48 protein-coding genes (1 of these 48 running past the window's edge) are annotated in these 57,671 nt (G+C 61.3%); 19 read left to right on the top strand and 29 right to left on the bottom strand.

Annotation, left to right across the window (positions count from 1 at the left end):
* On the top strand, positions 1-2,414 hold the 3' portion of the coding sequence (locus BT116_RS14145; protein WP_072344729.1) for an excinuclease ABC subunit UvrA. 265 nt of this gene lie to the left of the window's left edge; 2,414 of the gene's 2,679 nt are visible here — the last part of the coding sequence; the start codon falls outside the window, past its left edge; it ends in the stop codon at positions 2,412-2,414.
* 170 nt (positions 2,415-2,584) lie between these two features.
* On the opposite strand, the gene hemN is transcribed toward BT116_RS14145, so the two are convergent.
* The 3 genes from hemN to BT116_RS14130 form a co-directional block, all read right to left on the bottom strand.
* Entirely contained in the window at positions 2,585-3,973 is a 1,389-nt protein-coding gene (gene hemN, locus BT116_RS14140) for an oxygen-independent coproporphyrinogen III oxidase (protein WP_072344726.1), read from the bottom strand.
* Positions 3,970-5,343, bottom strand: a complete 1,374-nt coding sequence (locus BT116_RS14135; protein WP_072344723.1) for an oxygen-independent coproporphyrinogen III oxidase — start codon at positions 5,341-5,343, stop codon at positions 3,970-3,972. The genes hemN and BT116_RS14135 overlap by 4 nt, the downstream gene beginning before the upstream one ends.
* A 95-nt stretch (positions 5,344-5,438) precedes the next feature.
* On the bottom strand, positions 5,439-5,882 hold the full coding sequence (locus tag BT116_RS14130; protein ID WP_072344720.1) for a CopD family copper resistance protein: 444 nt from the start codon (positions 5,880-5,882) through the stop codon (positions 5,439-5,441).
* Between the two features lie 322 nt (positions 5,883-6,204).
* On the opposite strand from BT116_RS14130, the gene BT116_RS14125 reads away from it, so the two are divergent.
* Positions 6,205-11,817 carry a putative Ig domain-containing protein gene (locus BT116_RS14125; protein ID WP_072344718.1) on the top strand — a complete coding sequence of 1,871 codons (5,613 nt, stop codon included), beginning with the start codon at positions 6,205-6,207 and terminating at the stop codon, positions 11,815-11,817.
* Positions 11,818-12,114: 297 nt separating this feature from the next.
* On the opposite strand, the gene BT116_RS14120 is transcribed toward BT116_RS14125, so the two are convergent.
* From BT116_RS14120 to gabP, 4 genes are all read right to left on the bottom strand, one after another.
* The gene (locus tag BT116_RS14120; protein WP_072344715.1) at positions 12,115-13,464 is read right to left on the bottom strand and encodes a TolC family outer membrane protein; all 1,350 of its coding nucleotides are present in this window, start codon (positions 13,462-13,464) and stop codon (positions 12,115-12,117) included.
* A 2-nt stretch (positions 13,465-13,466) separates the two neighbouring features.
* Positions 13,467-14,837, bottom strand: a complete 1,371-nt coding sequence (locus BT116_RS14115; RefSeq protein WP_072344713.1) for an HlyD family type I secretion periplasmic adaptor subunit — start codon at positions 14,835-14,837, stop codon at positions 13,467-13,469.
* Positions 14,830-16,551 (bottom strand): type I secretion system permease/ATPase, encoded by a 1,722-nt coding sequence (locus BT116_RS14110; RefSeq protein ID WP_072344710.1) that lies wholly within the window; start codon positions 16,549-16,551, stop codon positions 14,830-14,832. Before BT116_RS14110 ends, BT116_RS14115 begins: the two co-directional genes overlap by 8 nt.
* Positions 16,552-16,861: 310 nt before the next feature.
* Complete coding sequence (gene gabP / locus BT116_RS14105) at positions 16,862-18,262, bottom strand: GABA permease (RefSeq protein WP_072344707.1); 1,401 nt, start codon at positions 18,260-18,262, stop codon at positions 16,862-16,864.
* A 517-nt stretch (positions 18,263-18,779) separates the two neighbouring features.
* Here gabP and BT116_RS14100 point away from each other — a divergent pair.
* Positions 18,780-19,391, top strand: coding sequence for a TetR/AcrR family transcriptional regulator (locus BT116_RS14100; RefSeq protein WP_072344704.1), 612 nt, complete (start codon positions 18,780-18,782; stop codon positions 19,389-19,391).
* A gap of 48 nt (positions 19,392-19,439) precedes the next feature.
* Here BT116_RS14100 and BT116_RS14095 read toward each other — a convergent pair whose 3' ends face one another.
* The 3 genes from BT116_RS14095 to BT116_RS14085 all read right to left on the bottom strand — a co-directional run bounded on the left by BT116_RS14095 (position 19,440) and on the right by BT116_RS14085 (position 23,299).
* A complete protein-coding gene (locus tag BT116_RS14095) occupies positions 19,440-20,543 on the bottom strand; it encodes a polyamine ABC transporter substrate-binding protein (RefSeq protein ID WP_072344702.1) in 1,104 nt (367 codons plus the stop codon).
* A gap of 39 nt (positions 20,544-20,582) precedes the next feature.
* A complete protein-coding gene (locus tag BT116_RS14090) occupies positions 20,583-21,920 on the bottom strand; it encodes an alginate export family protein (RefSeq protein ID WP_072344700.1) in 1,338 nt (445 codons plus the stop codon).
* A gap of 116 nt (positions 21,921-22,036) precedes the next feature.
* Positions 22,037-23,299: a serine hydrolase domain-containing protein gene (locus BT116_RS14085; RefSeq protein ID WP_072344696.1), complete on the bottom strand. Its 1,263-nt coding sequence runs from the start codon at positions 23,297-23,299 to the stop codon at positions 22,037-22,039.
* Between the two features lie 305 nt (positions 23,300-23,604).
* On the opposite strand from BT116_RS14085, the gene BT116_RS14080 reads away from it, so the two are divergent.
* Positions 23,605-24,708 carry a sigma-54 interaction domain-containing protein gene (locus BT116_RS14080; protein WP_072344693.1) on the top strand — a complete coding sequence of 368 codons (1,104 nt, stop codon included), beginning with the start codon at positions 23,605-23,607 and terminating at the stop codon, positions 24,706-24,708.
* A 173-nt stretch (positions 24,709-24,881) separates the two neighbouring features.
* On the opposite strand, the gene BT116_RS14075 is transcribed toward BT116_RS14080, so the two are convergent.
* The 8 genes from BT116_RS14075 to msuE all read right to left on the bottom strand — a co-directional run bounded on the left by BT116_RS14075 (position 24,882) and on the right by msuE (position 32,798).
* On the bottom strand, positions 24,882-25,643 hold the full coding sequence (locus BT116_RS14075) for an ABC transporter ATP-binding protein (protein ID WP_072344691.1): 762 nt from the start codon (positions 25,641-25,643) through the stop codon (positions 24,882-24,884).
* Between the two features lie 56 nt (positions 25,644-25,699).
* Positions 25,700-27,025 carry an ABC transporter substrate-binding protein gene (locus BT116_RS14070; protein WP_072344688.1) on the bottom strand — a complete coding sequence of 442 codons (1,326 nt, stop codon included), beginning with the start codon at positions 27,023-27,025 and terminating at the stop codon, positions 25,700-25,702.
* 72 nt (positions 27,026-27,097) lie between these two features.
* Positions 27,098-28,165, bottom strand: a complete 1,068-nt coding sequence (locus tag BT116_RS14065; RefSeq protein ID WP_072344685.1) for a branched-chain amino acid ABC transporter permease — start codon at positions 28,163-28,165, stop codon at positions 27,098-27,100.
* Between the two features lie 11 nt (positions 28,166-28,176).
* The gene (locus tag BT116_RS14060) at positions 28,177-29,058 is read right to left on the bottom strand and encodes a branched-chain amino acid ABC transporter permease (RefSeq protein WP_060742662.1); all 882 of its coding nucleotides are present in this window, start codon (positions 29,056-29,058) and stop codon (positions 28,177-28,179) included.
* A 67-nt stretch (positions 29,059-29,125) separates the two neighbouring features.
* The gene (locus tag BT116_RS14055) at positions 29,126-29,908 is read right to left on the bottom strand and encodes an ABC transporter ATP-binding protein (protein WP_072344682.1); all 783 of its coding nucleotides are present in this window, start codon (positions 29,906-29,908) and stop codon (positions 29,126-29,128) included.
* A gap of 13 nt (positions 29,909-29,921) precedes the next feature.
* A complete protein-coding gene (locus tag BT116_RS14050; protein WP_072344679.1) occupies positions 29,922-31,082 on the bottom strand; it encodes an AMP-binding protein in 1,161 nt (386 codons plus the stop codon).
* A 14-nt stretch (positions 31,083-31,096) separates the two neighbouring features.
* Positions 31,097-32,194, bottom strand: a complete 1,098-nt coding sequence (sfnG, locus tag BT116_RS14045) for a dimethylsulfone monooxygenase SfnG (protein WP_027911753.1) — start codon at positions 32,192-32,194, stop codon at positions 31,097-31,099.
* 40 nt (positions 32,195-32,234) lie between these two features.
* Entirely contained in the window at positions 32,235-32,798 is a 564-nt protein-coding gene (msuE, locus tag BT116_RS14040; protein WP_072344676.1) for an FMN reductase, read from the bottom strand.
* Positions 32,799-33,175: 377 nt separating this feature from the next.
* Here msuE and BT116_RS14035 point away from each other — a divergent pair, with 377 nt between their 5' ends.
* From BT116_RS14035 to BT116_RS14020, 4 genes are all read left to right on the top strand, one after another.
* A complete protein-coding gene (locus tag BT116_RS14035; RefSeq protein WP_072344673.1) occupies positions 33,176-34,420 on the top strand; it encodes an acyl-CoA dehydrogenase family protein in 1,245 nt (414 codons plus the stop codon).
* A gap of 330 nt (positions 34,421-34,750) precedes the next feature.
* Positions 34,751-35,476, top strand: coding sequence for a CPBP family intramembrane glutamic endopeptidase (locus BT116_RS14030; RefSeq protein ID WP_072344670.1), 726 nt, complete (start codon positions 34,751-34,753; stop codon positions 35,474-35,476).
* Positions 35,473-36,018 (top strand): SPFH domain-containing protein, encoded by a 546-nt coding sequence (locus BT116_RS14025; RefSeq protein ID WP_072344667.1) that lies wholly within the window; start codon positions 35,473-35,475, stop codon positions 36,016-36,018. Before BT116_RS14030 ends, BT116_RS14025 begins: the two co-directional genes overlap by 4 nt.
* Before the next feature lie 57 nt (positions 36,019-36,075).
* Positions 36,076-36,651 (top strand): SPFH domain-containing protein, encoded by a 576-nt coding sequence (locus BT116_RS14020; protein WP_072344663.1) that lies wholly within the window; start codon positions 36,076-36,078, stop codon positions 36,649-36,651.
* Between the two features lie 17 nt (positions 36,652-36,668).
* Here BT116_RS14020 and BT116_RS14015 read toward each other — a convergent pair whose 3' ends face one another.
* Positions 36,669-37,295 carry a hypothetical protein gene (locus BT116_RS14015; protein ID WP_072344660.1) on the bottom strand — a complete coding sequence of 209 codons (627 nt, stop codon included), beginning with the start codon at positions 37,293-37,295 and terminating at the stop codon, positions 36,669-36,671.
* A gap of 113 nt (positions 37,296-37,408) precedes the next feature.
* Between BT116_RS14015 and BT116_RS14010 the strand changes: the two genes are divergently transcribed.
* Positions 37,409-37,798 carry a hypothetical protein gene (locus tag BT116_RS14010; RefSeq protein ID WP_083569143.1) on the top strand — a complete coding sequence of 130 codons (390 nt, stop codon included), beginning with the start codon at positions 37,409-37,411 and terminating at the stop codon, positions 37,796-37,798.
* A gap of 127 nt (positions 37,799-37,925) precedes the next feature.
* Here BT116_RS14010 and BT116_RS14005 read toward each other — a convergent pair whose 3' ends face one another.
* The 4 genes from BT116_RS14005 to BT116_RS13990 form a co-directional block, all read right to left on the bottom strand.
* Positions 37,926-38,621 carry a tRNA (adenine(22)-N(1))-methyltransferase gene (locus tag BT116_RS14005; RefSeq protein WP_072344657.1) on the bottom strand — a complete coding sequence of 232 codons (696 nt, stop codon included), beginning with the start codon at positions 38,619-38,621 and terminating at the stop codon, positions 37,926-37,928.
* 15 nt (positions 38,622-38,636) lie between these two features.
* Complete coding sequence (locus tag BT116_RS14000) at positions 38,637-39,563, bottom strand: Gfo/Idh/MocA family protein (protein ID WP_072344654.1); 927 nt, start codon at positions 39,561-39,563, stop codon at positions 38,637-38,639.
* 117 nt (positions 39,564-39,680) lie between these two features.
* Positions 39,681-40,475: a DeoR/GlpR family DNA-binding transcription regulator gene (locus BT116_RS13995; RefSeq protein ID WP_072344651.1), complete on the bottom strand. Its 795-nt coding sequence runs from the start codon at positions 40,473-40,475 to the stop codon at positions 39,681-39,683.
* A 113-nt stretch (positions 40,476-40,588) separates the two neighbouring features.
* Positions 40,589-41,596, bottom strand: coding sequence for an aldo/keto reductase (locus BT116_RS13990; RefSeq protein ID WP_072344648.1), 1,008 nt, complete (start codon positions 41,594-41,596; stop codon positions 40,589-40,591).
* Between the two features lie 92 nt (positions 41,597-41,688).
* Between BT116_RS13990 and BT116_RS13985 the strand changes: the two genes are divergently transcribed.
* Positions 41,689-42,591, top strand: coding sequence for a LysR family transcriptional regulator (locus BT116_RS13985; protein WP_072344644.1), 903 nt, complete (start codon positions 41,689-41,691; stop codon positions 42,589-42,591).
* Positions 42,592-42,737: 146 nt separating this feature from the next.
* On the opposite strand, the gene BT116_RS13980 is transcribed toward BT116_RS13985, so the two are convergent.
* Entirely contained in the window at positions 42,738-43,490 is a 753-nt protein-coding gene (locus BT116_RS13980; RefSeq protein ID WP_072344641.1) for an SDR family oxidoreductase, read from the bottom strand.
* Positions 43,491-43,614: 124 nt separating this feature from the next.
* Between BT116_RS13980 and BT116_RS13975 the strand changes: the two genes are divergently transcribed.
* Positions 43,615-44,520 carry a LysR family transcriptional regulator gene (locus tag BT116_RS13975; RefSeq protein ID WP_072344638.1) on the top strand — a complete coding sequence of 302 codons (906 nt, stop codon included), beginning with the start codon at positions 43,615-43,617 and terminating at the stop codon, positions 44,518-44,520.
* A 205-nt stretch (positions 44,521-44,725) separates the two neighbouring features.
* On the opposite strand, the gene BT116_RS13970 is transcribed toward BT116_RS13975, so the two are convergent.
* The gene (locus tag BT116_RS13970; protein WP_072344635.1) at positions 44,726-45,067 is read right to left on the bottom strand and encodes a YajG family lipoprotein; all 342 of its coding nucleotides are present in this window, start codon (positions 45,065-45,067) and stop codon (positions 44,726-44,728) included.
* Positions 45,068-45,218: 151 nt separating this feature from the next.
* Here BT116_RS13970 and BT116_RS13965 point away from each other — a divergent pair, with 151 nt between their 5' ends.
* Positions 45,219-45,455: a hypothetical protein gene (locus tag BT116_RS13965; protein ID WP_072344632.1), complete on the top strand. Its 237-nt coding sequence runs from the start codon at positions 45,219-45,221 to the stop codon at positions 45,453-45,455.
* A gap of 43 nt (positions 45,456-45,498) precedes the next feature.
* Here BT116_RS13965 and BT116_RS13960 read toward each other — a convergent pair whose 3' ends face one another.
* A complete protein-coding gene (locus tag BT116_RS13960; RefSeq protein ID WP_072344629.1) occupies positions 45,499-46,434 on the bottom strand; it encodes a hypothetical protein in 936 nt (311 codons plus the stop codon).
* A 112-nt stretch (positions 46,435-46,546) separates the two neighbouring features.
* Between BT116_RS13960 and BT116_RS13955 the strand changes: the two genes are divergently transcribed.
* Positions 46,547-47,032, top strand: coding sequence for a thiol-disulfide oxidoreductase DCC family protein (locus BT116_RS13955; RefSeq protein ID WP_072344626.1), 486 nt, complete (start codon positions 46,547-46,549; stop codon positions 47,030-47,032).
* Between the two features lie 408 nt (positions 47,033-47,440).
* On the opposite strand, the gene BT116_RS13950 is transcribed toward BT116_RS13955, so the two are convergent.
* Positions 47,441-48,628, bottom strand: coding sequence for a XylR family transcriptional regulator (locus BT116_RS13950; protein WP_072344623.1), 1,188 nt, complete (start codon positions 48,626-48,628; stop codon positions 47,441-47,443).
* Positions 48,629-48,783: 155 nt separating this feature from the next.
* Between BT116_RS13950 and xylA the strand changes: the two genes are divergently transcribed.
* The 4 genes from xylA to BT116_RS13930 all read left to right on the top strand — a co-directional run bounded on the left by xylA (position 48,784) and on the right by BT116_RS13930 (position 54,188).
* Complete coding sequence (gene xylA, locus BT116_RS13945; protein ID WP_072344620.1) at positions 48,784-50,100, top strand: xylose isomerase; 1,317 nt, start codon at positions 48,784-48,786, stop codon at positions 50,098-50,100.
* Positions 50,101-50,306: 206 nt separating this feature from the next.
* The gene (gene xylF, locus BT116_RS13940) at positions 50,307-51,308 is read left to right on the top strand and encodes a D-xylose ABC transporter substrate-binding protein (protein ID WP_072344617.1); all 1,002 of its coding nucleotides are present in this window, start codon (positions 50,307-50,309) and stop codon (positions 51,306-51,308) included.
* Positions 51,309-51,494: 186 nt separating this feature from the next.
* The gene (xylG, locus tag BT116_RS13935) at positions 51,495-53,051 is read left to right on the top strand and encodes a D-xylose ABC transporter ATP-binding protein (protein ID WP_072344614.1); all 1,557 of its coding nucleotides are present in this window, start codon (positions 51,495-51,497) and stop codon (positions 53,049-53,051) included.
* Positions 53,052-54,188 carry a sugar ABC transporter permease gene (locus BT116_RS13930; protein ID WP_072344611.1) on the top strand — a complete coding sequence of 379 codons (1,137 nt, stop codon included), beginning with the start codon at positions 53,052-53,054 and terminating at the stop codon, positions 54,186-54,188. It begins immediately after the preceding gene.
* Positions 54,189-54,198: 10 nt separating this feature from the next.
* Here BT116_RS13930 and BT116_RS13925 read toward each other — a convergent pair whose 3' ends face one another.
* Complete coding sequence (locus BT116_RS13925; protein ID WP_072344607.1) at positions 54,199-54,807, bottom strand: LysE family translocator; 609 nt, start codon at positions 54,805-54,807, stop codon at positions 54,199-54,201.
* Between the two features lie 106 nt (positions 54,808-54,913).
* On the opposite strand from BT116_RS13925, the gene gcvA reads away from it, so the two are divergent.
* Together gcvA and BT116_RS13915 are read left to right on the top strand one after the other, a co-directional pair.
* Positions 54,914-55,819, top strand: a complete 906-nt coding sequence (gcvA, locus tag BT116_RS13920; RefSeq protein WP_072344604.1) for a transcriptional regulator GcvA — start codon at positions 54,914-54,916, stop codon at positions 55,817-55,819.
* Positions 55,820-55,821: 2 nt separating this feature from the next.
* A complete protein-coding gene (locus BT116_RS13915; protein WP_072344601.1) occupies positions 55,822-56,967 on the top strand; it encodes an epoxide hydrolase family protein in 1,146 nt (381 codons plus the stop codon).
* A 443-nt stretch (positions 56,968-57,410) separates the two neighbouring features.
* Here BT116_RS13915 and BT116_RS13910 read toward each other — a convergent pair.
* Positions 57,411-57,671 (bottom strand): transposase (locus BT116_RS13910; RefSeq protein WP_139271883.1); only part of this gene is annotated, 261 nt, incomplete at its 5' end.

Below are 57,671 nucleotides of genomic sequence, written 5' to 3'. Positions count from 1 at the left end.
TGGACAGCATCGAGGGCCTGCCGCCGGCAGTCGCCTTGCAGCAACAGCGCGGCACTCCCAGCGCACGCTCATCGGTGGGCAGCGTCACCACACTGTCGAGCCTGATTCGCATGCTTTACTCCCGCGCCGGCAGCTACCCGGCCGACCAACCGATGCTCTATGCCGAAGACTTCTCGCCCAACACGCCACAAGGTGCCTGCCAGGAATGCCATGGCCTGGGCCGGGTCTATGAAGTGACCGAAGCCTCCATGGTGCCGGACCCGTCGCTGACCATCCGCGAGCGCGCCGTGGCCGCCTGGCCCATGGCTTGGCAGGGGCAGAACCTGCGGGACATCCTGGTGACCCTGGGCTATGACGTCGACATCCCCTGGCGCGACCTGCCGAAGCAGCAGCGGGACTGGATTCTCTACACCGAACAAACCCCTACCGTTCCCGTATACGCCGGGCTCACCCCGGCCCAGACCCGCGCTGCTCTCAAACGCAAGCTCGAACCGAGCTACCAGGGCACGTTCAGTGGCGCCCGACGCTACTTGCTGCACACCTTCATGCACTCCCAAAGCGCGCAGATGCGCAAACGCGTGGCGCAATACATGCGCGCCAGTCCCTGCCCCGTGTGCGAAGGCAAGCGGCTCAAACGCCAGGCGTTGACGGTGACCTTTGCCGGCCTGGACATCGCCGAGCTGTCGCACCTGCCGCTGCTTGAGTTGGCCGAAGTGCTCAAGCGCGTCCTGGCACCCGACTACCTGGAACAGGCCGAAGAAACGGGCGACGTCCTCAGCCACCAGCAAACCCGAAAAGCCCGCGAGCAACGCGCCGCCAGGGGCGACAACCCGCACGCGGGTGGGCCCGACGCGCGCCACACGCCCAATCTCTCCCTGGAGAAACGCCTGGCCGCCCAACGCATCGCCGCCGAGCTGCTGGAACGGATCGTCACCCTGATCGACCTGGGCCTGGGCTACCTCGCCCTGGAACGCAGCACGCCGACGCTTTCGTCCGGCGAACTGCAACGCCTGCGCCTGGCGACCCAGCTCAATTCCCAGTTGTTCGGGGTGATCTACGTGCTGGACGAACCCTCCGCCGGCCTGCATCCGGCCGACAGCGAGGCGCTGTTTGGCGCCCTGCAACGCCTCAAGGCAGCGGGCAACTCGGTGTTTGTGGTCGAACATGACCTCGATACCATGCGCCGCGCCGACTGGCTCATCGACGTCGGCCCGGACGCCGGCGAACAAGGCGGGAAAGTCCTCTACAGCGGTCCGCCGTCAGGCCTTGGCCAAGTGCCGGAATCACGCACCCGCGCCTACCTCTTTGGCGAGGAACACGTTATGGCACGCAGCCCTCGGACACCCAGGGATTGGCTGCGCCTGGAAGGCATCACCCGCAACAACCTCGACAACTTGAGCGCGGCCTTTCCCTTGGGTTGCTTCACCGCCGTGACCGGCATCTCCGGCTCAGGCAAATCCAGCCTCGTCAGCCAGGCCCTGTTGGATCTGGTCGGCGCCCATCTGGGCCAGGCCATCCCCAACGCCGAACCCGATGAACAAAGCCTGGAAGACGAACCCGTGCAAACCAGCGGCGGGCGCGTTAGCGCTGGGCTTGAAGCGGTCAGGCGGCTGGTGCAGGTGGACCAGAAACCCATCGGCCGCACTCCGCGCTCCAACCTCGCCACCTACACCGGGCTGTTCGATCACGTGCGCAAACTGTTTGCCGCGACAGCGCAGGCGCAAGCACTGGGATTCGATGCCGGACGGTTTTCCTTCAACGTCGCCAAGGGCCGTTGCGAGACCTGTGAGGGCGAAGGTTTCGTCAGTGTGGAATTGCTGTTCATGCCCAGCGTGTACGCGCCCTGCCCCACTTGCCACGGGGCGCGCTACAACCCGCAGACCCTGGAAGTGAACTGGCAGGGCTTGAACATTTCCCAAGTGCTGCAACTGACCGTGAACCAAGCACTCGAGGTGTTTGCCGAGCAAGCGGCGGCCAGGCGCTCATTGCAGGTGCTGCAGGATATCGGGTTGGGCTACCTGCGCCTGGGCCAACCGGCCACGGAACTGTCCGGCGGCGAAGCCCAGCGGATCAAGCTGGCGACAGAACTGCAGCGCAAGGCCCGGGGGGCGACGTTGTATGTGTTGGATGAGCCCACCAACGGGCTGCACCCCCAAGACGTCGACCGCTTGCTGGTACAGCTGAATCGCCTGGTGGAGGACGGTCACACGGTGGTTGTGGTGGAACATGACATGCGCGTCGTGGCACAGAGTGACTGGGTCATCGACATCGGCCCGGGGGCAGGTTCCCAAGGTGGGAACGTCGTGGCCTGCGGGGCTCCGGAGGAAGTCGCGGCCTGCCGGGAAAGCCGGACGGCGGAGTTTCTGAAAAGGGCTTTGCAGCCCGGGGAGTCGAAACGAAACCGCTCTCTATAGGGGGAAAAATCACTTGTGGCGAGGGGATTTATCCCCGTTGGGCTGCGCAGCAGCCCGAAAAAAAGCTGACGATATGAACCTGACACTCCGCGACGTCAGGTTCCGGGGCTGCTGCGCACCCCAGCGGGGATAAATCCCCTCGCCACAGGTCTATCAGCTGGCCGCCCCACTCAGACCGTACGCGAATACTGAACCGTCTGGTCCGCCCCCAGGTACGCGTCGAAAGCCATGGCCACGTTGCGCATCATCAATTGCCCCTGGGGCAACAACACCAGCTCGTCGTCGCGAAGGTCCAGCAACCCGTCGCGCACCAGCTCCTGGAGTCGGTCCAGGGCATCGGCGAAGTACTCGGTAAATCGAATGCCGTGGGCGCGCTCGATCTGGCCGAAGTCGATGCGTGCGTGACACATCAGTTCGCTGATGACCTCGCGCCGCAGGCGATCGTCGTCGCTCAGCCGATAACCACGCTGCACCGCCAGCAAGCCTTGATCCAACCGGGCGTAATACTGGGAAAGCTCCTTGACGTTCTGGTTGTAGCTGTCGCCCACCTTGCCGATCGAGGACACCCCCAGGCCAATCAGGTCGCAGTCGGCGTGGGTGGAGTAACCCTGGAAATTGCGCTGCAGGCTGCCCTGGGCGCGGGCGCGTACCAGTTCGTCATCCGGCAAGGCAAAGTGGTCCATGCCGATATAGACGTAGCCGGCTTCAGTCAGGCGATTGATAGTCAGCTCGAGCAACTCCAGTTTGCGCTCTGGCGGCGGCATGTCTTCTGGCCGGATCATCCGTTGCGCCCGCACCCGTTGCGGCAGGTGGGCGTAGCTGTAGGCCGCGATCCGGTCCGGACGCAGGGCGATGATCTTGCTCAAGGTGACATCGAAACTGGCGATGGTCTGCAAAGGCAGGCCATAGATCAGATCGACGCTGACCGACTTGAAACGCGCCAGGCGCGCGGCCTCCACCAGCTCGACGACCTGGGCTTCGCTTTGCACTCGATTGACGGCGATCTGCACCTGGGCGTCGAAATCCTGGACGCCAAAGCTCAGGCGGTTGAACCCCAGCTGGCGCAAGCCTTGGATCTGTTGCGCATCGATGGTCCGCGGATCGACCTCGATGGAAAACTCATGGGCGTCGCTGTCGTCCATGTCGAACGACTGGTGCAGGCAGTCCATCAGGTCGGCCAGTTGCTCATGGGTCAGGTAAGTCGGCGTGCCCCCGCCCAGATGCAGTTGGGTCAGTTTACGCGAGCGATCGAACAAGCTCGCCTGCAGGGCAATTTCGCGCTTGAGGTAGGTCAGGTATTCGACGGCACGATGGCTTTTGCGCGTGATGATCTTGTTGCACGCGCAGTAATAGCAGAGGCTCTGGCAGAACGGGATATGGATGTACACCGATAACGACTTGGGCTGCGGCGCCTGGTTGCTGCGCTGGGCAGCCTGCTGGTATTCGTCCATGGCAAAGGCCTGGTGGAACTGCGGCGCCGTCGGATAAGAGGTGTAGCGCGGCCCCGGGCGGTCGTATTTCTCCACCAAGGCACGATTGAAACCGGATACAGCATTCATGATGGGTTCAACTTTTCAAAAGGGTGTGGGCCTGCGTCATCCATTCCTGGGTCGAACAGATTGCAGATCGCATCGACGTTCAAGCGCCCGGCGGGCAGGATGCCGATAAACCGGCTCGACAGTTCGATCAATCCCTGGTCATGCAACACTTCCAGCGACGGCCAGACAGACGCGAAATGCTCGCGAAACACCAGGCCGAAGCGTGCCTCGATGGCCAGGATATCCAGCTCCAGATCACAGGACAGCTGCTCGGTCACGCTCGCCTTGACCTGATCCTGCGCTTCACAGCGCCAGCCGCGACACACCGGCAACTGCCCGGCATCCAGCTGTTGGCAATATTGATGCAGGTCGTCGGTGTTCTGTACGTACAGGTGCTCGATCTGAGTAATGGCCGACAGACCGAAGCCCACATGATCACAGCAACCGTGACGGGTAAAACCCTGGCAATTGCGATGCAGGCGTCCGTGTTCCTGGGCCACCGCCAGGTCATCGTCGGCCCTGACGAACTGGCCCAGGCCGATGTAGTGATAACCGGCGCCAATCAGTTGCTCGCAGCAGATCCGCCGCATGGCGTCCTTGTCGGCCGGGCTGCAAAAGGCACCGGCCACCCCGGCGTTCTTCGAGCGGTAACGATAAGGCGCGCGGGCATAGTCGAAAATGTGCAACCGGTCCGGTTCCAGTTCGATCAACGTCGCCAGTTTCAGGGCGAAACTGCTGGGCGTCTGCCAAGCGTGACCGTAGCCCAGGTCAATGTTGATGGAGCGAAAACCAAACGTGCGCGCCGCATCGATCAACGAATGGATCGGAGCCGGATTCTGGTAGCAATCGACCGACAGGTCGCTGTCGACGCTAATGTCGGGGACGCCGATGCTGACATGGGTGAAACCCTGGTCACGGATCAGGCCCATGGTCGACCAATCCGTGTGGTGCAGGTCCACCTCGATACTGTGGTCGCCACCGTCGTATTCACTGAAGTCGAAGCGCTTGCGCAGGTCACTCATCAACTTCTGCAGATGAGCGATCACCGGTGTGCCACCGGTCAGGCAAAACTGCTCGACACGCCGCCCTGCGCCCAAGTGGCAACCGACCAACCCCAGCTCATACATCAGACGTTGCAGATAACCCTCGATCTCGCCGCACCGGCAGTCACTGGCCAGGGGCGAACACGACGCCAGCCGCAAGCGCGAAGGCAGATGCACCGCCAGGGACAAGGGCCGTCGTTTCTGACGGCTGCTGCGCAACCCTCGGAGCAGGTCGAGCGAACCGATGCCTGTGTGGAATCTACGTGTACCGACCGGACAATCGAAATCAGCCACCACAGGCGCGCGGCCCGAAGGTCGCTCACCGAGGGTATGGAACGGGTCGAACATGACAATCTCCGAGTGGCAGTGCGGGTGCAGTTTGCGGGGTAACCCGCCGGGGCACCTTGACCTGTATCAAGCGCCTTGGAACCACGCGCCAGCGCTTACCAGGCGACGTAGAACATGGCCTTGGCCAGCAGCACGATCGCGACCATGTGCAGGAACACACTGATATGGATGATGTGCACGTAGCGGGCGTTCATGCGCCCGCTCCTGAACAGCCACATGGCCCAGAGGAAATGGCCCAGCACACTGCCCGCCAACAGGATCTTGAGCCCCAGCAGCAAACCGAAGGATGACTGCAACGGCGACGAGAGCACCGGCCAATAGCGCAGCCAGACCATGCCAATGCCCGCGCCGAACAGCACCAGCAGCACCCACGGCATCAACTGCCGGGCGCGTTGGCTGATGCCTTGCTCCAGCAGCACCATGACCTTGATGGGCAGTTGTTTGCGGATGCTCTCCAGGAACAGGACTTCGAAGAAAACCGTGCCGATGAAAACCAGCGCGGCAAACAGGTGCAAGGTCAGAAACAGCGGATAAATCATGGGGTCCTCGGTCGCCCTCTTCAGCGGAGCGATGGTTTATTCGAGGTTATCCCGCAGCCCTGGAAACGGGCTTGATACCAATCAAGGAAACCGCATGTCCGCCACACCAACGGCCCCACAGTAGGCGGCGTCGGGCTTCAGAAGCGTCAACGAAACGTTACTCCTGCCCTCCACGACACAACCGCTGATCAGTTAGTCCGGCTTTTTGACACTTTCCCCGATATGCGGTCACAACTTTTGCGCTCCGCTGGGTCATAACACGAAGGTCGTCGATGGAATGTTGACGTCTACCTAGGTTTAAGCCTGATACGGAGATAAGCTCATGATTTTCAACGTACAAAATTTTGGCGCCAAAGGAGATGGCATCACCGACGACACGGCAGCCATCCAAAGTGCGATTGATGCGGCGGCAGCGGCCGGCGGTGGGCAGGTGTACATGCCGACCGGTACCTATATCGTTTCGGGGGGTGAGGAACCTTCCGATGGCTGCCTGATGCTCAAGAGCAACGTCTACCTGTACGGCGACGGCATGGGCGCGACCACGGTCAAGCTGGTCGACGGCTCCGACACCAAGATCACCGGTATCATCCGCTCGGCCTACGGCGAGGAAACCCACGACTTCGGCGTCAGCAACCTCACCATCGACGGCAACCGCGACAGTACCACCGGCAAGGTCGACGGCTGGTTCAACGGCTACATTCCAGGCGAAGAAGGCTACGACTCCAACGTCACCCTGGACAGCGTCGAGATCAAGGATTGCTCCGGGTACGGTTTCGACCCCCACGAGCAAACCGTCAACATGGTCATCAAGAACAGCGTGTCCCACGGCAACGGCCTGGACGGCTTCGTCGCCGACTTCCTCAGCGACAGCACCTTCGAAAACAACGTCGCCTACGACAACGACCGCCACGGCTTCAACGTCGTCACCAGCACCCACGATTTCACCATGACCAATAACGTCGCCTACGACAACGGTGGCAATGGCATCGTGGTCCAGCGCGGTAGCGAGAACATTCCCTCGCCCAGCAACATCACCATCACCGGCGGCGAGGTGTACGGCAACGGCGCCGAAGGGGTGCTGATCAAGCTCTCCAGCGAAGTGACCGTCACCGGCGTCGACATCCACGATAACAGCAGCGCCGGGATCCGCATCTACGGCAGCAACCACGTCGAAATCATCGACAACACCCTCAACAACAATTCCCTGGGCGGTGCCGTACCGGAAATCATCATCCAGTCCTACGACGACACCCTGGGCGTGTCCGGCAAGTACTTCAACGGCAGCGATAACCTCATCCAGGGCAACATCATCAGCGGCAGCGACCTGTCGACCTACGGTGTTGCAGAGCGCAATGAAGACGGCACCGACCGCAACGCCATCATCGCCAACACCATCAGCCACACCAGCAAGGGCGCCACGCTGGTCTATGGCGACGGCAGCTACGTCAGCGCCACGGTGCCGATGACCACCGTGCAAGGTACCGCGGGCAACGACACACTGCTCGGCAGCGCGGCCAACGAAATTTTCTATGGCGGCGCAGGCAACGATACGATCAATGGCGCGGCCGGTGGCGACATCCTGGTCGGTGGCGCCGGCATCGATAAACTCACCGGCGGCACCGGCGCCGATACGTTCCGGTTCGTCGCACAGTCGGACAGCTACCGCAACGCGACCACCAGTTTCGATGACACCATCACCGACTTCGACGTCACCCAGGACAAGATCGACCTCGCCGGCCTTGGCTTCACGGGCCTGGGCAATGGCCGTGGCGGCACCCTCCAGGTCAGCTACAGCGCCAGCAACAACCGCACCTACATCAAGGACTTCGACGCCGATGCCAGCGGCAATCGCTTCGAGCTGATCCTCTCGGGCAACCTGGCCAGCACCCTGACCGCCAGCAACTTCATCTTCAACCGGGTGGTCACCGGCACCAGCGGCAGCGACTCACTGCTGGGGAGCGATGCGGCCGACACCCTGCTCGGCCTGGCAGGCAATGACAGCCTCAGTGGCGGCGCCGGCGACGACAAGCTCGACGGCGGTGCCGGCATGGACACCCTCACCGGTGGCGCCGGGGCGGATACCTTCGTGTTCTCCAACCGCCTGGACAGCTACCGCAACTACAACACTGGTGGCGCCAACCTCGGCGACCTGATCACCGACTTCAACGTCAGCGCCGACAAGATCGACCTCTCGGCCATGGGTTTCACTGGCCTGGGGGACGGCAAGAACAACACCGTGTACCTGGTGCTCAACAGTGCCGGCACCAAAACTTACATCAAATCCCTGGAGGCCGACGCCAATGGCAACCGCTTCGAAGTGGCGTTGGATGGCAATTACCTCAACACTTTGACCAGCGCCAACTTCATCTTCGCCACCACCTCGCCGACCAACCAGGCGCCGGTACTGGCGACGCCGCTGTTGGACCAGAACGCGACCGAAAATACCCCGTTCAGTTACGTGGTGCCGGCCACCAGTTTCACCGATCCGGACAACGACAGCCTGAGCTACACCGCCAAACTCGCCAATGGCAACGCCCTGCCCAGCTGGCTGATCTTCGATGCCGCCACCCGCACCTTCAGTGGCACGCCACCCGACACCGCGTCGGGCACCTACGCCATCCAGGTCACAGCGAGCGACGGCAGCAACGCCACCGTCAGCGACAGCTTTACCCTCGCCGTGCAGGACGTTCCCACCACCATTGTGATCAATGGCACGCCGAACAACGACACGCTGACCGGCACCGCGGCCAATGAACAACTGTTCGGTGGCGCGGGCAACGACACCCTCAATGGCGGCGCCGGCAACGACATCCTGGTCGGCGGCACCGGGGTCGACAAACTCACCGGTGGCACCGGCGCCGATGTGTTCCGCTACACCTCGAAACTCGATAGCTACCGCACCAGTTCCACCAGCGCCAGTGACCAGATCCTCGACTTCGAGCTGACGGCGGACAAGATCGATGTCTCGGCGCTTGGCTATACCGGCCTGGGTAACGGCCTCAACGGCACCCTGCAGGTCACTTACAGCTCGTCGACCAACCGCACCTACCTCAAGGACCTCACGGTCGATGCCAACGGCAACCGGTTCGAGATCTCGATGGCGGGCAACTTCGTCAGCAGCCTGACGGCCAATCACTTCGTCTTCGCCGACCAGACCAACCCCACCAACGTGGCCCCGGTCGTGGCCACCCCACTCCTGGACCAGAACGCCAGTGAAAGCACGCCTTTCAGATACACCGTGGCGAGCAACAGTTTCACCGACGCCAACCAGGATGTGCTGACCTATACCGCGACCCTCGCCAATGGCACCGCCCTACCCACCTGGCTGAGCTTCAATGCCACCAGCCTGACCTTCAGCGGCACGCCAACCAGCACCGCTGCTGGCAACTACGACATACTGGTCAAGGCCACCGACCCCTCGGGCGCCTCGGTCAGCGACAACTTCAGCCTGGTGGTGGCCGATGCGCCCGCCAACACCATTACCGGCACCAACAACGCCGAAACCCTCAACGGCACGACGGGTGCGGACCTGATCCTCGGCCTCGGCGGCAACGATACGATCAAGGCCGGCACCGGCGCGGACATCGTCGACGGCGGTGCCGGACGCGACTCGTTGTACGGTGGCGATGGCGCCGACACGTTCCGCTACAGCAACCTCTCCGACAGCTACCGCGACTACGACACCGGGGGTGTCACGGCCACCGACACGATTTATGACTTTACCGTTGGCGTCGACAAAATCGACGTTTCGGGGCTGGGCTTTCTCGGCCTCGGCGATGGCAGCAACGGCACGCTGTACATGACCCTGAACACGGCGGGCGACAAAACCTACATCAAGTCCGCCGAAGCCGACGCCGATGGCAATCGCTTCGAGATCGCCCTCAACGGCAACTACCTCAACACCCTCACCGCCAACGACTTCGTCTTCGGCGAGCGCGCCCAGCAGGACATTCTCTACCTGCCCACCCTCGGCCAATCCAATGCGCGCCTGCTGCGCATGACCGAGGACGATGACCAATCCGGCACCTCGATGCTGGTCAATGACTTGAACCGCTACACCACCTACGACGTGCGCAGCCAGTTCACCGATGCCGATGGCAACGGTATCGACATCGCGGTCGGCGGCAGCACGGTCAACGGCCTGTCCACGCTCAGCCCCGAGGAACTCCAACTGTGCTGGTGGCTGACAGACACCAACCAACCCGGGCCGGCACTGTTGCGGGCGGTGACGTTGCTGCGCGACCAGCGCACCGAACTGCAGTCGATCGACAACGTCACCATGGGCATCATCTGGGGCCAGGGCGAGGAAGCCGCCCAGGAAATCGCCCGCGCCACGGACAAGGCCGCGGCAGCAGCGGCCTATAAGGCCGCGACCCTGAAGGTGTTCGACTATTTGCATGCCCAATTTGGCAACTTCAGCGTCTACCTGATGGAAACCGGTCACTACGAAGAGGATGCGGCCCGGGCCCGGGGTTATTCGGAAGAAAAAATCGCGTCCATCGTCGAGGGCGTCGGTTATGTCCGCGCCGCCCAGGAGGCCATGGCCGCCGAGCGCGCCGACGTCAAGCTGGCGGTGGACTACACCGACCTGCCCTTGCGCTACGAAGTCGACCCGCTGGTGTATCCCGATGACGTCTGGCACCTGCACGAGGAGTCAGCGGAAATCGTCGGTCAACGCCTGGCGGACTACATTGCCGATGACCTGGGCTTCCAGGGCAACCCCAACGACAACAACAGCGTGCAGGACATCTTCGACAACGCCCAGAACCAGGGCGGGATGATCTCCGGCACCGACCAGGACGACACCCTGGTGGGCAGCTCGGGCAACGATACGATCGATGGCGACCTGGGCGCCGATACCATGACCGGCGGCGATGGCAACGACATCTACGTGGTCGACAACGCGTTAGACAGTGTGGTGGAAACCAACACCTCGACCGCGCAGATCGACACGGTGCAGGCCTCGGTCAGTTGGACGCTGGGGGCCAATCTCGAAAACCTGGTGCTCACCGGTGTATCGGACATCGACGGCACCGGCAATGAACGGCGCAACTTCATCACCGGCAATGCCGCCAACAACGTACTCGACGGCGCCACAGGGAACGACAGCATGAGCGGTGGTGACGGCAACGACAGTTACTTTGTCGACAATGCCGACGACAGCGTGATCGAGACCAACAGCAATACCGTGACTGGCGGGATCGACAGCGTGCACAGCAGCCTCGCGACCTATACCTTGGGCAACAACGTCGAGAACCTGTATGTCGATAGCACCGGCGCCGCCAATGGCACCGGCAACGCGCTGGACAATACGCTGTTCGCCGGCGCCGGTAACAATGTGCTGGATGGACGCGATGGCATTGACACGGCCAGCTTCGAGCGCGCCCTGTCCGGCGTGACCGTCAACCTCTCGACGTCAGCGCAACAGAACACCGTGGGGTCCGGGCTCGACACCTTGAAGTTCATCGAGAACCTGAAAGGAAGCGCCTACGCCGACACACTGTCGGGGAACAGCGCGGCAAATGTCCTCGACGGAGGGGCCGGCAACGATACGCTGGTGGGTGGTTCGGGCGATGACCGGTTGATTGGCGGCGCAGGTACCGACAACCTCACCGGTGGCACGGGCGCGGACACCTACGCGTTTGGTGCGCTGTCGGACATGGGCGTCGGGGCCTTGCGCGATGTGATTAGCGGTTTCAAGAGTACGGAGTTCGACAAGTTGGACCTCACCGGCCTGGACGCCAACCCGCTGACCGTCACGGTCGATGCCTTCACGTTCATCGGCAGCAACGCCTTCGACGCCACCAACGCCACCGGCCAGCTGCGCTTCGTCGATGGCATCCTCTCCGGCAGTACCAACGCCGACGCCACCCCCGAGTTCGAATTCGAACTGGTGGGCGTCAAGGAGCTGCACGCCAGCGACTTCACCGCCTGATTGCCCCTGAGCAGGCTTACCCGCAATAGCTGCGGCACATCCAGCATGGATGCTGACTGACCCACCGCTATCGCGAGCGAGCTCCCACAGGACGGCATGTTGTGCCAGAAAAGTTGAAGGTCATGGGCGGCTTTGGTGGCGAGGGAGCTTGCTCCCGCTCGGCTGCGCAGCAGTCGTGAACCGGTGGACTCGGTCTGCCTGAGACCACTCATTGCCTGGGTTTGGGGCCGCTTCGCAGCCCAGCGGGAGCAAGCTCCCTCGCCACAGGATAAGTTGCGAACTTAAACCCTGGATTGTCTAGAACAAGCTTTGCACCTGCTCCAGCACCGCGCGGTTCATCTGGCCGGTGTGGGTGTGCAGGCTCACATAGCTTTGCAGCATGTCGAGCTTGGTATTGAGCAGGTCCCGGCGGGCCTGGAACAGCCGCTGCTGCGCATCAAGAATATCCACCGTGGAGCGCACGCCGCCCTGGAAGCCTTTTTCCGTCGAGGTCAGTGCTCGCTGATTGGACTCCACCGCCCGTTGCATCGCCTTACTCTTGGCAAACCCGGCCACGACGCCCAGGTAATCGGTCTCGATATCCTCGGCCAGTTGTTGGCGTTGCACGTCGTAGTCGGACTGGGCGCCGGCCAGTTGCGCTTCGGCCTTGGCCACCGACGCCCGTACCGCCCCGCCGCGATACAACGGAATATCCAACTGCACCCCCACGTAGTAGGTGTCCTGGCGCGGGTCGAGTTCCTGGTATTGACGGGTTTCCCGTCGGGTCAACTGGGTGGTCAGCGACAAGGTTGGATAATGCCCGGCACGCTGGCTGTCGGCCTGGGCCTCGGCCACTTTCACCGCGGCCAGCCGAGCGGCCAGTTCGGGGCTGGCTTCACGGGCAATCGCCGTCCAGTACGGCAAGTCCTGCTCAGGCGGGATCGGACTGCCGGCGGCCAGTTCTTCGCGCATCGGCAGGATGTCATCGATGGGCACGCTGGCCCGCCCGGACAAAGCCCGCAACGCCGCCACGCGACGCGCCTGGGCTTCAGCCTCCTGGGCTTGCACCAGGTCGAGCCGCGCCTGGGCTTCGTCGATATCGGTGATCGCGCCTTGGCCGCCCTCGTACAGTTTTTTGCTCTGGATGACCAAGCCTTGGATGGCCGCTTTTTGCTGCTGGATCAGCTTGATCTCGTTCTCGGCCCGGGCGACGTCGAAATACCCCTTCGCCACCCGGTCATACAAGGTCTGGCCGGCCACGTCGAACACCTGGGTACCCAGTTGCCCCCGTGCCTTGCCTTCCTGGTATGCCGCCCAACGGGCCTTGTCGTAGAGCGGCTGTTGCGCCGCCAGGGTGATGTTGTTGGCCTGGTAATCGTTGCTGTTGACGTAAGTGCTGTCGTCACCGCCGTCGGTCCGCCCGCCGTAGCCGTAGCGCGAGGTCAGCGACACTTGCGGGTAGAGGCCACCACGACCGATGTCCTCTTCATGCCGCGAAGCTTCAAAAGCGTGAGCCGCCGATTGCACGGTCGGATCGTTGAGGCGCGAGGCATCGTAGGCGGCGGTGAGGCTCAGGCCTCCCTCGGCGGCCCACAGCGGATCGATCACCGCCCAACCGGTATATAGGCCCAGCAACACACGGCAACGGTAGCGGCGACGGTCGACCATGCTCATTCCTCCTTGAAGGCTGCCAGCAAGCGTTCGCGCAAAGGCTTCATCAGGTAATTCATCAAGGTGCGCTCGCCCGTCACCACCGTGACATCGGCGAGCATGCCGGGGCGCACCAGCAGACCGGCGCGCTGCAACTCAACCACGGTGTCGGCGGGAATCTCGACCTTGGCGGAAAAGTACGGTTGGTGTGTCTGCTCATTGATCAACTGGTCCGCCGACACCGTCGTCACCGTGCCGGTGACCGTCGGCGTATCCACCCGTTGCAGCGCAGTGAAATGCACATGCACCGGCAGGCCTGGGCGCAGTTTGTTGGCCATCAGCGGCTCGAAACGCGCGGTGATCGCCATTGGTGCATCCAGCGGCACGACCTGCATCAGTGTCTGGCCGGCCTGGGCAACGCCGCCGACCGTATGAATGCTCACGTCCATGACTTGCCCGGCCACCGGCGCACGGATTGCACCGTTGTCGACTTCAAACTGCAAGGCACGAATCTGATCGGCATAACCTGCGGCCTCGGCCGAGACTTCGCTGAGCTGGGTTTCGGCATCACGGCGAAACTCCTGCTGCGCCTGCAAGGCCTTGAGCCGGCTTTCATTGATCGCCTGCCGGGTCCTGCCGACATCACCCACACCGGAGGCTATCTGTCCCGCCAACTGGGCCGCGTTGCGCTCGGCCTCGAAGAGTTTGTTGCGCGGAACGTAGCCTTCGCGGGCCAAATCGCGCAGGCCTTCAAGCTCCTGCTGCTGGAAACGCATCTGCGCGTCGTAGTTGCGCTTGACGCCTTCGTAGCCAAGCAATTGCTGCTGCAAGGCCGCGGCTTCGTGCTCGATGATCTGCAAGCGGCTGCCCAGCTCCGCGCGGCGGGTGATGAACAACTGGCGTTGCAAGGCCATGGCCGCCTTGACTCGCGGTTCGTCGGCGTGGGCCAGCAGCTCCGCGGGCCATTGGATCTCGGCGCTGCCCAGGCGCTCGGCAATCAAGCGCGCCTCGATGCTGCGATCATTGAGCAGCTTGCCCAGGGTTACGTCCAATTGCGACTGCGCCTGCACCGTGTTGAGTTGCACGAGCAATTGCCCCTGGGTGACGCGGTCGCCGTCGCTGACCAGCAGTTTTTCCACGACGCCGCCAACCAGCGACTGCACGGCCTTGCGCTCCCCCGCCACCACCACGGTGCCACTGCCTACCACCCCTTGGTCGAGCGGCGCCAGGCAGGCCCAGAGCAGGAAACCACCCAGCGTCAGGACCAGGAACCCCACGCCATAACGCGCCGCGCTCCCGGCATCGGTGCTGGCACTGGGCAGCGTCGTGGTGCTGCGCACGCTCAGCCCCTGCTCGCTGTACGCGTGTGCCCCTGGAGTCAGATCACGCATCGCCGCCCGCCTCCCTGACCGCGGCCGGTCTCGGCCCCGGCATTAATGCCTTGAGCACCCGGTCCCGAGGGCCGAACGCTTGTTGAGTACCGTCCTTGAGCACCAGGATGTGATCGACCACCGCCAGTACATTGGGACGGTGGGTAATCAACACCACGGTGCTGCCCGCCGCCTTGAGCGCACTGATGGCCTGCACCAGCGCCAATTCTCCGGCTTCATCGAGGTTGGAGTTGGGCTCATCGAGCACGATCAGCGATGGCCGCCCATAAAGCGCGCGAGCCAGGCCCAGGCGTTGCTTTTGCCCACCGGACAAGCCAAGCCCACCCGGGCCCAACGGCGTGTCGTAGCCCTTGGGGAACCTTAGGATCATTTCGTGGATGCCGGCATGACGCCCGGCGGCGATGATCTTGTCGGCGTCCTGCTCACCGAAGCGGGCGATGTTGTCGGCAACCGTGCCATCGAACAGCTCGATGTCCTGTGGCAGGTATCCAAGGTACGGGCCCAAGGCGTCGTGGGACCACTGGCTGATCTCGGCATCGTCCAGGCGCACCGACCCACCCATGGCTGGCCAGACCCCGACCAAGGCCCGCGCCAGTGTCGATTTACCACTGGCGCTGGGCCCGACCACCGCCAGCACATCGCCTTTGGCGAGGCTGAAATTGATCCCGCGCAGGATCGGCTGCGAAGCACCTGGCGGACCGACATACAACTGTTCCAGGAGCACCGCGCCGCTGGGCGGTGGCAACGGCATGCGCAGGCGCTCGCGTGGGTGCTGGGCCAGCAATTGGCTCAGGCGCTGGTAGCTCTGGCGTCCGGCGTTGAATTGCTTCCACGAGCCGATGGCGATTTCCACGGGTGCCAAGGCCCGTCCCAGCAACAGCGACATCGCGATCATCATGCCCGCCGACAGTTGGCCTTCAAGCACCAGCAAAGCGCCCAACCCCAACGCCAGGGATTGCCCGGAGATCCGCACGAAACGAGTCGTCGAGGTAATACGTGCACTGCGGTCGCTGGCATGGGCCTGGGCGGCAATGATCCGTTGCTGCAACAGGCTCCAGCGCTGACGCAGTGGCCCGAGCATGCCCAGGGCCTGGATAACTTCGGCATTGTGCAGCGTGCTGTTCACATAGATCGACGACTGCACCCCCAGTCGATTGGCCTCCCCCAGGCGTGCTCGCGTCGCCAGTTCTCCCCACAGCGCCAAGCCGATCAGCACCAAGGCCAACACCAATGTCAGCACGCCGAACCAGGGGTGAAAGATGAACGCCACCAGCAGGAAGATCGGCAGCCAGGGTGCGTCGAGCAAGGCGATCAGGCCCTGCCCGGTAATCAACTGGCGCAGCGTTGCCAGATCGGTGAGCACCTGCGCCGGGTTGGCGTTGTGCTCGCGCAGGCTGCGAGCGAAGGCGGCGTCGAAAATCCGCTCGCCCAAGGCTTCGTCCAGCCCCGCGCTCATGCGAATCATCACCTCGCCACGGACCCACTCGATGAGGGCACTGAACATGAACAGTCCCAGGGCCATCAAGGTCAGCATGAACAAGGTGGTTTCGTTGCGGCTGGTCAGGACCCGGTCGTAGACCTGCATCATGTAGAGCGACGGCACCAGCACCAACAGATTGATCACGCCACTGAACAATGCCAGCGCCCAGAACACCCGGCGGTAGCTCAATAAGGCAGCATCAATGTCATGACGCGGATCGAGTAGAAACCCCATGGGAAATCGCCCTGCAAGAGAAATGGTCGGTCCAGGACGCAATCCATCGCAAGGCCTTTTTTCCCGAGCGTGATCGAGAAAAAACTAATCCAGCTGGCGTGCTGTTATCAGGGGCGATCCTCATCCCTACAGGCGCCAATTACTGACAACGCCGCCGCAGGTTAGTGCCGGTTTGCAGGGGTGTGCTTGCAAGTGGGTGACAAGCGGACGGGCCGCGTCTCAAGGCGGGGCTTATTGCCTCCCGAACGGGCCCGAAATGAGGTTTTGTTGACGCCAGTAACGTGGCGTCAACCGGGTAAAAACAGCTTGGCTAGCCGAGGGAAACAACCCGTTCAGGCTGGGGCGAATGCCACGACGTCACCAACCCGATCAGGGAAATGACCAATGCCAGGCCCAGGGTGGTACTGACCTCGCTGCGGTGCTCGGGCGTGACCATCATGACCGCCAGCGCCGCCGAGATGAACACGATGACCAACCATGTCAGCCAGGGGAACAGCCACATGCGAAAAGGCAGTTCGATATTCTGCCGTTGCAACATCCGGCGCATGCGCAGTTGCGAAATGGCGATCACCAGATACACCAGCAAGGCGATGGCGCCGGAGCTGGCGAGCAGGAACTGGAACAGGCCGGCGGGCATGAAGTAACTGAACAAGGTGACGCCCGCACCCAGTACGGTACTGGCAATCACCGCGGACCGTGGCACACCAGCTGAAGACGTCACCTTCAAGGCCTTTGGCGCATCGCCGCGACGCCCCAGGGAGTACAACATCCGCGAGGCGATGTAGATCGAGGAGTTCATGCAACTGGCCACGGCGATCAGCACCACCACATCCACCAGGAATTTGGCGTGGGGAATGTTCATCAGCTCCAGGGCCCGCTGGTAGGAACCCACTGAAGCCAGGAGCGGATCGTTCCAGGGGACCACGGAAATGACCACGAAGATCGACAGCAGGTAAAACACACCGATGCGCCAGATCACCGAACGGGTGGCCTTGGCAATGTTCTGCGCGGGGTTATCGGATTCGGCGGCTGCGATGGTCACCGCCTCCGTACCGATGAAGCTGAACATGATGGTAATGAACGCGCCCACCACCGCCGACAGGCCGTTGGGGGCGAACCCGCCATGCTCCTCCATCAACCGACTCAGGCCGCTGGCTTCACGCTCGGGAATCCACCCCATCAGCACCGCGAACCCCAGGGAGATGAAGCCGATGATCGCCACGACCTTGGCCATGGCGAACCAGAACTCGAACTCGCCGTATTTGGACACGCTGAACAGATTCGTCACGGCCAGCAGAACGATGGAGACCGAGGCAAACAACCACGCGTCGATGGCGGGAAACCACTGGTTCAGCACATGACCGGCGGCCAACGCTTCGATGGGAATCACCAGCACCCAGAACCACCAGTAGAGCCAACCGATGGTAAAGCCTGCCCAGCGTCCGATGGCCTGGTCGGCATAGGTGGAGAAGGAGCCGGTATCCGGATTGGCAACCGCCATCTCGCCCAGCATGCGCATGACCAGGACCACCAACAGCCCGGAGAACAGATAGGCCAGCATGACGGCCGGGCCAGCGGCGGCAATGGCATGCCCCGATCCCACGAACAGACCCGCGCCGATGATTCCGGCAATGGACAGCATGGTGACGTGACGAGGCTTGAAGCCCTGTGCCAGATGGCCGTTCGAGTCCTTGAAGCTGGGGCTGGTCATTCTTTTTATTCTCTTGTGATCGAACATTGAGACGCGCGCAGGGACAGTCGGTGTTGCTGGTTTCCCGCCCCTCCTGGAAGCGGCAGCGTTTGGTTATGTTGAACCACCCTGGGCGAACGTGCGCACTTGCGGTGAAAAGTCGCGCCACGTTACCTGCCTTCCCTCCCGAGTTAGTTACCTGAACGCGCCATCTCTGTGCCTGATTTCGCCAAGTGGGACATGGCGTTTTGCCCATTGTGGCGAGGGGATTTATCCCCGCTGGGCTGCATAGCAGCCCCCAAAATACCGTTGAACTTGACACCGGGCCGAACGTTTTTTGGGCTGCTGCGCAGCCCAGCGGGGATAAATCCCCTCGCCACAAAAGCTCCCGATCAGCACTCCACCGAAGACCCTGAAATAAATGCTTTAAACATTTTATTCAGTTAAGTATTTTTGCATGAGTTCGGAAGGCAAGTCAGCCACAAGCCCCTGTGGAAGCACCGGCCTTCTATTCTCTTCTCTCCAACAAGGACCTCCCGTGAGCGGACTGCGTGAACGTCAAAAAGCCGAACGCCGCCAAGCCATCAGCAAGGCAGCGGTCGAACTGTTCGAGCGCCAGGGTTTCCAGAACACCACCATCGAACAGATCGCCAGCCAGGCCGGCGTATCGGCGCCTACCGTCTTCAAGTACTTCGGCAACAAACAGGAGATCATCTTGGAGATCCTGCACGACGCCGACCAGCGCGCACTCACGGACACCCGCAGCCAGATCCCTGGAATCGAAGACCCGGTCGAAGCGCTGTGTTATCTGGAGCGACTGTTGACCGGTTACGCGCTGGAGGTCATGCACCCGAGCCTTTGGCGCGAGTTGCTGCCGTTGATTCTGTTTGGCGGCGACAACGGCCTGCCCGAGGGCTATCGCGCCATGAACGATGCGCTCAGGGCCGAAATCAGTGGGCTGCTCAGGGAATTGCAACAGGCCGGAAAGCTGCGCGCCGACCTCGACGTCGAACTCGCCGCCTTCCTGTTGAACGATTACTCGCACTTGCAGTTGTACAGGCTGGTCAACCAGGAACAACCGGATATCGAAGCCCATTCCACGCAGGTCCGGCGTATCACTGAGCTGCTTTTCCAGGGCATGCGCGCCTGAGCACATCCACCGATAAGCGCCCGGCGCCGCGACGCCGGGCCAGCCTGATCAGCGATTGGTCTTGATGGCGGTCCAGGTGCGCGTGCGGATCCGTTCCACGGCAGCCGGCACGGGCTCTAGCATGAACAGGGTCTTGCGAGCTTCATCCGGTATATACATGGCCGGGTTGCTACGGATCTCGGCGTCCACCAATGCCGTGGCGTCCTTGTTCGGGTTGGGGTAACCGATCTTGTTGCTGATCCGGGCAATCACATCCGGGCGCAGGATGTAGTTGATGAAGGCGTAGGCCTCTGCGGTATGAGGGGCGTTGGTGGGCACCATCATGACGTCCGCCCACATCGGCGCACCTTCCTTGGGTAAGGCCATCGCCACCTTGACACCCTTGCCGGCGGCATCGGCCAGCCGCGTGGCCAGGGCCACACCGCCAGACCAGCCCACCCCGACGCAGATCTCACCGTTGGCCAGGTCCATGCCATAGCGTGAAGAATTGAAATAGGTGATGTACGGGCGAACCGTGTGCATCGCCGCCTGGGCCTGCGGGTAGTCTTCGCGCTTCTGGCTGTTGGGATCCAGGCCCTTGTAATGCAAGGCGATGGGTACGATCTCGTTGGCCGCATCAAGGAAGCCGACACCGCAACTGGCCAACTTGGCCATATTCTCTTCCTTGAAGATGATGTCCCAGGTATTCATCTGCACGTCAGCCCCGAGCACCTGCCGGACCTTGTCGACGTTATAGCCGATCAGGGTCGTGCCCCAGAGATACGGCGCCGCGTAACGGTTGCCTTCGTCACCGATGGCCTCCAGGGTTTTCATGAACTCGGGGTCCAGATGCTGCCAGTTGGGTAATTGGCTGCGATCCAGGGGTTGGACGGCACCGGCGGCAATCAGGTGGCTGACGTTGGAACTGCTCGGGTAGACCACGTCATACCCGGAGTTGCCGGTCAGGAGTTTGGACTCCAAGGTCTCGACGCTGTCGAAAACGTCGTAGATGGGACGGATGCCGGTTTCCTCCTCGAAACTCTTGAGGATTTCAGGCGGCAGGTACTCGATCCAGTTGTAGATTCGCACCGTCCGTTCTTCGGCCAGGCTTGCGCCACTGACCAACATCGAAACGACAGCGCCCAGCAAGGTATTGCGCAAAAGCATATTCATTATCAAATACTCCAGCGCGGCCGCGAAGGCTCGCGGCACTTAATAGCGGTAGGTGAAGTAGAGTTCCAGCGCGCTGAATTTCCGGTCGTCGCCGAAGACTTGTCTGGCCGCTGCCATGGGCTTGACCCAGTTATAGGACAGCGAGGTAGACAACGACTTCGAAGGCGCCCAATCCAGGAAGACTACACTTTCGTCGGCAAACCGTTTGTCGCTGACGGCGGTGCCCATGTAGTTTTTTTCGTCCAGCCAGAACTGGTAGTGGATCGCACCGAGCGTAAGGGTTTCGTTGAGGTGGGTCTTGAGTGAGAACTGCTGGACGTTTTCGTTGCTGTTGAACAGCAGGTAGTTGCCGACGACATCACCGATCAGCCAGGTGCTCCAGTCGACGAAGCCCTTGCTCAACGGGTCCCAGGCTTTCTGCCGGTTGTCCGTGAGGTTGTCGTCGCCGGAAAAGCTCGCGTAGCGGTAGCCGATCACCGGAGTCAACGGCAGCGTGCTGAAGGTGTAATCCGCCTGGCCGTACCAGGCCTTGGCGTCGTAGTCCACGCCTTCGCCGCTGCCTCGCTCCAGGGCATATTCGGCATTCAGGCTCAGGTCCGCGATGCCCGGGAGTTTGGCGTTCAACGCCCTGACGTTGTACACCAGCATGCCATCGCGGCGACGCGGCAAGGTACTGCCCTTGGGCCCCATGGCCTTGACCTTCAATGCGGTGGCGCCCAGCGTCACCTGGTCGTCGAGGTTGTAGTCCAGGTTCACGCCACTCATGCGAAAGTCACCCAGGTCGCTGTCGGTCCCCAGGCTGAAGCCCTGGACCTTCAACGCGCCATGGTCCCAGGCAACCACCGCCGAATCCTTGAAGGCGGTGCGTGGGGCGAGCCAGTAGGCGCCGTCGTTCAACTGGTCGAGGTTGCCATCCATCACGATGAAACCGTTGCCGATCATGTAGTTCAGGCGACCGCCCGTGACCGTCCACTCCCCGGCGCGGAAACCACCATAGAACTCTTCGGTCGACACCTTGCCGTCGGAATTGCGGGTAAAGCCACCGGCATCGCCATCACCGAAGGTGGTCGCCCCCACCAGGGAGCCGCCAGCCAACAGGGCGAAATCCGGCTGCACGGCATACTCCAACTTGATGCCCGGCTTGACGTAAAACTCCTGCCAGTCGATTTTCGTGCCGCGATTCTTGCCGCTGCGCATGTCCACCACGCCGCCGCCAAAGTTGACGTTGCGGGTAGAAAGGACTGCGCCACCGGCACTGAAGTTGACCTCGCCCTTGAGGTTGCCCTCCTCGAAGGTGTAGCCCGCCCAGGCAACCTGGGCGGTCAAGGGTAACCCGAGCACGAGGAACGTTCGGGACAAACGCATCATGGAAACCATATGGAGCTCCTGTTGATTATTGTTGTTACAGGGCAGTGAATGGCGGCGCAAACCCGCGCCAACACCTGGTGGGCCAGGTGAGCGGAACGCAAAATTGTTGTGTTTATCGGATGCAGTCAGGGCGTCAGGTGCGCCGCGATGGCGCGCAACATGCGCACGCTGTCGCCGTCGAAGGGGCTGACGGCCTCGCCCAGGGACGACTGCTTGACGATCACCACGCCGGACGGTTTGTCGATGAACAGGTATTGGCCATGGATACCACCGGCCATGAGCGCCTGGCTGTGGTCGTTGAAGACATACCATTGACTGCGGTAGGACGCGCCTGGGGTCCAGCTCGAAAAGTCGGGGGATGCAGCGTAGATCGCGGGGTCGGCTCCGGTGGCGATACCGGCGAGCGCCTCGGCCGAGAGCAGTTGTGTCCTACCCTGGCGGCCATCGTTGGCCAGCAGGCGACCGAAGCGCGCCATGTCACGCAAGGTCGCACTGAAACCGGCACCGGCGACGCTGCGGCCCCAGGGATCCGCCAGGAAGTAGCCGTCACGTTCACAGCCCAACTGGCTCCAGATGTCTTGCAGCAACTGATGGCAGGCCTTGCCTGATGCCCGCTCCATGACCCAGGCCAACGCCTCGGTGGTGGCCGTCACGTAGTGGAAAAAGCCGCCGTGACTGCCGCGCTTTCTCAATGACGGCAAGTACTGGTACAGGGATTCGAAGGTCGCGTACTGCGCTGGCGCCGGCTGGAAACCGCAGGCGTAACCGTATTGGGAACTCTCTGAATCCGGATCCTCATAGACCTCGCTGTAATCGACGGCCACCGCCATGTCGAACAACTGGCGCACGGTCGCATCGGCAAACGCGCTGCCCGCCAGTTCCGGTACGTAATGCGTGGCCGTCAACCCAGGGTCCAGCAAGCCTTCGCAGACCAGTTGCTCGCCCAAGGCACCGATCAGCGACTTGGTCACCGAAAACATGATGTGTCGGTCCTGGGGACGCTGGCCGTTGAAATAGCGCTCAAACACTACGGTTTCGCCCTGCAAGACCAGGAAAGCATCGGTCTGGCTGGCGACCAGGTGATCTATCACGCTGATGCTCAAGCCACATTCGCTGTCGAAATGCAGCTCATCCAGCGGCTGGAGCGCCTGCTTGAACGCGCTGACCGGCCCGCTGCCGGCCTGCACATCGATGGAAGGACGCAAGCGCGCCAAGTTGCGGAACCCCCATTGGTTGAACGGTGGGCTCATCCAGTTGTGCCAGGTGACGCGGCGGTGGGGTTCGGCGGGAAAGCCTTGCATGAGTGAAGGCGCCAGGCGTGCGTCAAATGGCGATTCGTGAGTCTCGACGTAAAGACTGGCCAGTGAAGGCACGGTGTTCTGATTCATCGGGTTGCCCCTGCAAAATGACTCTGCGTGAAAGCAGATGCAGGGAAATAATTACCCGATGTAATTTTTTAGTCAATAAAACTTTTTATGGTCATTTCAATTTATCTCGTTAACGGCGACATGACCCATGGATCTGTGCTGAATTCGAGGACGAAAGCCTTAAGCAAATAACTAAAGGTTATTTGTTTTATATTTTTTAGATCAATTAGATTAAGCCTTAAGCCCAATGGCTTCGCGGTACTGCCTCAAGAACGTTGGCATTTACCCATCCTCAGTCACGGCAATCTCATTAACGGGCCACCGTCATGCAGCTTCTAACACTTCCCCCCTCTCCCGGCTTGGCCACCTCGATTCGTGCCACGGCCCAGGTCTTCGAAGACCCCACCTCCCGCGCGTTGCTGGCTCACCTGCAGCAAGTCGCGCCCAGTGACGCCAGCGTGCTGATCATCGGCCAGACCGGGACCGGCAAGGAACTGGTGGCGCGCCACGTACACAACCTCAGCGCCCGTCGCCACAAACCGTTCGTGGCGGTCAACTGCGGGGCGTTTTCCGAAACCCTGGTGGAGGCCGAGCTGTTCGGCCATGAAAAAGGCGCCTTTACCGGCGCGTTGACGGCCAAGGCCGGCTGGTTCGAGGAAGCGGATGGCGGCACCTTGTTCCTCGATGAAATCGGTGATTTACCGCTGCCGATCCAGGTCAAGTTGCTGCGGGTATTGCAGGAACGCGAAGTGGTTCGACTGGGGTCGCGCAAGAGCATCAAGATCAATGTACGCGTGTTGGCGGCCACCAACGTACAGCTGGAAAAAGCCATCAATGCCGGACACTTTCGCGAAGACCTCTATTACCGCCTGAACGTGGTCAGCCTGGTGCTCAAGCCGCTGCGCGAACGCCCCGGTGACATCCTGCCTCTGATCCGCCACTTCATCGCCGAGTACAGCCGCAGGCTCGGTCACGGCGAGGTAACGCTGGATGCCCAGGCGCAGCGCAAATTGCTCGACTATTCCTGGCCGGGGAATATCCGCGAGCTGGAAAATGTCATCCACCACACCCTGTTGATTTGCCGTAACAATGTGATCGGCGTGCAGGACCTGCACCTGTCGAACCTCCGTATCGAACGCCGGGACAACCCGCCGGACTCGGCCCCTCAAAGCGCAGAGGCGCTTTTGCAAAAAGCCTTCGAGAAACTGCTCGAGCAAGAGCATGGCGACGTGTATGAAAAGGTCGAGGCCGAGTTGCTACGCACCGCCTACCGATATGCCAATTGCAATCAGGTCCACACCGCCAGCCTGTTGGGGCTGAGCCGCAATGTCACCCGCACGTTGCTGATCAGGATTGGCGAACTGGTGGTCAACAAACGCCGCCCCGCGCTCAGTACGCGGGACGGCCAGGTCATCAACTTTTCAACCTGAGTTCGCCACAAAAGCCAGGTGCGTCCCTTTTTGTGGCGAGGGGATTTATCCCCGCTGGGCTGCGCAGCGGCCCCAAGACCTGTCCCCGATTATCAGGCCGACTGCGTTCAACCTGCTTGGGGTCGTTGCGCGCCCAACGGGGATAAATCCCCTCGCCACAGGGTCAGCGGTGCTCACAGCGCTGCTGTTCGTGCGCCCAGGTAGAAATCCTGGAGATCGCTGCGGGCCGCCAGTTGTTCGGCGCTGCCTTCACTGACCACACGCCCGCTTTCCAACACATAGCCATGGTGGGCGTAACGCAGGGCGACATTGATATTCTGCTCGGCGATCAAGAAGCTCACACCATCACGCTGATTGAGTTGCCGGACGATCTCGAAGATTTCCTCGACGATCTGCGGCGCCAACCCCATCGACGGTTCGTCCAACAAGACCAGTTGCGGCTTGGCCATCAGCGCACGACCGATCGCGATCATCTGTTGCTCGCCGCCCGAGGTGTAGCCGGCCAGGCTTTTGCGCCGCAGTTTCAGTCGGGGAAAATGGCCGTAAACCAATTCCAGGTCAGCCAGCAACTGGCGCCGTGGCACCTGGCGCGCCAGGGCACCGGCCAGAAGATTTTCCTCCACGCTCAACTGGGCAAAGCAATGCCGACCTTCCAGCACTTGCACCAGGCCGCTCGCCGCCAAGGTGTGAGGGGCGCTGTGGGTCACGTCTTGCCCCTGGTAGACGATCCGCCCTCGTACCACCTCGCCCCGCTCGGCGCGCACCAGGTTGGAGGCCGCCTTCAGCGTGGTGCTTTTACCCGCGCCGTTGGCGCCCTGCAGCACTACGACCTGCCCTTTTTTTACCTCCAGCGACACACTGCGCACCGCCAGGATGGTCTGTTCGTAGAGCACTTCAACATCGTCGATCTGCAGGATCGGCACATTAGTCGCCATGCTGTTTCACCTTTTCAGACAGCGGCCGGACGCATGCGCCCGGTCGCCACGATGCCTCAGGATTCCTTGCTGCAATCACGCGGGGTAAGGCTTTTTTCCCGGGCGTACTGGTGCGAAGACGCTTCGATGATCGGTCGCAGCAAGGCGCGGTCAGCCTGTACCCAGTCACTGATCAGCTTCCACTGCGTACCGTCCCATTGCTGGAAGCGCACCGCACCACCGCCTTCATGGTCCGAGCAGGACAATTGCAACGGCTGCACCAGGCCCAACGCCCCCAGTTCCTTGAGCCGGGCGTCGTCGAGCTTGAGGTTCTCGAAGCCCCAACGAACCTGCTCACCCGTCAGGGGTTGCTGACCGAATTTCTGCTGGGCAATGCGCAGCGCTTCTACGTTGAGGATGCCGTTGACCACGCCGAGGTTGTAGTACACGGTACCGAAACGCTTGGGATCGGCCAGGTCGCCATGACCGGCATCGACCACTTGTTTCTTGATGCCCTGCAACACTGGAAAATCGGTACCCGAAGGGTGCGTGGTGATGGCGATGAAGCCCTTGGCCGCGGCACCGGCCGGCGCGGCGTCATCTTCGGAGTTGCTCCAGATGTTGCCGATGATGTGGTCGGCCGGGAAACCGACTTTCTGCGCGGTTTTCAGCGCCACCGGGTTCATCACCCCCCAACCGCGCAGGATCACCCAATCGGGTTTTTCCCGGCGGATATTCAGCCACTGCGACTGCTGCTCGTTGCCCGGGTGCGGCACCTCCAGCAAGGTCAGCGCAAAACCGTACTTGTCGGCCAGGGTTTGCAGCACCTCGTTGGTTTCCTTGCCGTAGGGCGAGCCGTGATACAGGGTGACGATTTTCAGGCCCTTGAGTTTGTCCAGCCCCCCGGCCCTTTGGCCGATGTAGTTGATGATCGCCGACACTTCGGAATACGGGTTCAGTTGCAACGGGAAGACGTAGGGAAACACGCTGCCATCGGTGGAATCCGTACGCCCGTGGTTGATGGTGATCAGCGGCAGTTTGTCGGCCGTCGAGCGCTCCAGCGTGGCGTAGGCGATGCCCACCGACAGCGGGTTGGTGGCCGCCGCTGGCGCGCCGTTCAAGCCTTTCTTCAGGCGCTCGTAGCACTCCACGCCTTTCTCGACCACGTATTCGGTCTCGCACTCGCTCCAGGTCAGCTTGACGCCGTTCACGCCGCCATTGGCGTTGACGTACTTGAGGTAGTCGATGAAACCGCCGAAAAAACCGGTGCCACCGGCTGCATACGGGCCGACGCGATAACTTTGCAGCGGGAAGTATTGCTCGTTGTCCGCCTGGACGGTAAACGCCGCGGCGGTGAGGCTCAGGGCCAGTGCCAGGCTGCTGGCGAATGATCGTTTGAACATCGAATTTTCCTTGTGATGGAGCCATGGATAAGCCAACAAAATGGAACTGCAAACCCGCGTTGTGCGGTTCGCTCAGTAGCGCAACGGCCACAGCCGAGCGCGCTGGCGAAATCTCTGCCAGAGGCGCGCAAGGCCCTCTGGTTCCTTGATCAGGAACAGGATGATCAGGGCGCCGAATATCATCTTCTGCAGGTTCTCCACCTGGCCGGCGTCCACCAGCCCGCCGGGCAGCAGCGAAACCAGGTTCGAGAGCAACACCGGAAACAGCACGATGAAGGCCGCGCCGAGGAAGTTGCCCAGCAGGCTGCCGAGGCCGCCGATAATGATGATGAACAGAATCTGGAACGACCGATTGAGGTCGAACCCGTGGGGCTCCACCGTGCCCAGGTAAGCGAAGGCCCAGAGCGCACCCGCCACGCCGAGGAAAAACCCACTGATGGCGAACGCCAGCAGCTTGGTCTTCGCCAGGGGAATACCGATGATCGCAGCGGCGGTGTCCATGTCGCGCACCGCCATCCAGTTGCGCCCCAACTCGCTGCGCACCAGGTTCTTGCCCAGCCAGAACAGCACTACCACCACACTCAGGGTCAACAGATAGCGGCCGGGCGGCGCGTCGAGGTTTATCCCGAATACGTCCAGGCGCGGCGCGCTGATCACGCCCGAGGCGCTGTTGTTGGAAAACCAACTGAACCGGGTCAGCGCCCAGGTCACGAAGAACTGCGCTGCCAGGGTCGAGACCAGCAGGTAGAAGCCCTTGATGCGCAGGCTCGGCAGGCCGAACAGCACAGCCACCAACGCCGCCGTCAATCCGCCCAGGGTGATACTGACCAACAACGGCAAACCGGCCACCCGTACTTCGAGGTTGTAAGTGGCAAAGGCACCCACCGCCATGAACGCCGCCGAACCGAGGGACAGTTGCCCGGCATAGCCAGTGAGCAGATTGAGCCCCAACCCGGCCAGGGACAGCACCAGGAACGGAATCAGGATCGCGCTGAACCAGTAGTCATTGCCCAGCCAAGGCACCACGACAAAGGCCAACAGCAGCAACGCGACCAGCCCGTGACGGTCCTGGCGCAGCGCGAAGACCCGGCGGTCCTGGGCATAGCGGGTGTTGAACTGGCCTGCTTCTCGATAAAACATGATGTGTTCCCCTAAACCCGTTCGATGGCCCGTTCGCCAAACAACCCCGCCGGACGCACCAGCAGAAACAACAGCGCCAGCACGTAGGGGAACCAGTTCTCGATGCCGCTGCCGATGAAGGGCCCCAGGTAAACCTCGGCCAGCTTTTCCGAGGCGCCGATGATCAAGCCACCGACAATCGCGCCGCTGATGGAGGTGAAGCCGCCGATGATCAGCACCGGCAAGGCCTTGAGCACCACCAGTGAGAGTGAGAACTGCACACCGAGGCGAGCCCCCCAGAGCAGCCCGGCGACCAGCCCGACGAACCCCGCCACTGCCCACACCACCACCCAGACTCGCTGCAAACGAATGCCCACGGCCAACGCCGCCAGCGGGTCATCGGCCACCGCCCGCAACGACAATCCGAGCCGGGTCTTGTTGAACAGCCAGGACAACAGCAGCACCAGGAATGCCGCGGTCACTGCGGCAAAAATGTCGAACTGCGACAACAACATCCCGCCCAGCTCCAGCGGCTCATCGCTGATACCCAGTTCCAGGCCATGCACCTGGGCGCCCCACAGCGCCTGGGCGAACCCTTCGATGACGTAGGACAGCCCGAGGGTGGCCATGAACAGCGTGATCGGTGAACGGTTGACCAAAGGGCGCAGTACCACACGCTCCACGGCCACGGCGATCAGCACCATGGCCGCCAGGCTAATGACGAACGCCAGCCAAAACGGCACACCGCGCTCCAGCAGGCTGACGAAGGTCAGCGCCGAGAACAACACCATCGCGCCCTGGGCAAAATTGAACACCCCGGAGGCCTTGTAGATCAGCACAAAACCGATGGCCACCAAGGCGTACATCACCCCCGCCAACAACCCGCCAATCAATACTTCAAAGAAAAATTCCATCGCCGCTCCTATTCTGCGGACGCAACTTGCCTGCCCTCCCTGGCGGGAAGGTGTCGAATGTCCGGTATCAGTGGCGAGTGCCCAGGTAGGCCGAAATGACCTCGGGGTTCCGCCGTACGTCTTCAGGCGAGCCGTCGCCGATCTTGCGACCGTAATCGAGCACCACCACGTGGTCGCTGATGTCCATGACCACGCCGATATCGTGCTCGATCAACACCACGGTGGTGCCCAGTTCACGATTGATGTCGACGATGAAGCGGCTCATCTGCTGCTTCTCGTCGGCGTTCATCCCGGCCATGGGTTCGTCCAGCAGCAACAGCCGGGGCTCCGCCGCCAGCGCACGGGCCAGTTCCACCCGCTTCTGCAAGCCATAGGGCAACGTGCCCACCAGGGTGTCGCGCCAAGGCTGCAAATGCAGGAACGCGATGACACGCTCGGCCGCTTCGCGCTGGCGATCATCCTCGGTCCGGGCGCGACCGATGCGCAGCGCCTGCTCGATCCAGGTGCTGCGACGCTTGAGGTTGCGTCCGGTGAGCACGTTGTCGAGCACGCTCATGCCTTTGAACAGCGCGATGTTCTGGAATGTCCGGGCAATGCCGCGAACCGCCACGTCGTGGGGGCGCATCCGGCGCCGCTCCTGTCGATCAAAACGGATGTGCCCGTCCTGGGCCTGGTACACGCCGCTGATGACGTTCAGCAGCGAACTCTTGCCAGCGCCGTTGGGGCCGATCAAGGCACAGATTTCACCGGCGACGACGCGAAAGCTGATGTCCGTGACCGCTTTGACGCCTTTGAATGACAGCGAAATATGGTCCAGCTCCAGCAAATGCGTGATGGCCGTCTGGGTCATGGGGCGTTTCCTCTCAGGCCAGTTGCGACTGGAGGCCCGTCCAGTCATCGGTGGTGCGCTGCACCAGGTTCGGCGTCGCTTGCCAGTGGGCCCCGTCGTCCCATTGGCGAACCGCGATACCCAATGCCTGGAAAAATGCCTGGGTTTCGGGCGGCAAGGCATCGCCCACCAGCAGCGGTGCGCGGGTCCGGGAAAACCCCAGCACGTCGCGCAAAGGCCGGCGCACCAGCCAGTCTCCAAGATGCCGTTGCAGGACGTCGGGATGGGCCGTCAACGCCCAGTCCACCAGCCCACGCGACCAACTGCCCGGCGCCGGCAAACGCTCCAACGCATAACGGTACAAACGTTCGTAGGTTTCCCGCGTCCCGGCCACCAGCGTCGGGCCCAGCTCGCGACGATCGCGATCACGAGTCGCCAGGTTCTCAGGGAAGTTCAGGCGAAAACCGGCGATCAACCAGGGCGCCAGCAGATAGCGAGCTTGCCCGCCCGAGGCGAACGCCCGGGCGGCCAATGCCTCTTCCTGCCGTCCCAGGCCTTCGCGCGTCACCAACCGCTGGCCCTCCTGCAGCAGCTCGGCGTGGCTGACGCGTTGCTCCTCCGTCGCCCGTCCACTTGCGCGATAAAAAACAAAGGCCGTCTGCAGCACTTGCCCTTCCGAGGCCAGGTCAACGATTGGCGGCTCGGCAGCCAACGCCGCGTAATCCAGCGCTTGCGCAAATGGCGTCGAATCCGCCAGGCCACGCTTGTCGAGATAAACCAGCACACGCGCAGCCACCTGCGCCGCATGCAGACGCAGCATTTCTTCCAGGCCTTCGACCAGGACGAAATCCGGCTGCAGCGTGCCGAGCAATTGCACCTGTTCGGCCGCCGTCTCCAGCGGATCGAACAGACTCGCCACGCCGCCCAGCCATTGCGCGGCCAAGGCGGCAAGCAGCGCCTGCGGCCTGGGTCGGCTGATGATCGTCAGGGTCGCGCCCGCCGCAAAACCGCGGGCTTGCAGGGCACTGGCGAAACGGCGCACCTCATCGGCCACGTGCGCCCAGCTCTGCTCCTGCCAGACACCCAGGTGCTTGTGGCGCAGCGCGACGTCCGTGCCATGCTCCAGCGCCTGGTGCTGCAACCACTGGGGCAAGCTGGCCGGGACCGGGTCGAGGGTGTCGGTGAACGTGCCCATGCTGCCTCCCGCGCCTAAGCGACTGCCGCCGTTTTGGCTGCCACTTTGCGTTGCTCCAGCTCACGCACCAGCGGCAGGACCTTACGGCCGAAATACTCGACTTCTTCCTGGAAGTGCAGGAAACCGGCGAGCACCAGATCCACCCCCACGGCCTTGAGCGCGACGATGCGTTCGGCGATCTGCTGTGGTGTGCCGATCAGGTTGGTCTTGAAGCCATCGTTGTATTGCACCAGGTCCTCGAAGCTGGACTTGGCCCAATTGCCCTCGCCTTCCGGGCTGGACTTGCCGGCCTGCTTCGCCGCATCGCCGAAGGCATTGACGGCCTCGGGGTCGGCCTGGTCGATGATCTGGGCGAGGACCGCACGCGCCTCCTCTTCGGTGTCGCGGGCAATGACAAAGGCGTTAACGCCGACCTTGACCTTGTGGTTGTTGGCCGCGGCTTTCGCCTGGAGGTCATCGATCTGCGCCTTGACGCCTTCCACGGTATTGCCGTTGGTGAAGTACCAGTCCGATACCCGGGCGGCCATGTCCCGCGCCGCCCGCGAGCTGCCGCCCTGGAAGATTTCCGGGTGCTGCTGCAGTGGTTTTGGCTTGAGGGTGTAGTCGTGGAAGCGGTAGAAATCACCGCGCAAGGTGAAGTTGTCGGTGGTCCAGATGCCCTTGAGCGCAGTGATGAATTCTTCGGAACGGCGATAGCGCTCATCGTGCTCCAGCCACGGCTCGCCAATGGCGGTGAACTCGCCCTTGAACCAGCCCGACACGATGTTGACCGCCACCCGTCCGCCGGTCAGGTGATCGATGGTTGCGATCTGCTTGGCCAACACCGACGGCGTCCATGGCCCCGGCAGTACCGCGGCGATGACTTTCAGGCGTGTGGTGGCAGCCAGCAAGGCATGACTGAACGCCACGGACTCGTGCTGGTATTCAGCACCGTAACCGGCGGTAAAGCGCACTTGGGACAGGGCGTAGTCGAAGCCGGCCGCTTCAGCGATCTGGGCCAGCTTGCGGTTGTAGTCGATGCCCCAGTCGGTGCGTTGCTCGATTTTGCTGACCACCAGCCCGCCACTGACGTTGGGCACCCAGTAGGCAAATTTGATCGTGTCCTGGCTCATTGCATGTACTCCACGGCTCGTTTTGAAAGGAAGAAATTGATCAGGCGGCACTGGCGTCGCGTCGAACGCTCGGAACCAGGCTCAACAACGCCGACTCGACGGCGCGCTCGATACGCTCCAGCACCTGTGCACTGGAGATCCGGTATTGGCTGAAATCGGTTTCGCTGGCATAGACCCCCACTGGCAGGCTGAGGGCCTGGAAGAAGCCGAACAGGGGCCGCAACTGGTGATCGATCATTAAGGCATGGCGATCCGAGCCGCCTGTCGCGGCCAACAGCACCGGTACGTTCTTGAGGGCTTCGTGATGAACGAAATCGAACAGGTGCTTGAACAGGCCGGTGTATGAAGCTCGGTACACCGGGCTGGCGGCAATCAGCAGATCGGCCGATTCAATGGCGTGCAGGTCCTCCTGCACGGCAGCCGGCAACGCCTCGCGACGCAACACCCCGGCGAACTGTGGACCGACCTTGGCCAATTCGATCAAGCGCACCTCGATCGGCAGTTGCTGCCCAAGCCGGTCCACCAACGCCTGGAGCAGTGCCAGGGTGCGTGACGGGTGCTGCACGCTGCCTGACACCGCCACCACTTTGAATTGCTTGCTCATCGCTTACCCCATGCCTGGAGACGCCACCTCAGCGTCTGCACAAGGTGTAGAGCAGCAACCGTGCCACCTGAATATTCATTTAATAATCAACAAGTTACATGGAACATCCAATCACTGCGCTGTCGCCTGACGGTCAAGCTGTTGGTCCACTGTTGCCTGGCCAACACCTGGCCTGTCGATGTCCGACGCGGCAACTGTTGCCCGGCACACAGTTGCGCAACAGATTGTCCGTGGCCAGGACAGCCCTTTCGCTGATACGCGCCGTATGGGCCCCGCATTTACGGGCGTTGGGCCTCGGGCATGGACTGTGCAATGGCCTTTGGCACCGGCAGATTTTTCCCCTGCCCGCCTACTCGCCATCAAGAAGGAAGATCAACATGACCGCACAGCAACAACACCTGCCGCCGACCCTTTCCACGGGCACCGACTATGAGCCCCTCGCCGAACGCTTCCGGCCGATCTTTGCGCGCATCCAGGCCGGCGCCCTGGAGCGTGAGCAGACACGCAGCCTGCCCTTTGAACAAGTGAACTGGCTGAAGGAAGCCGGCTTTGGCGCCGTCCGCGTACCGGTCGAATATGGCGGCGCCGGGGCTTCGTTGCCGCAACTGCTGCAATTGCTGATCGAACTGGCTGAAGCCGATTCCAACCTGCCCCAGGCCTTGCGCGGGCACTTCGCATTCGTCGAGGACCGTCTCAACGCCCACGCCAGCCACCCACAAGACATCTGGTTCAAGCGTTTCGTCGAGGGTGAACTGGTGGGCAATGCCTGGACGGAAGTCGGCGCGGTGAAGATCGGCGAAGTCGGCACCCGGGTTTCCCGCCAGGGTGATCAGTGGGTCGTCAATGGCACCAAGTACTACAGCACCGGCAGTATCTTCGCCGACTGGATCGACGTGTATGCCCAACGCGACGACAACGGCGCCGACGTAATTGCCGCCGTCCGCGTACACCAGCCGGGCGTCAAGCAAAGCGATGACTGGGACGGTTTTGGCCAACGCACCACCGGCAGCGGCACGTCGCTGTTCGAGAATGCGTTGGTCGAGGCAGAAAACCTCATCGACTTCTCTACCCGCTTCAAATACCAGACCGCGTTTTATCAACTGGTGTTGCTGGCCGTGCTGACCGGCGCCGGTCGCGCTGCGGTTCATGACATCACCGAGCAAGTGCGCAAACGCACGCGGGTCTTCAGCACCGGCAATGCCAGCGAAGTGAGCCAGGACGTGCAAGTGCAGCAAGTGATCGGCAGGGCATCGGCCCAGGTCTATGCCGCCGAAGCCACCACCCTGCGCGCCGCGAGCGCCTCCCAACGCGCTTACGAAAGTCGCTTCAGCCAGGACGCCGAGATCGAGCACACCGCCAACATCGCCGCCGAACTGGAGTCGGCCCAGGCCCAGGTGGTGATTTCCGACCTGGTGTTACGCGCCACCAGCGACCTGTTCAATGCCCTCGGTGCTTCGGCCACCAGCACCAGCAAGGCCCTCGACCGCCATTGGCGCAATGCCCGCACCGCGGCCTCGCATAATCCATTGATCTACAAGGAGCGCATCATCGGTGATTGGGAAATCAACGGTACGGAACCGCCGTATGTCTGGCAAATTGGCGGGGGCTCGAAGCAGCTGTGAGCAGGTAGCCCTTGGCAATACCGCGTGGCTTGTTCGCGATAGCGGTGATTCAGCTACAGGGATGTTGAGCTGGCGGGCCTCATCGCGAGCAAGCTCGCTCCCACAGGGGGTCTGGGTTAGACATGGGGTTCGTGTCCACTGGAGATCGAATGTGGGAGCGAGCTTGCTCGCGATGGCGGTGGTGCAGTTGCATGGATGCCTGTTCCTTACGCCCCACGTTCGACGGAGTGAGATGCCAATTGCCTACCTCTCCACAAAGCCGAGAGGAACTCATCCCAGACGATCAAAACACTGGCATCATGCCTTTTTCCTTGCACTCATGGAGTGACTGTGACGAATCTAAGTGCCGCCCCTGAGTTTGCACCCGCCTCCACTTTATCGCCCTACCGCTTCTTTCCCCGGCTCGGGATGTTGGTGCTGGCCACTGTGGTCGTCTTCCTGGCCGCGATGCCCGAGGTCCTTTTCGTACCCGCGGACATGCAGGCCTATCTGATGTTCACGACCACCTCGGGGATCACCGCGCTCATCCTCCTCGGCCTCTTCGCCTTGCAATACCGCGCCGATTCGCGCCTGCAGTGGCGCGGTCATGCCATTGGCAAACCCCTGCGGTGGGGGGCGGTCGGCATTGTCGGGACCTACCTGCTTTTCGGGGTTGCCGTCTTTGTGCTCGGGTTGCCGCGCGAGGTGTTCATGGCCGAGCTTCTGGATGGGCTCAACGGTTGGCAGGCCACAATCAAGATTGCCTCGCTGATCGTGCTGCCGCCCATCGCCGAAGAGCTGTTCTTCCGCCATTACATGCTCCGGCTGTTTCCCTACGAGAACAGCCGTGCCTGGACATGGATCGCGATCATCGTGACGTCCGCCGTTTTTGCCGGTATGCACATACAATACGGGAACTGGGTAACCGTCGTGCTGATCTTCGCCTGTGGAAGCGTATTCGCCGTGGCCAGAGTGGTCAGCGGTGGCCTGCTGATTCCGGTACTCCTGCATTCGCTGGCCGAAGTTGTTGCACTGACCACCGACGAGACTTTCACCCTGATGGGGCTCTACGGTTGAGCCTTCGTCGATTTTACAAGCAATGGGGCCTTTGCCTTATCGCGGCATTGGTCGCCTATCTTTTCGCCTGGGAGTCTTTTTATACCGTCAATGAACAAGACCGCGGTGTGATTCTGCGTAATGGCAAGGTTCTGACTGAAGCCCAACCCGGGATGGGTTGGAAGATTCCGCTTGCGGATCAACTGATCAGCCTTTCAATGCAGAACAACCTGCTTTACTGGAAGGCATTTCAAGCAAGAACTCAGAGCGACTTGATGGAATTGGAGGTGTCTATTGTTTGGCGCATAGCGCCAAGTGAAGCCACTACAATGTATAAAAAATACACCACCCTGGAAGCGCTCGAGAACACCTTGCTTATACCTAAGGCCACCGAGCAAATCAGGCTGACCTTGTCTGGTTATGACACAGAGCAGGCACTCAAAAACCGGCAGGCGCTCATTAACAGCATTTCCAAGTCGATCAGGACAACAATTGACGGCCCGATAATAATTGAGCGTATTTATATTGGAAACGTGCACATGCAAAGTATCTCCATTGAATAGGATGCCGTTGGAATTGGCACGCTACGCTCCCAACAATAAAGGTCATGAGGCATTCGGATGCATCGCACGGTGGGTTTGACAAGTTTATGGTTATGCGCGCTGGCCGCAGCGGCGATTCTTGCAAGCCTCTCGTTTTATACCCTCAACGAGGGAGAAACCGGCTTGGTTTTACGTAATGGAAGAGTACTTTCCGAAGTGGCTCCCGGGCTAAACTGGAAGATCCCAATTACTGACGAGGTTCTCAAATTTTCAAGCCAGAACAACATCCTGCACATTACAAAAAACCACAACTACACCTCAGATCTTACTGAATTCAGCTTTGACATATCAGTTGTCTGGCATGTAACCCCCGGCAAAATAAAGGACCTGTACACCCAATACAACGATTTCCAATCCGTCGAACTGACACTCATAAAGCCGCACGCGACTGAAACAATTGGAGCTGTCATGTCAGACTACAAAGCTCTTGAAATATTAGAACGTCCCAATGTCTTTATGAAAGAAGCCGCAGCGGCAATAAAAAACACCATCGGTGAACGTGTGACCATCGACAGCATCAGCTTTGACAGGATCAATCTCGCAGATTTTGACAAGCCGTACGAGCCCGCAGCCACGGTCGATCAGAAGCCATAATTCCCTGCTTCAGGGCTTTACCGTTCCTGCATTTCGACTTCCGGCAGAGGCATTTCGCCCGATGACGGGTAATGCATGGTCAGCACCGCCCACCTCAGCCCCGCCACGCCTGGCACGGTGCCGGAGGCCTTGGATGTATGATCGATGTAGCCGGCATAATCCTCAACGTACTGGAGATGTTTTTTCCAGCGCGCTTCCTCAAAATTCACGCCAAAGATAATGACGCTGCCCGTTGCCACCTTTTCCGCCTGGGCTTTCAAGCGGGTCATGTACCAATAGTCCTTGGCCGCGCTTTCAAACATCTTGCCCTGGTTGGCATTGGCGAAAGGTGCCTTGAGTTCAATGAAGTGAAAGCGCTTTTCATCCTGGTCGCGAATCCACAAGTCGCATTGCTTGGCGGCAATGTCCATCAGCGACCAACGCTGATCGAGCGCCACTTTGTACTCGACGCCAACATCCGCCAGTTCGCGGTCGCGGCCACGAAGTCCACGGGCCTGGATCAGCCAGAAATAAAACTCGAACTTCAGCCAACCCTCGAAACCGTTGGCCAGGGCACTGATGGACGACGGCAGGTATTTGCGGTCCTCTTCCCAAGATTGCATGAATTCGCAGAATGCTGAGGCGACGTTTTGGATGCCGGGCATGGGTTACTTCCTTGTATTGGCCTAAAGACTGTAGGCATAGTCCCACCACCCTGCTGACGGCTACAATGCCAAGCTATGATTGGCAAACGTCAGCACTTCAAACAAGGTCAGCAATGAACACTCACACAGCATGCCTCGGACTGCTTGCCTTGACGCTCCCCTTCCTGTGCGAGCCCGTCCAGGCCTCGACGTGGCAAATCTGTGAGATGGAGCTGCGTGTCGTCCAGGTGATGAAACAACCCTATCCGCAGCTTCAGGCGCAGGTCGTGAAAGTCAGGCCGAAATCCGCCTCGGTGGAGTGTCCCGCGCAAGACTCACTGTTGACCTTCACCCCGGAAACCCCGGACTACCAAGCCACGCTCCCCCGCCGACAATGGCCCGGCAAAGGGCAGTCGGTACGGGTGGACTACCGCTATCTGGATGGCGTCTGTAAAGGCGACGGCAACTCGTATGCGTGTCGTATCAAGCATTACCCGGTGGTGGATCGATCGGGAAGTAACTGATGGCCTCATCGCGAGCAAGCTCGCTCCCACAGGTTTTGTGTCGTGTGCAGATGCCCTGAACACCCGTAACCCCATGTGGGAGCGAGCTTGCTCGCGATGACGTCGGCACGTCCGACTTCAATGCAACTCAAGCCAGCAGCGCACTGATCCACCGGACCTGCCGAGCAACCTCTTGCAGCTTCTCTTCGGGCACCGCGCGCCGCGCCTTGGCGAAGCTGGCGAGGGTCTTTTGTTTCTGGCGCAGCAGGCGTTGCCACTTGGCCAGGAAGGTCGGGGTTCTCGCCAGCATCTGCAGAGGGCCGAAGTACAGCTCCTCGGCGGTGTACGTCACTGGCCCGGCGCGCTCGGCGACGATGATCTCGTAGTAGAAGCGGTTTTCCCGCAGCACTTCCTCGCAAAGGATGCGGTAGTCGTTTTCCATCAGCCATTGGCGCAGCGCTTGTTCGCCGCCGTTGGGTTGCAGAATCAGCCGCTCCTGACCGCTCAACCGCGCTTTACCGCTGTCCAGGATGTCGCGGATCGTCTCACCGCCCATGCCGCAGAGGCTGATCGCCGTGATCCCGTCTTCCGGCTCGATTGCCGCCAGGCCATTGGCCTGGCGCACGCTGATCCGCCGTTCCAGGCCATTCTCGACCACGGTGCGTTCAGCGGCGCGCAACGGCGTCAACGCCACCTCGCCGGCCACCGCTGCCGCAATGACGCCACGGCGCAACAAGGCCACCGGCAGGTACGCGTGATCCGAGCCGATATCGGCCAGGTGCGCACCTGCCGGCATATGCGCCGCCACGCGCTCCAGGCGCATGGACAATGTCTGTTCGTTCAACTGCAGTTCCCTGGGTTAATCGTAGAACGGCTCGACCGCCGTCCGACTGCCGACAAAGAAGCTGTCCGCGACCAACCGCAGCGGCTGCAGGTCCATGTCGCTGGCCTTGTCGTTGATCAGTTGCTGAAAATGCCGATACACCGCAGCGTACTCGCCCTCCTCGGAGACGGCCTGGCGCACGCCGTCGATGCTCAACAGCGCACCGCCATTGTCCAGGCGCAGGACGCCTTCGGCGCAGCGAATCTCGATGCTCCAGAGCTCGTCATGACCATGGTCGAAATCGAATTCCGCACGAATATCGAGGTGATGCGCGTCGGCCATCTTGATGCTGGCGGCAATCGGCGACTGGCAGTTGTCCGGCACGCGCAACTCGGCGGACTCCACGAACAGTGGCAACGCCAGCAGATGGGTCACAATCGACAGGGCATTGATACCCGGATCGAAGACGCCCAGGCCGCCGGGTTGCCAGATCCATGCCTGACCGGGGTGCCACTTGCGCACGTCTTCTTTCCAATCGATCTGCACGCTGTGCAAGGTGCGACTGGCCAGCCAGTCACGGGCGGCAGCGATGCCCGGGGCGTAACGCGAATGCCAGGCGAACAGGCCGCTGACGCCTTGCTCGCGAACCTGCTCCACCAAGGCCATGGCTTCACCCAACGTGGCGCACGGCGGCTTTTCCACCAGGACGTGTTTACCGGCCGCCAGCGCCTGTTGCACCAGGGCGAATCGACCTTGTGGCGGTGTGCAAAACGCAATCGCATCGACCTGCGGACCGTTTTCGAGCAACTCGCCCAGGGATCGGAAGTTCTCCACCCCGGCGCAGGGCTGCCCTTGCGTGGCGACCGCCACCAGTTGGAACGCGGGGTTGGCGTGGATGGCTGGAACGTGTTGATCCTGGGCAATCTTGCCGTAGCCCACCAGCCCGAGACGAATCGGTTGCATCGATGACTCCTGATTTTTGTACTTGTGATCGGGCAGCAAACTAGACGCAAATCGCCTGGCGGACAATGGGGGCCATGCAGTATCTACCCGATTGCCCTGCACTGCGCCGCTAAGGCATCAACTACGCAGTTGCTCACGGACACTCGTCACGACGTTGGTCACCCGGCCGTAGAAGGGCTCCAGCCGCTCACGTGGCGCATCGTGCTCCACCACCAGGGCGGCGACCTCCTCACAAGAAACCACCTGATAATGAGCAACGCTGGACAGCTTTTCATTGGTCACCGCGGTAATCACTTGCCCACTTGCCGCCACCACTGCGCGCTTGAACTCTGCGTCCTCCAGGCCGAATGCTGTGACCCCATTGTCGGGATCGATGGCGCAGGCCCCCAGAAAACACACGTCGTAACTGAACTGGCGCAACTGCTCCACCGCCGTCAGCCCGATCACACCACCGGCGATTGGATTCAAGCGCCCCCCCAGGAGGATGACTTCGGCACGGGGCAATTTCATCAACTGCACCGCAATCAATGGCGAATTGGTGGAGAGGGTCAACTGAAGGCTTGGATCGATGGCACCCGCAATCGCCAGGTTCGTCGACCCGGCATCGATGAACACGTGCTGGCCCGCGCGCAGCAATGCAGCGGCCGCTTGGCCGAGGCTGCCCTTGCGTGCCGGGTCTTTACGCACGCGAACATCCAGCGACCCTTCGACAGCCGGCACAAGTATCGCGCCGCCATAAACGCGCTTGCATAACCCCGCCGCGGCCAATACCCCCAGGTCACGCCGGATTGAGTGTTCGGACACATTGAATTCGCTGGCCAGGTCAGCAGCGATCACCCGGCCATACCGGGCGAGACGCTGGCTGATCAATTGCTGGCGTTCACCGGGGAACGCTTCGTGGGGAGAGTTCATGAGATACAACCTGCATAAACGAGCACTAATGATCATTAACGAGCAGATAGTGCCGATTATACAGCGAAGCGTCAAACCCGCTCATTCCAGTGAGCGCCTGCACGATCAATTGCTCAAGCGCTCCCTGGGACATTCGTGCCCATGCCCAATGGCAGGAAGGGTCGAATTTCTTCGATCTCCTCGGCGCTGAGGCGCAGCTGCGAGCCGGCAATCAGCCCATCGACCTGCCCGCGGCAACGGGCTCCGACGATGGCACCGGTCACCACCGGCTTGCGCAGCACCCAGGCGATGGCGACTGCCGCCGCACTGACCCCGTGCCGTTCGCCGATACCGGCCAAAACCTCGACCAGCGCCAGGTTCGCGCTCAAACGAGGCTCCTGGAAGTCCGCGCTTCGCGCCTTGCGCCAATCGTCTTCGGGCAGTTGGGCGATGCGTTGGCGCGTCATGCTGCCGGAAAGCAGCCCCGATTGAAGGGTGGAATAGGCCAAGACCCCCATTTGCGCCTGCTCGCAAAATGGCAGGACGTCTTCCTCGATGTCCCGCATCAAGGCGGAATATGGCGGCTGAAGTGAAACGATCTCGGTCACCGCCCGGGCCCGCTTGAGTTGCGCGACATCGAAATTGGAGACGCCGATAGCGCGAATTTTCCCCTGTTCGCGGGCGGTGGCCAACGCCGAAAGCGCCTGCTCGAGCCCTTCACTGCTGCCGTCGGCAGGAAAGGCCGGCCAGTGAATCTGATAAAGGTCGAGGGTTTCGACTTGCAGTCGGCGCAAGCTTGCCTCGACCTCGGCGAGCAGCGATCGAGGCGCCAGCGAATGTGAGATTGCCTTGGTGACCGGGTCCCAGACCAGACTGCCCTTGGTGAACACGAATGGACGCTGCGAAGCTGGCAACCGACGCAACAACTGCCCGACCAACTGCTCGGCATGGCCCAAACCATAAACAGCCGCCGTATCGATCCAGTTCACGCCGCATTCAACGGCATATTCAAGGGCACCCAGGCTGTCCTCGTCGTCCTGCGCACCCCAGCTGTATTCCCAGCCGGTGCCAGCAATGGCCCAGGTTCCCAGGCCAATGGGCGAAATCAGGAAGTCCGATGATCCAAGACGATTCTTTTGCATAGCGAGTTCTCCACAGATGATGTGGGCAGTATCCGTGAGGGATCTCATGACGATAAGATGGGTAATCGTATTTGAACTACTGAACCGTATTCATGAGTCAGCACCCCGATCTTTCCGAACTGGATGCCTTTGCCGCCGTCGCGCGCCATCGCAGCTTTCGCAAGGCCGCCGACGAGCGTGGCGTTTCGGCCTCGGCATTGAGCCACGCCATGCGAGCCCTGGAAGCACGCCTGGGTGTGAGGCTGCTCAACCGCACCACTCGCAGCGTTACCCCGACCGAGGCCGGCCATCAGCTATTGGCAACGCTGGCCCCTACCCTGCAGCAGGTTACCGATGCCTTGGCCCAATTGACCTCGCTGCAGGACGTGCCCGCGGGCAAGCTTCGCCTCAACGTGGCGCGTCCGGCGGCGCGTGCGGTATTTGCAAACGTGCTCGCGCCGTTCGTGGCCAGGTATCCTCGCATTCAACTGGACCTGGTCACTGATGACGGCTTGACCGATATTGTCAACGGCGGTTTTGACGCCGGCGTGCGCTTTGGCGAAAGCCTGGCCGGCGACATGATCGCCGTCCCTGTCGGCCCGCCTCAATCGTTCGTGACCGTAGCCGCGCCAACCTACCTGGCCACGAAAGGAATCGCCCAGGCTCCACGGGACTTGCTCGACCACGCCTGCATCGCCCGGCGTTTTCCCAGCGGCAAACTCTACGCTTGGGAGTATCAGGCAGAGGGGCAACCGATCCGGTTGTCCGTCACCGGCCCGCTCATTCTTGAAGACGATGCGCTGATGATCCAGGCAGCGAAAGATGGCGCCGGGATTGCCTACGTCTACGAGGAGCTGGCACGCGACGACCTTCGCAATGGGCATCTCACGGAACTACTTGCGCAATGGAAAGCGCCGCCTAGCCGGTTTTTTCTCTATTACCCCAGCCGACGCCATGTGCCACCGGCCCTGAAAGCGCTCATCGAGTTCATCCGGGCGGATGATTGGCTAACCTGAGGCAACAGCGGCAGAAGTTTCCCGCGTACCGCTGTTTGCACAGTCTGGATTGGACTCGTTCGTCGCTAAGTGCTGAGGCGGGCGTTCAGTATCTGATTAACTCAGCCCATGCGATGTTGCACTCGCGCAATTGTTGAGCTGCGCCCTTAGCCATTCAGCAGGCGGCCGCCGTCAAGGACGATTTCAGAGCCGACCGTCCAGCGCGACTCGTCGGATGCCAGATACAGCACCGCCTTGGCCACCTCGTCGGAGGTGCCGAAGCGCCCAAGCGGAATGGTTGCCGCGATCTCTTTGTCAAGCTGCTCGCGATAGGCTTCCGCAATACCGAGCTTGTCGTAAAGCGGTGTCTCGACGGGCCCAGGGCTCACTGCGTTGACACGAATGCCACGGCCCAGCAATTCGGTCGAGAGCGTCTTCGACATGTTCAGCAATGCGGCCTTCGTTGCGGCATACACGGACGAGCGATCTGCGCCCGCATGCGCGCTTACGGAAGTAGTCAACACGACGGAAGCAGGATTTGCGAAGACCGGCAACAGCGCCTGCATCAGGAAGTACGGCCCTTTGACGTTGATGTCGAAAGAGCGGTCGAACATCTCTTCCGTCCATTGCTCAATGGGCAGCCAGACGGATACGCCGGCATTGAGGAAGGCAACGTCGAGTTGGCCGTAGTGTTCCTTGATGACTTGGGCCAGCTCCTTTTGTGCCGCAACGCTGGCCGAGTCGGCGCGCAGCACCGGCACTTCCGGGCCCAATTCGGCCTGGGCCTTTGCAATCGAATCGGGGTTGACGCCCGTTACGATTACGCGAGCCCCTTCCGCCAGGAACTGCTTTGCCGTTTCCAGCCCGATGCCACTGGTGCCGCCAGTGATGAGCGTACGTTTACCCTGCAAGCGCGACATTTGAATTCTCCGGTGAATGACCACTGCGGTCGACATGGAGAAATATGCGCTCATGCCTCGTATAGGATAAGACCACCTATTCGCATATGATTCATGCAAATCAGGCATGAATCGAGGTGGAGAAGTGGACCGATTTCTTTTGATGACATGCTTCGCGCGTGCTGTAGAAACCGGGAGCTTTTCGGCGGCAGGGCGCGATCTAGGGTTGGGACAACCCAATGTAAGCCGCTATGTAGCGGCTCTGGAGGATCATTTGCAGACGCGCTTGCTCCACCGGTCTACGCGCAAGCTCTCCTTGACGCCGGAGGGCGAACGCTACTATGTGGACATCCGGCGCATCCTGGATGCGGTGGATGAATCCGAATCGTCCTTCAGGAACAACGTCGAGCCATCGGGACTCTTGCGGGTAGCCTGTCCGACAGCGCTCGCACACGCGTTTGTGCTGCCGCATGTGCCGGCCTTTTTGGAGCGCTACCCTCAATTGAACCTGGATCTGCAACTCAACGATCGATACGTAGACCTGGTCAATGAAGGCACCGAACTCGCCATTCGCATAGGACACCTGGAGGACAGTGCCCTGCGCGCCCGGCCTCTTGGGTGGTACGACCGGGTCTTCGTCGCCAGCAAGGACTACTTGGCCAAACGTGGAGTACCGCAGACCCCGGATGATCTACGCGACCACGATTGCATCATCTACACCTTGCTGTCGTCCGGGGCGACCTGGCGATTCCGGGACGCGGACATTCCGATTAGCGGCAGGCTCAGGGTCAACTCGCCCGACGCTGTGAGCGCGGCGGTCGCCGCAGGCCTGGGCGTGGCGCATGGACCTGCATGGCTGTTCGAGGGCGGGCTGGACAGCGGGAAATTACAGTTCATTCTCACCCACCATGCGGCTCCCCCTGTCCCCGTGCAGATGGTTTACGTCGCCAATAGACTGCTCCCCACGCGGGCTATCGTGTTCATGGATTTTATGGCTAACGTGTTTTCAAGGATTCCAGCCTTGAACGGCGGCTCCCCTTTGCCGACGTGATAAGACAAACGTGCCCCCTAATGCTCTTGCCGATCGCCGCGCGAGTGCGCGATGCCGATCACGGCGGATGCGCTGACCAGGCCGAAATACCGGGCTGGAGTCATCGTCAAACAAAAAAAGCCCCGCGACCGAGGACGGTGCGGGGCAAGGGAATTGGTTGGTTGCGGCCAACCAAAGGAGCACAGTGAAAAACGTTTACGGCCGGTCAGATGCATTCCTGTGCGGCGCGTTCGAAACTCGAAGGCAGGAGGTTGGAGGCCAGCAAATGTCGCTCGTAGATGAAGACCTTGCCGCCGCTGCCGGCCTTATAGGCTTCCAGCACGTTGTCCGCCGAGACTTTGCTCGGCACCACGATGCGGTAGCTGCGCTGGGTCTGCGAGACCATCGGGTTCAAGGCACTGCCCTGCAATTTCGGTACGACGCATTCAGCGTACTGGGCCGGCGTCTTGCTGGTTTGCAAGGTCAGGGTCGGATCGTTCGGCGCCGAGGCACAACCGGCCAGCAACAACGGGGAAAACGCCAGGGGAAGCAAAAATAAAGGGCGCATGGGTGGGGTCCTGAAAATAAAAATAATGGGCTGCGTGTTCGATGGCGCTGATTTTCCAATGATTGCCGGCAAAGCAGAACTTGCATTTCGTAATGGTCACTATTACTCCTAGCAATAGTTGCAAGCCGAGAAAGACTGATGAGGTATAGCCATGAGAACGTTTGATCTGATTCGCGACGCGGTATTGCCCGACTTCCGTGAGCGGGTGGCTGATTACCTGATCCAGTACGAAAGCGTGCTACTGAGCAGCACCGAACCCGACCCGGAGCTCAAGCGCGCCACGGCCAATCAACTGCGCGGTTACTTGCGCGGGTTGAACACCACTCGGGTACTGGGCATGGCGGATTGGGAGGAGCTGGATCGGCGGGTGGTGAATATGTGGCTTTAGCGCCCGGCCAGTGACAGGCCGGACTTTCAGGAATGGGTTCGATTCATTGTGGCGAGGGAGCTTGCTCCCGCTGGGCTGCGCAGCAGTCCTCTTGCTGCCGTGGCCCAACGCAGGCTTGCGCCCGGTCCACCAGCCGTTGCACCCACGCGGCATCCTGATCATTGACCACCCCATAGCGGTTCGGCGGTAGAAAGTTCCAGTGATGAGCGGCCTCCTCCAGGCGCTTGAGCTCATCGGCAGACAGCCAGTACGGCGTCTCTACCAATGGCATCGGCGCACCGTCGAAACGTCGGCCCAACTGCAGGTTCGTGCCGGGGGCGAAAGCAATCGCCAGTTGCTGGCGCGGTTGCAGGAGCTTGTTCGGTGCGGGCATCTGCCCTACCCGTCCGTAGCTGAAGTCGCCCGAAAACTGCTCCTTGAGCACCAGCCAGAGCCCCGCCGCGGTCCGGGCCAGGACCCATTGCGACACACCGCTGTCTTGCACGTAGTTCAGCTTGCCGCCAGTCCATTGCATGAGGGTGTTGCAGTCCGGGTCATAGGCATTGGACCACAGGCTGATGCCGCGGATGAGGGTGTGGTGTTCGAGCTCGACCAACCCTTGATCGGGCATCGATTGCCAATACCGCTTGGTTGGGTCGTGCTTATCGCGCAAGTAGTTATGCAGGCCCCAGGCAGCCATGAACAGCAAGGTGACGAGCACAAGCCAGCCAAGGGAATCTCCGGCGATCCGGTCAAGGTCGACGCCTGGGGCGGATAACCCTTGATAGACCAGCAGCCCCAGCGAAAACGCGATGCCCGGCAACACCGGGCCCAGGCACAACGGCGGCACCAGCACCATGATCCAGCTGAAGCGATGCAGGGTCGCGCGCTCCCGCGCCCAGGCCAGCTCCTGCTCCAGCATCGGCACCCGCTCCCGTGGGCCAATGCCAGGGTCGGGGGTCTGGAAGCGCATGTACAGGGTGTAGGTGTCATCGCTCATGGATCGGATCATGCCCTTGAAGTCATCATGGTCGAGCAACCCTTCGGGGCGCCCCTTGACGCTGGAACACGCGTATTATCCGGGTAACCAGGCGCCATGTAGACACCCATTCATGCCCATCTCCCAAACTCGCCCCTCTCCCGCGCCCTTGCTCGAGCCAGGCGAGACAGTGGTCCTGTTCGACGGCGTTTGTAAACTGTGCAATGGCTGGGCGAAGTTCCTGATCCGCCATGACCACGCCCGCCGCGTGCGGTTGGCCTCCGTACAGGCGCCAGAAGGACAAGCCTTGCTTGCCTGGGCGGGCCTGCCCCTGCATCAATTCGACACCATGGCCGTGGTTCGCGATCAGCATTACTGGGTGCGTTCGGATGCGATTTTTGAAGTCGTAGCCCTATTGCCCTGGGCCTGGCGCCCGGTGAAACTGCTGCGCTACGTCCCCCGCAGGCTGCGGGACTGGGTCTACGATCGCATTGCCCTGAATCGATACCAACTGTTTGGCAAATACGACATTTGCCTTTTGCCGAGCGCGGATCATGAACGGCGTTTTTTGAAGATTCCCACACCTGGGACCTACCCGGCGGAACGGATCGATATTTAGCCCAGCGGGAGCAAGCTCCCTCGCCACAAGAGCGGTTCGGCAGTGGATCAGTTCGTCAGGAGCAGAGCTGTTTTTTTTGTGGCGAGGGGATTTATCCCCGCTGGGCTGCGCAGCAGACCCTAAGGCATCCACTCAATCAACCTGACGCACCGGTATGTCAGGTTTCGGGGCCGCTCCGCGCCCCAGCGGGAGCAAGCTCCCTCGCCACGAGAGCGGTTCGGCAGTGGGTCAGCTCGTCAGGAGCAGAGCTGTTTTTTTGTGGCGAGGGGATTTATCCCCGCTGGGCTGCGCAGCAGACCCTAAGGCATCCACTCCATCAACCTGACGCACCGGTATGTCAGGTTTCGGGGCCGCTCCGCGCCCCAGCGGGAGCAAGCTCCCTCGCCACAAGAGCGGTTCGGTAGTGGGTCAGTGAGTTGCTGCATTGGCCCCCTGCTGATACTCCCGAGGCGTGCAGCCGAACTCGCGGCGAAACACGGTGTGCAGGTACTGCGCCGATTTGAAGCCGCAATTCTGGGCGATGTCGGCAATCGGCGAGTGGGTGTTTTCCAGGCCATTGGCGGCGGCGGCGAGTTTGAAGCGCAGGATCTCGTCGTGCACGCTGCATCCCCGCTCCTTGCGGAAGTGCGATTCCAGTGAGGAGCGCGATACGCCCACATAGGCCGCCACCTGGGCCGTCTTGATGCCCTGGCAGGCGTATTGGCGGATGAAGAGCAGTGCCTGCATGACATAAGGGTTGCCCAACGGCTGATGCAGACTCGACACCTGCACATTGATCGCATCCGGCGGTATCAGAATCTGTGTGCCCGTGGACGGCATGCCGTGCAGCATTTGATGAAGCAGGCGTGCGGCGGTGCGGCCCATGGTTTCGGTGCCCTGGATCACCGAGCTCAGCGGCACCCGCGTCAGGCTGCGGGTCAGCGGGTCGTTGTCGATGCCGATCAACGCCACTTCCTCCGGCACGGCGATTCCGGCGGTCAGACAGGCTTGCAGCAGTTGCCGGGCGCGGGCGTCGCTGACGGCGATGATGCCGATGGGTTTGGGCAGGCTTTGCAGCCAGGCGATCTGCTGTTCGACGGCGCTGTCCCACAGCGGTGCGCTGGTGCCCATGCCGCGATAGACCTCGGCGTGCAGGCCATCGCGCTGCACCAGCCGGCGAAAGGCTTTTTCCCGTTCCTGGGCCCAGCGATTGGCTTGTGCTTCAGGCAGGCTGAAACAGGCAAAACGCGTCAGCCCGGCCTCGATCAGGTGCTCGTAGGCCAACCTCATCAACGCGCCATTGTCGGTGGCGACATAGGGGATACCCTTCGGGTAGGCGCGTTCATCCTGATAGGAACCGCCCACCGCCACCACCGGCAGCTTGATCCCGGCCAGCGCCTCGCCGATCAGCGGGTCGTCGAAGTCGGCAATGATCCCGTCGCCCTGCCAGCGCTCGATGCCTTTCAAGCGACAGAGGAAATCCTCCTCGAGGAACAAGTCCCAGGACGCGCGGGTGCTGCTCAGGTAGTTGCCGATGCCACTGATGATGCCGCGGTCGTAGATCTTGCTGCCGTTGAACAACAGTGCAATGCGGTGAACGGGCGGGACGGTTTTCATTGATTTAACCCTGGGCCGATGCACACAGACTAGGCGCGCCAGCGATGAACCTCAATACTCAAAATCGAACGCCCTGTTGGTGATTTTCATAATCAGCAGCCTCGGGGCCGGCGTTAGTATCGAGACACCGCCAAGAATAAAAAAGGAACTCGCCCATGTCGTACTTCCCCGCTGTCGACAAGATTCGCTACGAAGGCGCCGCCAGCGACTCGCCGCTTGCCTTCCGTCACTACGACGCCAACAAACTGGTGCTCGGTAAACCCATGCGCGAGCACCTGCGCATGGCGGTCTGCTACTGGCATACCTTCGTCTGGCCGGGGTCGGATGTGTTCGGTGCCGGTACCTTCAAGCGCCCGTGGCAGCACGCTGGGGATCCCATGGAAATGGCCATCGGCAAGGCCGAAGCGGCCTTCGAGTTCTTCTCCAAGCTGGGCATCGACTACTACTGCTTCCACGACACCGATGTCGCCCCGGAAGGCACTTCGCTCAAAGAGTACCGCGAACACTTCGCCCAGATGGTCGACCACCTGGAGCGCCATCAGGAACAAACCGGGATCAAGCTGCTGTGGGGCACCGCCAATTGCTTCAGCAACCCACGTTTTGCCGCAGGTGCCGCCAGCAACCCGGACCCGGAAGTCTTCGCCTGCGCCGCCGCCCAGGTGTTCAGCGCCATGAACGCGACCCAACGCCTGAAGGGCTCCAATTACGTGCTGTGGGGCGGTCGAGAAGGTTACGAAACCCTGCTCAATACCGACTTGAAACGCGAGCGCGAGCAACTGGGCCGTTTCATGCGCATGGTGGTCGAGCACAAGCACAAGATCGGCTTCAAGGGCGACCTGCTGATCGAGCCCAAGCCCCAGGAACCGACCAAGCACCAGTACGATTACGACAGCGCCACGGTGTTCGGCTTCCTGCAACAGTTCGGCCTGGAAAACGAGATCAAGGTCAACATCGAAGCCAACCACGCGACCCTGGCCGGGCACAGTTTCCATCACGAGATCGCCACAGCCGTCTCCTTGGGCATTTTCGGCAGCATCGACGCCAACCGTGGCGATCCGCAGAACGGCTGGGACACCGACCAGTTCCCCAACAGCGTCGAGGAAATGACCCTGGCCACCTATGAAATCCTCAAGGCCGGGGGCTTCGGCAATGGCGGGTTCAACTTCGATTCCAAGGTCCGGCGTCAGAGCCTGGACGAGATCGACCTGTTCCACGGCCACGTCGCCGCCATGGACGTCCTCGCCCTCGCCCTGGAACGCGCGGCGGCGATGGTGCAGAACGATCAGTTGCAACTGTTCAAGGACCAGCGCTATGCCGGCTGGCGGCAACCGTTTGGCAAAGCGGTACTGGCCGGTGATTTCAGCCTTGAGTCACTGGCCGAGCATGCCTTCGCCAACGAGCTGAATCCCCAAGCCGTCAGCGGTCGCCAGGAGATGCTCGAGAACGTAGTCAATCGCTTTATCTACCCCTGACAAATGTGGCGAGGGGATTTATCCCCGCTGGGCTGCGAAGCAGCCCCCCGGAAGAACGAACTGATTTGTCTGCCCCACCAAAGAGGCCGTTACATTCGCGCGACAAATCTGTGCCCACGGCGCCCTGCAACGCTCTACAGTTCTACCCGGTATCACGCTCATCGTCAGGCAGTGTCTTTCAAACAACAATAAAAGGACGCACCACCATGAAAACATTCAAACGCACGTTACTCGCTGGCGCCCTCGCCCTGCTCTCGCTGCCGGTCATGGCCGATGCGGCCCATCCGAAAATCGGTTTTTCCATCGATGACCTGCGCCTGGAACGCTGGTCGCGGGACCGTGACTACTTCGTCGCAGCGGCGGAAAAACTCGACGCCAAGGTCTTCGTCCAATCGGCGGATGCCAACGAGCAGAAGCAGATCTCGCAGATCGAAAACCTGATCTCCCGTGGCGTCGATGTGATCGTCATCGTGCCGTTCAACGCCACCGTGCTGACCAACGCCGTCGCCGAAGCCAAGAAGGCCGGGATCAAGGTCGTGTCCTACGACCGACTGATCCTCAACGCCGACATCGACGCCTACATTTCCTTCGATAACGAAAAGGTCGGCGAGATGCAGGCCAGCGGCGTGCTCAAGGCCGCGCCGAAGGGCAATTACTTCTTGCTCGGTGGCGCGCCCACGGACAACAACGCCAAGGTCCTGCGCGAAGGCCAGATGAAAGTGCTGCAACCGGCCATCGACAAGGGGGATATCAAGATCGTCGGCCAGCAGTGGGTGAAGGAATGGAACCCCACCGAAGCCTTGAGCATCGTGGAAAACGCCCTGACCCGGAACAACAACAAGATCGATGGCATCGTCGCCTCCAACGACGCCACCGCCGGCGGTGCGATCCAGGCCCTGGCCGCCCAGCAAATGGCCGGCAAGGTGCCGATCTCGGGCCAGGACGCCGACCTCGCAGCGGTCAAGCGCGTGATCGATGGCACCCAGACCATGACCGTCTACAAGCCGCTAAAGCTGATCGCCTCCGAAGCCGCCAAGCTCTCGGTGCAACTGGCGCGTAGCGAGAAGCCGACCTTCAGCTCGCAATACGACAACGGCAGCAAGAAAGTCGACACCATCCTGCTCACCCCCACACCGTTGACCAAGGACAACATCGACCTGCTGGAAAAGGACGGGTTCTACACCAAGGCGCAGATCGCCGGGCAGTGACCCGGGGCTTGGTTAAACACAGTTCCTGTGGGAGCGAGCTTGCTCGCGATGGCGGCAGCCCATCCAATGTGGGTGCAAGCTGAAACACCGCTATCGCGAGCAAGCTCGCTCCCACAGAGGGCTGGCTGACACCAGGAAATACTTGCCCCCTGCGTATGTGTGAGCCCTTTTCCACGAGCCTTCGCCATGTCCGACTACCTGCTGCAAATGAACGGCATCGTCAAAACCTTTGGCGGTGTCAAAGCCCTGAACGGCATCGACATCAAGGTCAGGCCAGGTGAGTGTGTCGGCCTGTGCGGTGAGAACGGCGCCGGCAAATCCACGCTGATGAAGGTGCTGTCGGCGGTCTATCCCTACGGCACCTGGGACGGTGAAATCCTTTGGGACGGCCAGCCGCTCAAGGCGCAGTCCATCAGCGAAACCGAAGCCGCCGGGATCGTCATCATTCACCAGGAGCTGACCCTGGTCCCCGACCTGTCGGTGGCGGAAAACATCTTCATGGGCCACGAACTCACGCTGCCCGGCGGGCGCATGAACTACCCGGCGATGATCCACCGCGCCGAAGCCCTGATGCGTGAACTCAAAGTGCCGGACATGAATGTCTCGCTGCCGGTTTCGCAGTACGGCGGTGGCTACCAGCAGTTGGTGGAAATCGCCAAGGCGCTGAACAAACAGGCGCGGCTGTTGATCCTCGATGAGCCCTCCTCGGCCCTGACCCGTTCGGAAATCGAGGTGCTGCTGGACATCATCCGCGACCTCAAGACCAAGGGCGTTGCCTGCGTGTACATCTCCCACAAGCTCGATGAAGTGGCCGCCGTGTGCGACACCATCTCGGTAATCCGCGATGGCAAACACATCGCCACCACCGCGATGGCGGACATGAGCATCCCGAAGATCATCACCCAGATGGTCGGACGGGAAATGAGCAACCTTTACCCCACCGAACCTCATGAGATCGGCGAGGTGATTTTCGAAGCGCGCCACGTCACCTGCTACGACGTCGACAACCCCAGGCGCAAACGGGTCGACGACATTTCATTCGTTCTCAAGCGTGGGGAAATCCTCGGCATCGCCGGGCTGGTCGGCGCCGGCCGCACGGAACTGGTGTCCGCGCTGTTCGGCGCCTACCCCGGCCGCTACGAAGGTGAAGTCTGGCTGGGCGGCCAACAAATCGACACGCGCACGCCGCTCAAGTCGATCCGTGCCGGCCTGTGCATGGTCCCCGAAGACCGCAAGCGCCAAGGCATCATCCCGGACCTGGGCGTGGGCCAGAACATCACCCTGGCCGTGCTGAGCAACTATTCGAAACTGACCCGCATCGACGCCGAAGCCGAACTGGGCAGCATCGACAAGGAAATCTCGCGCATGCACCTCAAGACCGCTAGCCCGTTCCTGCCGATCACCAGCCTCTCCGGCGGCAACCAGCAAAAAGCCGTGTTGGCGAAAATGCTCCTGACCAAACCCCGCGTGCTGATTCTCGATGAACCCACCCGCGGTGTGGACGTCGGCGCCAAATATGAGATCTACAAGCTGATGGGCGCCCTGGCGGCCGAAGGCGTGTCGATCATCATGGTCTCCTCGGAGCTGGCCGAGGTGCTGGGGGTTTCCGACCGCGTCCTGGTGATCGGCGAAGGCCAGTTGCGCGGCGACTTCATCAACCACGAACTGACCCAGGAGCAGGTGCTCGCCGCCGCGCTCAGCCATCCCGATGGCCATAACAATAATGATCGGAAGTCCGCGTAGATGAATCAGGTCAAACAGCTGTTTTCCCGCTACAAAATGCTCGCGCTGGTGATCGCCGTGGCGCTGATCTGGCTGTTTTTCAGCTGGCAGACCGAGGGTGGGTTCGTGACCCCGCGCAACCTCTCCAACCTGCTGCGGCAGATGTCCATCACCGGGATCCTGGCCTGCGGCATGGTGCTGGTGATCATCAGCGGCGAGATCGATTTGTCGGTGGGTTCATTGCTTGGGCTGCTCGGTGGCCTGGCGGCGATTCTCGACGTGGTCTACCACATTCCGCTGCTGGCGAACCTGAGTTTGGTGGCCCTGTGCGGCTTGTTGATTGGCCTGGGCAACGGCTACATGACTGCCTACCTGCGTATCCCGTCGTTCATCGTCGGGCTGGGTGGCATGCTCGCGTTTCGCGGCGTTCTGCTGGGAGTAACTGGCGGCACCACCATTGCCCCGGTGTCACCGGGGCTGGTCTACGTTGGGCAGGGTTACTTGCCGCACACGGTCGGGACCGGGCTCGGCATCCTGCTGTTCGCCCTGACGCTGTTCCTGACTTGGAAACAGCGGCGCAACCGTGCCCTCCATGGCCTGGCGGCCCACTCACTGGTGCGTGACGTATTGCGCGTGGTGGTGATCGGCGCGGTGTTGGCGGGGTTCGTCTATACCCTCAACAGCTACGACGGCATCCCGGTGCCGGTGCTGCTCCTACTGATCCTGCTGGGCGTATTCAGCTACGTCACCAGCCAGACCGTGTTCGGTCGACGCGTCTACTCAGTGGGCAGCAACATGGAAGCCACGCGCCTGTCCGGCATCAACGTACAGGCCGTGAAGCTGTGGATCTTCGGCATCATGGGCGTGATGTGCGCCCTCGCCGGCGTGGTCAACACCGCACGCCTGGCCGCTGGCTCACCTTCGGCGGGCAACATGGGCGAACTCGATGCCATCGCCGCCTGCTTCATCGGTGGCACCTCCATGCGCGGCGGCTCCGGCACGGTCTACGGTGCTCTCCTCGGCGCGCTGGTGATCACCAGCCTGGACAACGGCATGTCCATGCTCGACGTCGACAGCTACTGGCAGATGATCGTCAAGGGCAGCATTCTGGTGTTGGCGGTTTGGGTGGATGTGAGTACGCGCACGGGGCGGCGTTGAGGTGTACTCGTCACTTGCTGGCAGACGCTATCAGCGCGCCGAATCCCAGGAAGGTGATGCCCGACAGTTTGCCGACGATCCTGGCGCCCTGGCTTGAAGAGAGCCAGCCCCTGGCGCCATTGGCCATGAGCGCATAACCGGAATGCACCAGTACGACAAGCAAGCTATAGGACAACACCAGCAAGAAGAACTGGCTGTAATAGTGATCCCACGGCTTGATGAACTGAGGGAACACGGCGAGGAAGAAAAACCCGGCCTTGGGGTTGAGCAACTGGATCGACAGCGCCTCGCCAAATCGCCGCCAAGGGCGCGTGGACGTGACCGTGAGCTCGGGCACGAAGCGTTGGCTGCGCCACATCTTGATGCCCAGGTACAACAAGTACAGCGCGCCGATGTATTTCAAAAGCGTGAAGGCCGTCGCCGAGGCGGCCAGGATCAACCCCAAGCTGCTGGCGCAGATACCCGCCACGATAAACGCGCCCGACGCGATCCCGAAGATGCCCGGCAACGCACCGCGCCAGCCATGGCGCAAGGCATTCGAAATCGTCAGCACCACGCCTGGACCCGGGCTGAGCACCGTCAGGGTCGCCAGGATCAGAAAAAGCCCGTAACCGGCCATGCATCACTCCACATTGAAGGCGAATTGCTGTGGCCTTCAGGGTGGCGTGGCACCGGGATGCTGACAAACGCTTTAATTGCGACTCATATGTGACTAAATTAGACACATGATCGCCAACCTCCCCCCGTTGAACGCCGTCCGCGCCTTCGCCGCCGCCGCTCGCCACCAGAGCTTCAGCCGCGCCGCCGAAGAACTGCACGTGAGCCACAGTGCCGTCAGCCGCCACGTAAAGTTGCTCGAAGAGCGCTTGGGCGTGCTGCTGTTCGAGCGTCGAACCCGACAGTCTTTGCTCACGCCTGAGGGGAAGGCGTTTTACGAACAGGTCAGCGAGGCGCTGACACAGATCGCCAACGCCGCTGCCGCCCTGACCCGCCGTGCATCCCAGCGCAAAGTCATCATCAACGTGCGCCCGTCCTTCGCCGTGCGCTGGTTGATCCCTCGGCTACCGGATTTCGTGGCGCTGCATCCGGACATCAAGCCCGAAGTGGTCACCAGCACCAGACCACCGGACCCGTCACGAGAACCCTTTGACGTAGTCATCCGCCGTGGACGCGCCGGATGGTCGCCCCATGTACAGCCCACGGTGCTGCTGGAAGACGACCTGCTGCTGGTCGCCGCACCGTCGTTGCTGCAAAGCGTGCCATTGGAAAGCATGCACGACCTGGCCCGGCACACCTTGTTGTCGGGCAGGACCCGCAGCAGCGATTGGCAAGACTGGGCGGAACACGCAGGGATCGAGCCATTGAACAACCTGCCGACCCTGCAATTCGATCACATGCACCTCGTGCTGCAGGCCGCCGTCGATGGGCTGGGCGTGGCGTTGTGTCCGGCTTCGCTATTGGGCAAGGATCTATCCAACGGGCGCCTGACCTGTCCGCTGCCGTCATTGCGCCTGCCGTTGTCCCGTTACTATTACGGTGTGTCTCGGGATGCCGCGGTTGACGCGCAGTTATTTGTTGATTGGCTGTTTTCTCAGATCCGGCAGCCGGCCACCGCTCAACCGAAGGCGTAATCATGCTCATCGAACCTTTCTCCATCGACATTCCCGACAGCGCCCTTGAAGACCTTCGGCACCGCCTGCTGAACGCAAGGCTGCCAGAGCCCTTGGCCGAGCAAGGCTGGAGCGAAGGCATGGACATGGATGTGCTACGAGAACTTCTCGCACATTGGTCGACCGCGTTCGATTGGCGTGCCCAGGAAGCCGCGCTGAATCGCCTGCCGCAGTTTGTCACTCACATCGACGGGCAAAGGGTCCATTTTATTCATCAACGTGGCACCGGCCCGAAGCCGATGCCGCTCATCCTCACCCACGGCTGGCCCGGCTCGTTCATTGAGATGCAGCGCATCATCCCATTGCTGACGGACCCGGCCCGCCATGGCGGCGATCCTGCGGACGCCTTCGATGTGGTGGTGCCGTCGCTGCCCGGCTACACCTTCTCCGCACCGTTCCAGCAATCCGGCAGAGGGCCTTACGAGGTCGCCGGTTTATGGGGTGAGTTGATGACGGGGCTAGGCTATGACCGATTTGGCGCCCAGGGTGGGGATATTGGCGCAGGCGTTTCGACGTGGCTGGGCGTGCGTTTTCCAGAGCGGGTGACCGGCATTCACCTCAATTACATTCCCGGTTCCTACCGCCCTCCCCTTGGCGAAACCGAGCCTGCGCAGACAACAGCAGAAACCGCCTTCCTGCAACGTGCCGGGGCATTTGCCGATGCCGAAGGCGCCTACGCACACCTCCAAAGAACCAAGCCGCAAAGCCTGGCCGTGGGTCTGAATGATTCACCGGCGGGACTGTTGGCGTGGATGGGCGAAAAGATCCTGTCCTGGTGCGATAGCCGCCCCGCCATCGATCGAGAATGGCTGCTGACCAATGTCACGCTGTACTGGCTGACGAACTGCATCGGCTCGTCGTTTCGCCAGTATGTGGAAGGTGGCAAGCGGCCGTTGCTGTTCAACCCCGGTGAACGGCTGAAACCGCCGGTTGGGGTTGCGCTGTTTCCCAAGGAACTGCCTATGCCGCCGAGGAGCTGGGTGGAGCGTTGCTGCGACGTGCAGCGTTGGACCATCATGCCCCGCGGTGGTCACTTTGCCGCGTTGGAGCAGCCGGAGTTGTTGGCGGGGGATATCAGGGCGTTTTTCCGGCCATTGCGTCAGGTGTGACGGCCCGAACTGGCCGTCCTAAAATCTCGTAGGAATTTACCTCCCGTGGCGAGAGAGCATGCTCCCGCTGGGTTGCGAAGCAGCCCCAAATCGGCCACCGCGTTTTGCCAGACAGACCGCAGGCACCGGTTTTACGGCGGCTGCGCCACCGAGCGGGAGCAAGCTCCCTCGCCACAGGGGCAGCCTGCGTCCTACAGGTCGGTTGTTGCGGCTGGAATCGACTTCTACCGACTTCTATAGTTGGGGTCGTCGCTGGCTTTGGCCGGTGATTGGGTTTCGCAGCCCAACAGATACGGTAGCAACCAAGCATCATAAAAGTAACAATGAGCGCCTTTGGCGTTCGACGTCATTTTATGGTGGCTGTGTGTGGGAGATCTTCGGGTCTGCCGGGTTCCTTCGTATCCTCGGGGGGTGTACTGAATTTTGTGTAAACGGGGTTGCTGTTAATCCTGCAAAAGCCTGTCTTCGAACTGGATGCTGAACCTGTTTAGAGCCCCCGCCCAGTCCCTGATTGGCATCGTCCACTTCTTGCTGATGTTATTCAGCGCCAGATAAAAGAGCTTCATTACCGCATCATCGGTCGGGAATGAGGCCCTGCTTTTGGTGACCTTGCGCAGACTCATGTTGATCGACTCGATGGCGTTGGTGGTGTAAATCACCCTCCGGATCTCCGGTGGATAATCGAACAGAGGGATGACTCTCGC

It is taken from the genome of Pseudomonas sp. NFACC16-2 (assembly GCF_900119205.1).
Taxonomy (GTDB): domain Bacteria; phylum Pseudomonadota; class Gammaproteobacteria; order Pseudomonadales; family Pseudomonadaceae; genus Aquipseudomonas; species Aquipseudomonas fluorescens_Q.
Note: the sequence above shows the minus strand (reverse complement) of the source record. Positions and strands in the feature narration are given on the sequence as shown.

Excerpts from the sequence above, each read along its gene's own strand:
- BT116_RS14120 (WP_072344715.1), bottom strand. The coding sequence starts at position 13,464 with ATGGTCGACCGTCGCCGCTACCGTTGCCGTGTGTTGCTGGGCCTATAT.
- BT116_RS14110 (WP_072344710.1), bottom strand. The coding sequence starts at position 16,551 with ATGGGGTTTCTACTCGATCCGCGTCATGACATTGATGCTGCCTTATTG.
- BT116_RS14090 (WP_072344700.1), bottom strand. The coding sequence starts at position 21,920 with ATGGTTTCCATGATGCGTTTGTCCCGAACGTTCCTCGTGCTCGGGTTA.
- xylA (WP_072344620.1), top strand. The coding sequence starts at position 48,784 with ATGTCGTACTTCCCCGCTGTCGACAAGATTCGCTACGAAGGCGCCGCC.
- BT116_RS13990 (WP_072344648.1), bottom strand. The coding sequence starts at position 41,596 with ATGCAAAAGAATCGTCTTGGATCATCGGACTTCCTGATTTCGCCCATT.
- msuE (WP_072344676.1), bottom strand. The coding sequence starts at position 32,798 with ATGAGCAAGCAATTCAAAGTGGTGGCGGTGTCAGGCAGCGTGCAGCAC.
- BT116_RS14095 (WP_072344702.1), bottom strand. The coding sequence starts at position 20,543 with ATGAATATGCTTTTGCGCAATACCTTGCTGGGCGCTGTCGTTTCGATG.
- BT116_RS14060 (WP_060742662.1), bottom strand. The coding sequence starts at position 29,058 with ATGGAATTTTTCTTTGAAGTATTGATTGGCGGGTTGTTGGCGGGGGTG.
- BT116_RS13980 (WP_072344641.1), bottom strand. The coding sequence starts at position 43,490 with ATGTCGCGCTTGCAGGGTAAACGTACGCTCATCACTGGCGGCACCAGT.
- BT116_RS14010 (WP_083569143.1), top strand. The coding sequence starts at position 37,409 with ATGAACACTCACACAGCATGCCTCGGACTGCTTGCCTTGACGCTCCCC.
- BT116_RS14115 (WP_072344713.1), bottom strand. The coding sequence starts at position 14,837 with ATGCGTGATCTGACTCCAGGGGCACACGCGTACAGCGAGCAGGGGCTG.
- BT116_RS14080 (WP_072344693.1), top strand. The coding sequence starts at position 23,605 with ATGCAGCTTCTAACACTTCCCCCCTCTCCCGGCTTGGCCACCTCGATT.
- BT116_RS14070 (WP_072344688.1), bottom strand. The coding sequence starts at position 27,025 with ATGTTCAAACGATCATTCGCCAGCAGCCTGGCACTGGCCCTGAGCCTC.
- BT116_RS13960 (WP_072344629.1), bottom strand. The coding sequence starts at position 46,434 with ATGAGCGATGACACCTACACCCTGTACATGCGCTTCCAGACCCCCGAC.
- BT116_RS13930 (WP_072344611.1), top strand. The coding sequence starts at position 53,052 with ATGAATCAGGTCAAACAGCTGTTTTCCCGCTACAAAATGCTCGCGCTG.
- BT116_RS13965 (WP_072344632.1), top strand. The coding sequence starts at position 45,219 with ATGAGAACGTTTGATCTGATTCGCGACGCGGTATTGCCCGACTTCCGT.
- BT116_RS14135 (WP_072344723.1), bottom strand. The coding sequence starts at position 5,343 with ATGTTCGACCCGTTCCATACCCTCGGTGAGCGACCTTCGGGCCGCGCG.
- gcvA (WP_072344604.1), top strand. The coding sequence starts at position 54,914 with ATGATCGCCAACCTCCCCCCGTTGAACGCCGTCCGCGCCTTCGCCGCC.
- BT116_RS13985 (WP_072344644.1), top strand. The coding sequence starts at position 41,689 with ATGAGTCAGCACCCCGATCTTTCCGAACTGGATGCCTTTGCCGCCGTC.
- BT116_RS14085 (WP_072344696.1), bottom strand. The coding sequence starts at position 23,299 with ATGAATCAGAACACCGTGCCTTCACTGGCCAGTCTTTACGTCGAGACT.
- xylG (WP_072344614.1), top strand. The coding sequence starts at position 51,495 with ATGTCCGACTACCTGCTGCAAATGAACGGCATCGTCAAAACCTTTGGC.
- BT116_RS14125 (WP_072344718.1), top strand. The coding sequence starts at position 6,205 with ATGATTTTCAACGTACAAAATTTTGGCGCCAAAGGAGATGGCATCACC.
- BT116_RS14015 (WP_072344660.1), bottom strand. The coding sequence starts at position 37,295 with ATGCCCGGCATCCAAAACGTCGCCTCAGCATTCTGCGAATTCATGCAA.
- BT116_RS14000 (WP_072344654.1), bottom strand. The coding sequence starts at position 39,563 with ATGCAACCGATTCGTCTCGGGCTGGTGGGCTACGGCAAGATTGCCCAG.
- BT116_RS14075 (WP_072344691.1), bottom strand. The coding sequence starts at position 25,643 with ATGGCGACTAATGTGCCGATCCTGCAGATCGACGATGTTGAAGTGCTC.
- BT116_RS14065 (WP_072344685.1), bottom strand. The coding sequence starts at position 28,165 with ATGTTTTATCGAGAAGCAGGCCAGTTCAACACCCGCTATGCCCAGGAC.
- BT116_RS13995 (WP_072344651.1), bottom strand. The coding sequence starts at position 40,475 with ATGAACTCTCCCCACGAAGCGTTCCCCGGTGAACGCCAGCAATTGATC.
- sfnG (WP_027911753.1), bottom strand. The coding sequence starts at position 32,194 with ATGAGCCAGGACACGATCAAATTTGCCTACTGGGTGCCCAACGTCAGT.
- BT116_RS14130 (WP_072344720.1), bottom strand. The coding sequence starts at position 5,882 with ATGATTTATCCGCTGTTTCTGACCTTGCACCTGTTTGCCGCGCTGGTT.
- BT116_RS14035 (WP_072344673.1), top strand. The coding sequence starts at position 33,176 with ATGACCGCACAGCAACAACACCTGCCGCCGACCCTTTCCACGGGCACC.
- BT116_RS13915 (WP_072344601.1), top strand. The coding sequence starts at position 55,822 with ATGCTCATCGAACCTTTCTCCATCGACATTCCCGACAGCGCCCTTGAA.
- hemN (WP_072344726.1), bottom strand. The coding sequence starts at position 3,973 with ATGAATGCTGTATCCGGTTTCAATCGTGCCTTGGTGGAGAAATACGAC.
- gabP (WP_072344707.1), bottom strand. The coding sequence starts at position 18,262 with ATGACCAGCCCCAGCTTCAAGGACTCGAACGGCCATCTGGCACAGGGC.
- BT116_RS13970 (WP_072344635.1), bottom strand. The coding sequence starts at position 45,067 with ATGCGCCCTTTATTTTTGCTTCCCCTGGCGTTTTCCCCGTTGTTGCTG.
- BT116_RS14050 (WP_072344679.1), bottom strand. The coding sequence starts at position 31,082 with ATGGGCACGTTCACCGACACCCTCGACCCGGTCCCGGCCAGCTTGCCC.
- BT116_RS13925 (WP_072344607.1), bottom strand. The coding sequence starts at position 54,807 with ATGGCCGGTTACGGGCTTTTTCTGATCCTGGCGACCCTGACGGTGCTC.
- BT116_RS14055 (WP_072344682.1), bottom strand. The coding sequence starts at position 29,908 with ATGACCCAGACGGCCATCACGCATTTGCTGGAGCTGGACCATATTTCG.
- BT116_RS14020 (WP_072344663.1), top strand. The coding sequence starts at position 36,076 with ATGCATCGCACGGTGGGTTTGACAAGTTTATGGTTATGCGCGCTGGCC.
- BT116_RS13955 (WP_072344626.1), top strand. The coding sequence starts at position 46,547 with ATGCCCATCTCCCAAACTCGCCCCTCTCCCGCGCCCTTGCTCGAGCCA.
- xylF (WP_072344617.1), top strand. The coding sequence starts at position 50,307 with ATGAAAACATTCAAACGCACGTTACTCGCTGGCGCCCTCGCCCTGCTC.
- BT116_RS13950 (WP_072344623.1), bottom strand. The coding sequence starts at position 48,628 with ATGAAAACCGTCCCGCCCGTTCACCGCATTGCACTGTTGTTCAACGGC.